Source organism: Providencia sp. PROV268 (assembly GCF_028477805.1).
GTDB lineage: Bacteria > Pseudomonadota > Gammaproteobacteria > Enterobacterales > Enterobacteriaceae > Providencia > Providencia stuartii.
This window is the reverse complement of sequence record NZ_JAMPLW010000010.1, coordinates 115,343-173,013: the sequence shown is the minus strand read 5'-3', so window position 1 is coordinate 173,013 and position 57,671 is coordinate 115,343. Positions and strand designations below refer to the sequence as shown.

Genomic DNA, 57,671 nt, shown 5'->3' with positions numbered 1-57,671 from the left:
TTGAGCAAATTGGTGGTGAATACTGGAAAGGTTTGTTTTGTTGGCCAACCGATATTGTGAAGCATGAAGGTAAGGTTGGTATTGTTGTTCCAACTTATCAATCCCATTTTTTCTTTAAATATGGCTCTAAGAATAATGACTTCCTAGCGATTAAAGGCCGTGAAAAAGAAGGAAAGTGGTTTGCCAGCGCAAATAATCAAAATAAATTCTTAGATCCGCGTGAACGCGGCAATATGCTGAATTACTTGAAAGTGTGTCTTTTGTTGGCAAGAGCCGTTCGCCGAATGCACGCTGCGGGTCTGTGTCACAGTGATCTAAGCTATAAAAACGTGCTAATCGACCCTGAACAGGGGCATGCGTGCGTGATTGATATTGATGGGTTAGTGGTTCCTGGAAAATATCCCCCCGATGTGGTCGGTACGCCAGATTTTATTGCACCGGAAGTGGTCAAAACGGCTCATTTAGCCAAATCCGACCCAAATCGTATTTTACCGAGTATTACTACAGATAGGCATGCGTTATCAGTTCTGATCTATATGTATTTATTTTATCGACATCCACTGCGTGGCGGTAAAATTCATGATATGGATGATGAGATGAATGATGAAAGCTTATTAATGGGGGAAAAAGCGCTTTTTATTGAACACCCTACCGATAGAAGTAATGCCGTTAAATTGAATCAGGTTAAACCTTCATCTTTGCCTTGGGCTGATCCTGAAAAAATCCCTTATACCGTGATGGGGCCTTATTTAACGCCGTTATTTGAAAAAGCGTTTATTGCTGGTCTGCACGAACCCTCTCTCAGGCCTACTGCGGATGAGTGGGAAACGGCACTAGTAAAAACTGTCGATCTCATTCAACCGTGTCAAAACCATGATTGTGAGCAGCAATGGTATGTTTTTTCTGGGAAAATGCACCCTGTTTGCCCTTATTGTGGCACTGCATACTCAGGTAAATTACCGATCTTAAACCTATACTCTTCACGTAAAGCGGGAAATTATCGACCAGATGACCACCGGTTGATGGTATGGAGTGGGCAATCACTTTATGCTTGGCATGTTAATCGACTTATTGCGCCTAATGAGCGAACAACGGATGAGCAAAAGAAACGTGTTGGTTATTTTATTTTCCACAATAACCAATGGTGGCTAGTGAATGAACGTATTGATGGCTTGATGGTATTACCAGAAAAAAGACAGATACCTATTGGCGATAAGATTGCATTGACTGATGGCTTGCAGTTTGTGTTATCGACAGAAGAAGGCGGCCGACTAGTCGTCGTTCAATTAATTTCTAATGATTAGCTGACTTATCTCACACGCTAGCCACAGAGGACCCCCTTCTGTGGCTATTCCTATTTTTCCCACAACTTTTTCTGATAATTTCTAGCCATTATACGCTTTTGTTAATAATTCAAGATTAGAGCTAGCAGAGTCTCAAGAGGCTCGCTAAGCTATATCACAATGATTTTTCACATGACGATGTTGTGGTGGCGAGTGAAGTGGTATTAGGCCTCACATTCACCGCAAAACGGACAAAAAGGATAGCAAATGGCAAATTCAATGGTACGTGTTGCAATTGTTGGTGCAGGAGGGCGCATGGGGCGTCAGCTTATTCAGGCAACACAAAATCAAGAGGGTATCCGGTTAGGGGCAGCAATTGAGCGCGTCGGTTCATCATTAGTTGGAACGGACGCGGGTGAGCTTGCGGGAGTCGGCAAACTGGGTATTGCTGTCGTTGATACATTGGATAAAGTTGTTGATGATTTTGATGTCGTGATTGATTTCACGCGTCCCGAAGGTACGTTGAATTATTTAGCTTTTTGCCGCGCTAACCATAAGGCGATGGTAATTGGTACAACCGGTTTTGACGATCAAGGCAAACATGCCATCGCCGAAGCCGCTAAATCGATCCCTATTGTGTTTGCAGCAAATTTCAGTGTTGGCGTTAACTTAGTGCTGAAATTGCTGGAAAAAGCGGCGAAAGTGATGGGAGATTACACGGATATTGAGATCATCGAGGCTCACCATCGCCATAAAGTCGATGCCCCTTCAGGTACGGCACTGGCTATGGGTGAGTCGATTGCTCATGCACTAGGTAAAGATCTTAAAGAGTGTGCAGTATATGCGCGTGAAGGCCATACCGGAGAGCGCGAAGCTGGCACAATTGGTTTTGCGACTGTACGAGCGGGTGACATTGTTGGTGAGCACACTGCAATGTTTGCCGATATTGGTGAGCGTGTAGAGATAACTCACAAGGCTTCCAGTCGAATGACCTTTGCTAATGGGGCAATTAAAGCATCTGCATGGGTAGTTGCTCAAAATGCAGGCTTATATAATATGAAAGATGTTCTCGATTTAGAGAATTTATAGATTTATTTTTTAATATTGTTGATGCAAATCATGATGTTATTTACGTATTTGTTGTGATTTGCATCTATTGTTATGTATTTTATAAATTACCTTTATTTCTTACTGTTTGGTTGTTTTTTCTAAGTCTTTTTGCTTAAAAAATAGACTTTCTTCGATACTCTTCCTGCTTTACCATAAGATATTCACTTAATTCAGTTTGCAACCGTTTACTTAGGTACTATTGGTGTTAGTTTTGCTAGCCATCGCACTAAAAATCGGGCTGATTACTAAAAAAGTAACAAAAAAATGAAAAAAATGCGTTTTTTCCTAGACAAGACCTCATCTCATCATTAGAATGCGCGCAATTTGCCAAAAATTTGCTTAAAAACGCATTTTGGCATTGATTTAGATCCTCAAATCTGAATTAATATGCACTAATTGTGATTTATTATTCCCTGGAGGGTGTTTTGATTAAGTCAGCTATACTGGTTCTCGAAGACGGAACCGAATTCCACGGGCGCGCCATTGGTGCTGAAGGGGCCGCTGTTGGAGAAGTCGTTTTCAATACGTCAATGACCGGATATCAAGAAATAATTACCGACCCTTCCTATTCCCGCCAAATTGTTACTCTCACCTATCCCCATATTGGTAATGTCGGCACTAATGCTGATGACGAAGAATCCCCAAATGTTCATGCTCAAGGTTTGATTATTCGTGACCTACCACTGGTTTATAGTAACTTTCGCGGTCAGGAAGGCCTATCAGAATACCTGAAACGTCATAATGTCGTTGCTATCGCCGATATTGATACACGTAAATTAACGCGTTTATTAAGAGAAAAAGGGGCTCAGAACGGCTGTATCATTGCCGGTGATGCACCAGATGCGGCGTTGGCGCTGGAAAAAGCTCGCGCATTCTCTGGCCTAAACGGCTTAGATTTGGCGAAAGAAGTGTGCACGAAAGAAGCATACAGTTGGACTCAAGGCTCTTGGACTTTGGCTGATGGTCAACTGAGTGCGAAAAGTGAAGATGAGCTACCGTTACATGTAGTCGCTTATGACTTTGGGGCTAAGCGTAATATTTTACGTATGCTAGTGGATCGTGGGTGCCGTTTGACTGTCGTTCCTGCAACAACACCAGCAGAAACCGTATTGGCGATGGATCCAGATGGTATTTTCCTTTCTAACGGGCCTGGCGACCCTGCCCCTTGTGACTATGCTATCAAAGCAATTCAAGATTTCTTAAAAACAGAAATTCCTGTTTTTGGTATCTGCCTAGGGCACCAGCTACTGGCGTTAGCAAGCGGCGCAAGTACGATGAAAATGAAGTTTGGTCACCATGGTGCAAACCATCCAGTTAAAGATTTAGATCAAAATGTTGTCATGATCACAGCACAAAACCATGGTTTTGCTGTCGATGAGTCAACATTACCCGACACATTACGTGTGACACATAAGTCATTGTTTGATGGCACTCTGCAAGGTATTCACCGTACGGATAAGCCAGCGTTTAGTTTCCAAGGGCACCCTGAAGCAAGTTCTGGCCCTCACGATGCGGCGAAATTGTTCGATCATTTCATCGAACTTATCCATGAATATCGCCAGAACCAACCTCGTCATAACGCAAAATAATCGGGAGCAGAAAAATGCCAAAACGTACAGATATAAAAAGTATTCTGATTCTAGGGGCTGGCCCGATTGTTATCGGCCAAGCATGTGAATTTGACTATTCAGGTGCGCAAGCGTGTAAAGCACTGCGTGAAGAAGGCTATCGCGTTATTTTAGTCAACTCTAACCCAGCAACCATCATGACTGACCCTGAAATGGCTGATGCAACGTATATTGAGCCAATTCATTGGGAAGTGGTGCGTAAAATCATCGAAAAAGAGCGTCCAGATGCGGTGCTGCCAACCATGGGTGGGCAAACTGCTTTGAACTGTGCACTGGAGCTTGAGCGTAAAGGCGTATTAGCTGAGTTCGGTGTGACAATGATTGGTGCCACCGCCGATGCGATTGATAAAGCCGAAGACCGCCAACGTTTTGATAAAGCTATGAAAAAAATTGGCTTGGATACAGCGCGTTCCGGTATCGCACACAATATGGAAGAAGCCTACGCGGTAGCTGAAGATGTTGGGTTCCCTTGTATTATCCGTCCTTCATTTACGATGGGGGGAACTGGCGGTGGTATTGCTTATAACCGTGAAGAATTTGAAGAAATCTGTACGCGCGGCCTTGACCTCTCACCAACCAATGAGCTACTGATTGATGAGTCGCTCATTGGCTGGAAAGAGTACGAAATGGAAGTGGTACGCGACAAAAATGATAACTGCATTATTGTTTGTTCAATTGAAAACTTTGATGCGATGGGGATCCATACGGGTGACTCTATCACCGTTGCGCCAGCCCAGACACTGACCGATAAAGAATATCAAATTATGCGTGATGCCTCGATGGCGGTATTGCGTGAGATTGGTGTTGAAACTGGAGGCTCTAACGTTCAATTTGCCGTCAATCCCAAAAATGGACGTTTGATTGTTATTGAGATGAACCCTCGTGTATCGCGCTCTTCCGCACTTGCTTCGAAAGCGACTGGTTTCCCAATTGCCAAAATTGCCGCTAAGCTTGCTGTTGGCTACACACTTGATGAGCTAATGAATGATATTACAGGTGGTCGTACACCTGCATCATTCGAACCTTCCATTGACTATGTCGTCACAAAAATTCCTCGTTTCAATTTCGAAAAATTTGCGGGCACGAATGACCGCCTGACAACGCAAATGAAGTCCGTTGGTGAGGTGATGGCAATTGGTCGCACCTTCCAAGAGTCAATGCAAAAAGCATTACGTGGCCTTGAAGTTGGCGCGACTGGTTTTGATCCAAAAGTTAGCCAAGATGATCCTGAAGCACTAACACGTATTCGTCGCGAGTTAAAAGACGCGGGCGCAGAGCGTATTTGGTATATTGCCGATGCCTTCCGTGCAGGACTATCCGTTGACGGTATTTTCAACCTAACTAACATCGACCGCTGGTTCTTAGTGCAAATCGAAGAGCTGGTGCGCTTAGAAGAACAAGTTACAGAGCTAGGCATTAATGGGTTAACCAAAACGTTTTTAAGCGTTTTGAAACGCAAAGGTTTTGCTGATGCACGTTTAGCAAAACTTGTTGGTGTCTCTGAAGCTGAGCTACGTAAACTGCGTCAAGGTTATGGCTTACACCCTGTTTATAAGCGTGTTGATACCTGTGCGGCTGAGTTTGTAACAGATACCGCTTATATGTACTCCACCTATGAAGATGAGTGTGAGTCTAACCCTAATTTCGACAAGCCTAAGGTTATGGTATTAGGTGGTGGTCCAAACCGTATAGGTCAAGGTATTGAATTTGACTATTGCTGTGTTCATGCTTCGTTGGCACTACGTGAAGATGGGTATGAAACCATCATGGTTAACTGTAACCCTGAGACGGTTTCAACAGACTATGACACCTCAGACCGCCTCTATTTTGAGCCAGTTACCTTAGAAGATGTACTTGAAATTGTACGTATTGAGCAGCCAAAAGGGGTTATTGTTCAATATGGCGGGCAGACGCCATTAAAACTGGCTCGTGCCCTAGAAGCGGCTGGTGTACCCGTCATCGGTACTAGCCCAGATGCCATTGACCGTGCAGAAGACCGTGAACGTTTCCAACAAGCGGTTAATCGCTTGAACTTGAAGCAACCACAAAATGCGACTGTAGTGACGATTGAGCAGGCGGTTGAAAAAGCGTCAGGCATCGGTTATCCGCTGGTGGTACGTCCATCCTATGTTTTAGGAGGACGTGCGATGGAAATCGTTTATGACGAATCTGATCTACGTCGCTATTTCCAAACTGCCGTGAGTGTTTCTAACGATGCACCAGTACTACTCGACCGTTTCCTAGATGATGCAGTTGAAGTAGACGTTGACGCAATCTGTGATGGTGAAATGGTGTTGATTGGCGGCATCATGGAGCATATTGAACAAGCTGGGGTGCACTCAGGTGATTCAGCATGCTCATTACCTGCTTATACACTTAGCCAAGAAATTCAAGATGTGATGCGTGAGCAAGTGCGTAACTTGGCATTTGAGTTACGTGTTCGTGGCTTGATGAACGTCCAGTTTGCCGTAAAAGATAACGAAGTTTATCTTATCGAAGTGAACCCACGTGCAGCGCGTACTGTTCCATTTGTATCTAAAGCGACTGGGCTGCCTCTGGCAAAAATTGCTGCGCGAGTGATGGTTGGTCAATCATTGACAGAACAAGGGATGACGAAAGAGATTATTCCTCCTTATTATTCTGTAAAAGAAGTGGTGCTACCGTTTAATAAATTCCAAGGTGTTGACCCAATTTTGGGGCCAGAGATGCGCTCAACAGGGGAAGTGATGGGCGTTGGCCGTACATTTGCGGAGGCTTTCGCGAAAGCAATGTTAGGCAGTAACTCGACAATGAAAAAATCCGGTCGTGCATTGTTGTCTGTGCGCGAAGGGGATAAAACTCGAGTCGTTGATTTGGCGGCTAAATTGCTTAAGCATGGTTTTGAATTGGATGCGACCCATGGTACGGCTATCGTCTTAGGTGAAGCTGGGATCAACCCTCGTTTGGTCAACAAAGTGCATGAAGGTCGTCCTCATATCCAAGATAGGATCAAAAATGGTGAATACGATTATATCGTGAACACTACGGCTGGTCGTCAAGCGATTGAGGATTCTAAGTTAATACGCCGTAGCGCATTACAATATAAAGTACACTATGATACGACGTTGAATGGCGGCTTTGCGACCACAATGTCATTAAGCGCTGATCCAACGGAAAAAGTGATTTCAGTGCAAGAGATGCATGCTCTAATTAAATAATGCAATAAGATAAGTTTAAAGCCCTGTCCTTAATCTTAAGTGGCAGGGCTTTTTTATTTTAAGAAAATGCTATTGTGTTGCTTCTCTGTGTTTTAATATTTTGTATTCAATATCTTTTATCCACGAAAGTTTGAGATCATGGAATTGCTGGTCGGCAGCATAGAGCGCGGCTCCCCGCAAAGAAAGCTCTCGGAGGTTACTTTGTGGAATGTTGGCAACACTCATTTCTCGGTTGTATTGGCGAAATGACTCTATCTTTTGATCACAGTAACCAAGAGCCGCTTCGGCTATTTGGCTGGCAGGTTGGTCATATTGTCTTGCGATATCAAAAGCATATTGGTCAATACACGCTTTAGCTTCCTCGGCTTTCTCATACCCAGGCGTACTCGGCTCTCCGGTGTTTAGGGGATTTGCTAACCCTAAAGAAGGGAGTAAAAGCAATCCTATACATATTGCTTTCATACTCATTAATTTCACCATTATTATTCAGTGTGGGTTATTCCGCGAAAATTATAATCAGTGTGTTTGTGAAGATAAAGATGATCTAGAAAGAGAAAAAAAGATAAAATTCTTGTCAGAAACGGTTGACTCTCACGTAACGTGAGGCACTAACCTGCACATCAATCACAGGAGGTTCGATATGCTATTTCAAGTGGGTGAGATTGCACAAAAAACAGGGCTAACCATTCGCACACTTCATCATTATGAAGAGATAGGATTACTCGTTCCAACTGCGAGAACCGATGCGGGTTATCGACTCTATAACGTAGAGTGTCTCGAGCGTTTAACTCAAATTCAAATGCTCAGACAAGTGGGCGTTAAACTCAAAGACATCGGTAAGATCTTAGATGGCCATAGTGGGAATATGGCGCAATTGTTACAGGAGCGTATTAGCGCGCTTTCTGAACAGATGAAACAGATAGCCAAACTACGCTATCGGTTAGAGCAGCTTCAATTACAAATGCAAGCTGGCGATATTCTCACTCAGGCTGATTGGTTTTCCATATTGGAGATGATGTCTATGTACGACAAGTATTTTACACCGAAAGAATTAGAAAAAATGCCATTATATACGGCGAATACGTTAAAAAGCCAAGAGTGGCAGCAACGCGTAGAAACCGTTAAAAACCTTATGCAAGAAGGTGTTACACCTGACTCTGAACAAGCGCGCAAAGTGTCAGCGGAGTGGATGATCGCTTTAGAGCGTGATACTGGTGGGAACCCTGACTTTTTCGCTAGATTGAATAAAATTCATTTGTCGGATAATGAATTTGCATTGTCTTCAGGTATTACTGAGGAAATGATTGAATATGTGGCGAAAGGGTTTAGCGAGCACCAGCTTGCGATTTTTAAGTCTTATTTAACGGATTCACAGTTTGCATTTGTGCGTGAACACTACTTTGAATCAGGTAAAGTATGGCCTGAATTGATTGCGGGCTTATACAGAGCGCAGCAATCAGGTGTATCGCCTGAATCACCAGAAGTGCAATCATTGGCTAAAACATGGTTAAACATGTTTAATCAATTTACTGGGGGAGACCCTGAATTACAGGAAAAAATTCGTCAAATTTATCGCGAAAACCCTGTTATTTCACAAGGTACGTGGATGACCCCTGAAATTGGTCAATACTTATTTGCGGCCTTAACAGCGCATTAAAATCAGCCATCATAACTAAGTCTAATGCCGCCTCAATGATGAGGCGGTTTTTATTATTTCGATTTATTATTGATAGACTTGCGATGTTTCCAATACATCATGATGGAGCCGATAAGCCCACCGATGAGCAAAAGTACAGGTAAGATCATTAATACGCTAATGACGATTTGTTCATGTTGCTTCACAAAAGGAATTTGGTTCAGTGCATATCCTAATGTCACGATAATGCCTACCCAAAGTAAGCCACTTAACCAATTGAAGAGTTGAAAACGTCGATGGCTTAACTCAGACAGCCCAGCTAATACCGGCAATAGTGTGCGGACAAAGGCTAAAAAACGACCGATGAGTAAGGCGTAAAGGCCTTGTTTATGAAACATATGGTTGGCTTTATCATGATATTCATGCGGGATCTGTGAGAGCCAACGCTTAACGATTTTTGTTTCACTCAACCACCTTCCTTGAAGAAAACCGAGCCAACACCCCAAGCTTGCCGCTGTTGTTAGTAGCAAAATGGTCGGAATAAAGTGCAGCACTCCTTTTGCAATTAAGGCTCCCGAAAGGATCAATAAGGTATCACCAGGTAAAAAAGCGGCGGGGAGTACCCCATTTTCTAGCACAATGACCACAAAGAGAACTGTGTAAATAACCCAAAGCACTTCTGGATTGGAGAGTTTAAGGAAATCATGATGCCAAAGCGCCAGCACGATTTCGCGTAGTACTTCCATAATTGTTCCTGTCTATCTACGAAAAAGCGAATTTCTTTTCTTATATTACAGGAAAAAACCACACCAAGTTTGATTTGTTTACTAAATGAGAGGATTAGTTGATAAATAAGATGATTGAATTTTCACGCTTTCATCTTGGGTCGATGATGAAAGCGTGTAACAAAACACCATTATTGGATACGTTCAAATGCCAATGTGAGGTCATCAATTAAATCTTGGGGATGCTCCAGACCAACATGAATACGGAAAAAAGTACCCTCATTGGGGGTAAAATCATACTGACGCATGCTGATAAGATCTTCTTTTTGGTATCCCAAAATCAAAGATTCATAACCTCCCCATGAATACCCCATCTTAAAATGGCTGAAGTGATTTAAGAAATTTTCAAACTGTGTTTGGGATAAGCGTGATTTTAATTGAAAAGAGAATAGCCCGTTGCTGCCACTAAAATCACGAACAAAGAATGAGTGCCCCGGACAAGAAGGAAGCGCGGGATGGAAAACCCGTTCAACTTCAGGGCGCTGCGCTAACCACTGGGCAACAGCTAAGCCATTGGTTTCATGCTGTTTGAGTCTCGTTGCTAACGTATGTAAGCCGCGACCGGCCATATATACCGTATCAGGATCGGCAGTCTGACCGAGTAAATAAGAGTTTTCGCGAAGGGGTTCAATGCAGCGCTCATTAGCAACGGCAACGCCTAACATACCATCCGAGTGACCATTAATATATTTAGTCGCAGACTGGATAGAGATGTCGATGCCTAATAATAAAGGTTTTAATAACACGCCCGCGGCCCAAGTGTTGTCAATCATAATAATAGTTTCGGGGGCTTTTTGACGTATCGCTTGCACAATAGCAGGGAGATCATGAATCTCCATAGTGATAGAACTGGGCGCTTCTAAAAAGACTATTCGAGTATTAGGACGGATAAGCTCAGCGATAGCAGCTCCAATCATCGGATCAAAATAGTCCGTTGTGACGTTTAGTTTTGTTAGGATCTTATCGCAAAAGTTTTGTGTGGGATCATAAGCTGAGCCTGTGACAAGAATATGATCTCCCGAAGAGATAAAAGATAACAGTGCATTGGTGATTGCGGCCGCCCCTGAGGGATAAAGTACCGCACCTGCACCACACTCTAATTCCGTCATCGCCTCTTGAAATGCAAAGTGAGTTTGTGTTCCACGACGCCCATAAAAAAGTACAGAATTGGCTCTGTTTTGTGTCGCATGGCGCTTCTCAGCAAGGGTGTTGAATATTACGGATGAGGTGCGCTGGATTATAGGGTTCACGCCTTTTTGAGTAAAAGCAGGGTTTCTACCAAGGTGCACGAGTTGAGTTTCTGGTTTGATCTTAGCCATATTGCGTCCTTTAGCTGCTCCTGAGCGATACGAAACAAAAAGAGAATACTTGAAGTTAAATGATTTTGTTGAAGATGTACAAGTGTAAACGTCCAATCGGATTTTTTTTCATGTCACTCAGTAATAGTCTCACTGTTGTTGAGGGCATATTTGTTAAAGCGCAAGAAATATGAAAAAAATATTGAATAGTAATGATAATTACTATCAATTCGCGCAGCGTTTGATATTATCTGCACCATCTTTTGAAAAAAGAGATGAATTGGGCGAGTCAATTTCGCTTTTATAGGTTAGTCGGTGAACGTGAAATCATCGGCACGAATTTATTAATAGAACACAGAAAAAGAGAGTATAAGGCCAACTGATGCGTAAACTAACAGCTTCTATTCTATTGGCGATAGGCCTGTTGGGGACAGCAAATGCTGAAACCACACCAGCAACAACCCCAGCGACATCCACAGCGTCAGCCCAAACAACACCAGCGGCACCGGCGACTGAAACAAATACCCCATCGGCAGCAGCACCGGCACAAACTCAAGCCGCAGCAGAAAATGGTGCAACAACACCAGTGGTTAGCGAAAGTATTGAGATTGCGACCGAAAACCAAGGTGGTTTTGATAAGGACCTATCGGTCTGGGGTATGTACCAAAATGCAGATAACGTTGTTAAAACAGTCATGATTGGTCTGGTTTTGGCATCAGTGATTACATGGGCCTTGTTCTTCTCTAAAGGCATCGAGTTATTGGCAGCGCGCCGTCGTTTAAAAGCTGAAGTAGCACAGCTTAATAAGGTCAAATCGTTAGATGAGGCAATGAGCATCGCTGAAGGTTTTAAGGCAAACAGTGTAACCCGTTTATTGTTAAAACAAGCGGTTGTGGAAAGAACACTGTCAGCACAAAGCACAGATCTTTCTGGTATTAAAGATCGCACAGGGTTCCGTCTTGAGCGTTCAATCGCTGCAATTAGCCGCCATATGGGGCGTGGAAATGGTTATTTAGCCACCATTGGGGCGATTTCTCCGTTTGTTGGGTTGTTTGGTACGGTTTGGGGGATCATGAATAGCTTCATTGGTATTGCTCACTCACAAACCACTAACTTAGCCGTTGTTGCTCCAGGGATCGCGGAAGCATTATTAGCAACAGCAATTGGTTTGATCGCAGCAATCCCTGCCGTTGTTATTTATAACATTTTTGCCAGAATGATTAATAACTACCGTGGTCAGGTCGGTGATGTTGCAGCACAGGCTGCGTTACTATTAGGTCGCGATCTGGATCTGGCAAATAGCAAAGCAAGGTAACGATTATGGCAATGCGTTTAGGTGACGAACAAGACGATAGTGGTGAAATGCACGAGATCAACGTAACACCGTTTATCGATGTTATGTTAGTTCTGTTGATTATCTTTATGGTTGCCGCTCCTTTGGCAACGGTTGATATCAAAGTGGATTTACCTGCTTCGACAGCGAAACCGCAACCACGTCCAGAAAAACCGGTCTTTCTGACGGTAAAAGCGGATAGCCAATTATTCATAGGAGACCAAGCTGTAACAAAAGAGCAGTTAGCGGCCTCTCTTGATCTGGCAACAAATGCGAATAAAGATACCACAATTTTCTTCCAAGCGGATAAGAGTGTTGATTATGAAACAATGATGGATGTAATGAATGCATTGCGTCAATCAGGGTATCTTAAAATTGGCCTAGTAGGCATGGAAGCGGCGGCGTCTAAGTAGTTCGCTAGTATCTTTTTCTATAGCAAGCGCACTTTATCCCTTTACATATAGTGGGGTGATAAGGTGCGTTTTTTATTGAGGGTTTAAATCTACAGGCACCAAACTGCATCATTGAGGTGCCTAAGTCACAATTTTTTTCTTGATTCGGTATGACGTATTGCGAGTAATGATTAGTTTTTTGAATTAATTTTATGACTTCTTTGTGATTTATCCGTTGAGTTGTATGGTTTTTTTTGTCCACTAACACATCTTTTTTTGCCTAGTTCCTCAATAAGTGATTATTAAAAATAAACTATTTTTCTATTAGGATGTTATTTTATTTTGTGAGTTTTTAAGTAATTACGCGTATTTTTTATTTTTGCGTAGATAAAGGGTTTTTTATTTATCTTTTATAACCTTTTGTTTTACATATAAAATTCTGATTATATTATTGAGAGTATAAATACAGATTATATTTATCCATTACAAGTGTTATTGAGTAGAATAGATAATGAAATAAATTAGATTAATGCTTATTCAAATTATGATATCTATATAAATAAATCTAACAATTAAATGTTAATTATTATCTAGATAAGAAGAGTTAATTGAATAATTTGTTTTGTAACATTTTAAAGATGTCGCTATTTATGTAAATTATTATTAAAAATATATAATTATGTTTTTTATATTTAACGATAATAGTGTAACAATATGATTTTATTCATTAAAATTAAATTTACGCTGAAATTTTAGTTAAATGAAAAAAACACTTGCGCAACAATTATGTTGAGTTATAATGCGGTCAATAACATTTAGAAATACTTTTAAACACTTTTCATCTTTCAAATTTTTTTATTTTCTTTATTCGCCAAACTAGGGAAAAATAAAGTCATCTTGATAATTTGAGTTAGTAAAAATGATCTATATCGTATTATTTTTTAACTTACGGATGAATGTGTTTTTAAGTTGATAAATGTTATTACTGGAGTCAAATGGGCTGACTTCAGACTACGCATAGCATGCAACGCCGTTATACGGCAATTTCATATTATACTCCTCTACTATAGATAAAATAAGACTACACATTCCCGCGTTATCTCTGATAACGCTTTTTTTTTGTTTGAATTTCTTTTATAAAACATAAAGTTAATGTAAGTTTTCAAAAATCTTCATGTTAATGGCAAAACCTGAGATGCAATATAATCAACCTAGGGTATTGCGAGCCATCCTTTTATTTTCGATAGGTTATTATATCTGCTGTAAAAATCAGCGATTGAAGGGATAGACCGTGAAATATTTATAGCATATAGCTTCCCGAAACTAATTATCGGAGTATGATGTTATCCCTATCTGCTGTGGGGAATATGCCAATTTGCTTTCTTGCAACCATTGGGGGCTTGTGAAGCGGGCATGCTATACAACGGCGGGGTTCTCTGCCAGGTTCTGGCGCGAATGAATTGGACGTTAAAATGACTTGGTCTGAGTTTAAATCTCACTATCTCATCCGTTTTTGGAAACCTCTACCTGCGGTTATTGCGGCAGGGATCTTATCCACCTATTACTTTGGTTTAACAGGTACATTCTGGGCTGTTACTGGTGAATTCACCCGTTGGGGTGGGCATATCATGCAGTTATTCGGTGCTGAACCCGAAAACTGGGGATATTTTAAAGTCATTGGCTTAGAAGGTAGCCCCCTAGATAGAATTGATGGTGTGATGATCATCGGTATGTTTGCGGGGTGTTTTGCGGCTGCGTTATGGGCAAATAACGTAAAATTACGTATGCCACAACACAAGATACGTATTTTCCAAGCAATTATTGGCGGTATTATCGCTGGTTTCGGTGCGCGTTTAGCGATGGGGTGCAACTTAGCCGCATTTTTTACTGGGATCCCTCAGTTTTCTCTGCACGCATGGTATTTTGCTATCGCAACCGCAGTAGGCTCCTATTTCGGTGCTAAATTCACATTAATGCCGATGTTCAGGATCCCTGTTAAGCTCAAAAAAGTCTCTGCCGCTTCTCCATTAACACAACACCTAGATGTGGCAAAAAAACGCTTTAAATTAGGGATGACTATCTTTTTAGTCGCGATCGCGTGGGGCTTTTATACCTTATGGGATGCGCCCGTATTAGGTATCGCCATTCTATGCGGTATTGGGTTTGGTTTGCTTATTGAACGAGCACAAATTTGTTTCACCTCCGCTTTTCGTGACTTATGGATCACCGGAAGAACACATATGGCAAAAGCCATTATTATTGGTATGGCGGTGAGCGCAATTGGTATTTTTAGTTATGTACAATTAGGTGCAACGCCAAAAATTTTATGGGCTGGCCCGAATGCCATTATTGGCGGGTTATTGTTTGGGTTTGGTATTGTGCTTGCGGGGGGCTGTGAAACGGGCTGGATGTACCGTGCCGTAGAAGGGCAAGTCCATTATTGGTGGGTCGGTTTCGGTAATATTATCGGAGCAACCATCCTTGCTTACTATTGGGATGATTTAGGCCCTTGGTTAGCAACAGACTTCGATAAAGTGAATTTGCTAGAAACCTTTGGTCCACAAGGGGGATTAGCGGTGACTTATCTGTTGTTAGCTTTAGCATTTATCTTGATGTTGGTGTGGGAACGCTATTTTTTCCGTAAACGTCAATCACCAGTTTCAACATCAGCGGAGGTTGTATGAGTCATAAAGAAATCATTCCTGACTATCGGTTAGATATGGTCGGGGAGCCTTGCCCTTATCCGGCCGTAGCGACATTGGAAGCGATGCCATCCTTAAAAAAAGGGGAAATATTAGAGGTGGTCAGTGATTGCCCACAATCAATTAATAATATCCCTTTGGATGCCAAAAATTATGGTTATACCGTGCTGGATATTCAGCAAGATGGACCAACTATACGTTATTTGATCCAGAAATAACGATACTTGCCATACTTTAAGTTGCAGCGCTGTTGGCGGCTTCCACAGACCCTAGTGACATACTTATGTATGCTTCTAGGGATCTGCTCGTTTGCCGCCTTGCTGCAACCTGAATGAGTTAGATGATCTGCTGAAGTGAGCTTCGAGGTTCCCGCCTCAGAGAGATATCGGCATTATAGGCTTATGAATTGCCATGTTAATCATTAAATAATAATAGGTGGCAATCCCCCTATTTGCTAAATCACGGTTCTTCTTGCCAGTTAGTTAAATCAAGAACAAGTTCACATTCATCATCTAAATAAGCCCCTGTAGGAATAAAACCAAGCTTTTTATAGAATTCAAACGGGCTTTCTTCTCCTTCGCCACAGCTATTATAAAGTCGTGGATAACCTTTCTTTTTTAAATAGCGGATCACTTGAAGAAGGGCTTCGCGACCAAAGCCTAATTTTTGATAAGGCTCTGCTATCATAAAGCGCCATAGCATAATTCCATCATATTCAAGCTCGTCATCATCTAGCCCCGAATGCAGCATAATAAAACCAACGGGAACATCGTCAGCATATATACCGCGATACCATGCACAATCGGAAAATTGAGCTTCAACAATAGAATAGGCATTATCCGCTACCATACCGCGTTGTGCTTCGCTGAGCGTATGGCTGAGTAGGCAAATTTCCGAAAAATTATCTGCCGTAATTTTTTGTAGCGTGACAACTGAATGTTCATCCACTTCGGGTTCGATGAGCTCTTTCATAACAATTCCTGCGATTGAAGTTGACCTTATTTTGATAGTTAACGTGATTCGTTTAGTTATTTTTATTTAACAAATAAACGTTGCGATAATTTTGTTATCAAGATGTAATTCAATTCACCAGAGATTGAGTAGGCAGTCAATGAATTAATAGTGGCAATGCTAGCGAGGTCTAAAAAGTGATGGCAACACGGTGGATCGTCTGCTGCCATCTGGGGATATGGCATCGATTAATGTTCAGCTTCACCGCCGAGAACATCAATAAGGCGTGCAATCAGGGCGCTCAGTTCCCCTGTCATAAGCACATAATCGGCATCAAAACGCTGAGCATAATCTTCTTTACCGATATCATCGTTTTGTTCTTTTAATGTATCACTGAATTTTAGTCTTTTCAGTGAACCATCATCAGACAGCATAAATTGGATCCGTTCTTCCCAGTCTAAAGCCAGTTTAGTCACTAATTTCCCAGCCTCAATATGGGTCGCAATTTCATCAGAAATCAGCTCCTGCTTTTTACAACGAATGATGCCACCTTCCTCTAGAATGGCTTTTAACTCTGCTTCATCCATTACGGCAAAACCTTGAGGCAGAGAGCCTGAGCGGATCCATTCGGTTAACGTTAGCTCAATAGGATCTTTAAAAGTTAGCGGCACAACAGGCAGTGAACCGAGGCTTTTACGCAATAGTGCTAAATTATCCTCTGCACGTTTAGCGCTGGCGGCATCAACAATAATCAATTGATTGACGGTATCAATCCAAATGTAGGTTTTATTGTATTTGCTGAATGCTCTTGGTAATAAGGCATGGACAACCTCATCTTTAAGAGAATCTTTTTCTGTTTTTTTCAGTTTACGGCCTTGGTCTGCTTCAAGTTTTTCGATTTTTTCTTGTAGCTCCTGTTTGATGACAGGGGAAGGCAGCATTTTTTCTTCTTTTTTGGCACAGATCAGTATTTGGTTACCCGCGGCATGGGTCAAAGCATCAGAACCTTTCATGGGTGACACCCATCCCGTTTTCATCATGTCTTGACTACCACAAGGATGATAGGCCAGAGGGGCAAGCTGTCTTTCCAGATCGTCAGCACTGAGAGCCAGATCACGATTCAGACGATAGACCAATATATTCTTGAACCACATGAAAAACCTACCTTTGTTGATGGATTACCTGTTTTAGCCGGTGGCTATGATAACGAATTGTCGGTTATTAAGCGAAAAAAAATGCCTTTTTGGCGTATTTGTTGTGTTTATAGGCCTCAGTTTTGTCGCTAATCGCTTGAAATCGATAGGGTATACAGGCAATGATACAGAAAATAGCTAAGTAGTGGGTGTGATGATGAGAATTGGAATTGACCTTGGTGGTACAAAAATAGAAGTGATTGCATTAGATGATAATGGCGAAACTCTATTTAGGAAGCGCGTGGCGACGCCCAGAGGAGACTATAACGCAACGTTAAATGCGATTGCAGGTCTTGTTCATGATGCCGAAGTGGCCACGGCGAGAAAAGGAAGTGTGGGAGTTGGGATCCCCGGGACACTATCACCTGTGACAGGTAAAGTGAAAAATGCCAATTCCACATGGCTCAACGGTCAATTTTTTGATGTAGATTTAGCGCGAATACTTGAGCGGCCTGTAAAAGTCGCCAACGATGCTAACTGCCTTGCTGTTTCAGAAGCCGTTGATGGTGCAGGCAAAGGGGCAAAAGTGGTATTTGCAGTGATTATTGGTACGGGATGTGGTGCTGGTATTGCGATCAATGGTCAGGTTCATTCTGGTGGTAATGGGGTCGCGGGGGAATGGGGCCATAATCCATTGCCTTGGCAAGATAGCCAAGACGCATTGTTTCTTCAAGAAGAGCAATGCTATTGCGGGCTAACAGGGTGCACTGAACTATTCGTATCTGGAACAGGTTTTATGGCGGACTATCGTAAATTGTCTGGTGAAACCAAAATAGGTTCAGAAATCATCGAATTGATGAAGTCTGGGGATCCACATGCAATAGCCGCAATGACACATTACCAATCTCGGCTTGCTAGAGCATTAGCTCAAGTTATCAATATGCTCGATCCCGATGTCATTGTGCTCGGTGGTGGAATGAGTAATGTCGAAGGCTTATATCAAACATTACCTTCACTGGTGAAAAACTGGGTATTCGGTCGTGAATGTGATACGCCAATTCGGCAGGCCATTCATGGTGACTCAAGTGGGGTGCGTGGGGCTGCATGGCTTTGGCCTAAATAGTTATGTACCGTCAATAATTTTGTGACTTATATATGATTAAATAGTGCTTATTAAGATAAACAGTGACTTCGATGGACAAGAGAGGCACTGTTTATCAACGCTTATCGAAATATCAACGAATAGAACGCACACATTCACTATATGTAATGCTGTTTGTACTATTTTTACAGAGAATATAAGCAAGGGTTATTTTGCACAAATCAACGTAAGGGGAATTACGGTGAATACTATTTTTAAATTATCAGCATTAGCTTTATTCGTGGCATTCAATGCCAATGCCGCAACAGTTGATTTACGTGTTATGGAAACGTCTGACATACACAGCAACTTGATTGATTTCGATTATTTTAAGGATAAACCAACGGATCAATTTGGATTGGTGCGTACTGCAAGTTTAATTAAGGCGGCTAAAGGTGAAGTGACAAATGCCGTCTTAGTTGATAATGGTGATTTAATTCAAGGCAGTCCTTTAGCGGATTATATGGCAGCAAAAGGCCTTGAGGAAGGGGAGTCACATCCTGCTCATAGTCTAATGAATACAATGGGCTATACTGTAGGTAACTTTGGTAACCATGAATTTAATTTTGGTTTAGATTATCTGCAAAAGGCAATTGCAGGGGCAAAATTCCCTTATGTTAACGCCAATATCATCGATGCTAAAACGGGTAAAAACTATTTTACTCCTTATATTATTGTTGATACTCCCGTCAAAGATCGTGATGGAAAAACCCATAACTTAAAAATTGGTTATATTGGTTTTGTTCCCCCACAAATTATGATTTGGGATAAACCCAATCTTAGTGGCAAAGTGACGGTCAACGATATTACGGAAACCGCCAAAAAATTTGTGCCTCAAATGAAAAAAGAAGGTGCTGATTTAGTGGTGGCAATCCCTCACTCCGGTTTTTCACAAGAGCCCTATAAGGCAATGGCTGAAAACTCTGTTTATTATCTGAGTGAAGTACCGGGAATAGATGCGATTATGTTTGGTCACTCTCATGGGGTATTTCCAAGTAAAGATTTCGCCAATATTAAAGGTGTTGATATTACCAAAGGTACCGTTAACGGGATCCCAGCGGTGATGCCAGGCCAATGGGGTGATCACCTTGGTGTCGTCGACTTAGTCGTCAATAATGACGACGGTAGTTGGAAAGTTGTTGATGCGAATGCGCATGCTCGACCCGTTTATGATAAAGCCAACAAAAAAGCGCTGGTTGAGCGTGATGATGAATTAGCGAAGATCATTGATAAACCTCATAACGATACACGTCAGTTTGTCGGGAAATTGATCGGAAAAGCCTCCGATAATATGTACAGCTATTTGGCATTAGTTCAAAGCGATCCAACGGTACAGATAGTGAATGATGCGCAAGTTGATTATACGAAACATTATATTCAAGGTGACCCTGACCTTGCTGACTTGCCTGTATTGTCTGCTGCTGCTCCATTCAAAGTAGGTGGACGTAAAAATGCGCCTGACGAATTTGTTGAGGTTGAAAAAGGAGATCTAACCTTCCGCAATGCTGCTGATTTGTATTTATATCCAAATACACTAGTGGTTGTGAAAGCGACAGGTGCCGAAGTGGTCGAGTGGCTGGAGTGTTCAGCGGGTATGTTTAACCGTATTGATCCTCAATCAACATCACCGCAAAGCTTAATTAACTGGGATGGCTTTAGAACTTATAATTTTGACACTATCAGTGGGATAAATTATCAAATCGACCTCACTGAGCCTGCAAAATATGATGTAGATTGCCAGCTAGTCAATAAACAGGCGAATAGAATTAAGCATGTCACTTATCAAGGGAAACCAATAGACCCGAAAGCTACCTTCTTAGTTGCAACCAATAATTATCGAGCATACGGCGGTAAATTTGCCGGAACGGGCGATAATCATATTGCGTTTGCTTCCCCAGATGAAAACCGTGCCGTATTGGCCTCTTATATTGCGAAAGTTTCTAAAGAACACGGTGAGGTTACCAGTAGAGCTGATAATAATTGGTCATTCTTGCCAATTAAAACAGATAAGGCTCTCGATATTCGTTTTGAAACCTCTCAGAGTGATAAAGCTGCGAAATTCATTCAGCAGAATGCCCAATACCCATTAAAACAGGTAGGCACTGATGATATTGGTTTTGCTATTTACCAAATAGACTTAACTGAGAAATAAGCAGTATCGAATTTAGTACCATTATTAAAATTTGATCATTAAAAGCCTCGTTATTGTTAATTTCATTTTAATAATAATGGGGCTTTTTTTATTGAAGGTATAAAAATCACTACCTCGTTATTAAAGATAAAAGCTGAAAAACATCATTAATAGGCGGTGAAAATAGGAGATACAATTCTGATATATAACAAAAGGGTTAGTCTAATTGTGTTTGTGTTTCTATCTAAGAATGAAATAAACAATAAGAGAAATATTAATTTTTTTATATATTTTTAATGTTAATTAATTTTTTTTCATTACAAAAAGTTCTGTTCAATATATTCATTTTTTTAATATGAAATTTTTCTAAAAAAAGAAGATGAACTCATTTTTTATAATATCATTCAAAAAATGATTTTCTATAAAGGACGCTTTTTCAAGATGAAATCCAAAGATAATGTAATGTAAATATTAGTTATGTAATTAAATAGGTAACTTTACACAATTTTAAATTGTGAAAGGGGGCACTTTTTTATTTTTAGTTTCTATTATTGATGATTGATTTATGATTAAATTTTAATATAAATGAGTTACTCTAATCGCGAGTATTAATGATGATAATCTAAAAATGCAAATAGGTTGATATATATTAATACATAAAATTGATTTCTTTGGTGTTAATGTCGATTTTTCAACATTAAGTAGATTTTTTATCTTCTTTAATTGCTTGTTGATTTCTAAATCAGATGTTAATTCTGGTTTGGGATATTTGATTAACATTATGTTTTTATTGGCGTTGTTTGACTTCCGATAATTCTAGTTTCTATTTTTATTTTCATAATATATTTTACTCTTTCGTGAGTGGTGTTATTTGTTTTTAAATTATGGATACGTAATATATTTGACAAGAACTAATCTGAATCAATGTGTGAATAATAAATTCAGAGGTACCCGCATATGGAAAATGAAAGATATAAATATTCATTGTCTGTTGGGCAAAGAATAAAGTCACTGAGATTGCAAAATGGTTGGAGTGGAGAAGCATTAGGTAAAATAACAGGAATAAGCCAACAGCAAATTTCTAGATTTGAACGTGGAGTTAATAGAATTGATGTCGAATCATTAGCAAAATTTGCTAATGCCTTTAATGTAGATATCGTCGTGTTATTGTCTGATTATGACAAAACTATTTACGATAAAAATATATTTGTCGCGAATACTTTAGTTATTTAGTTTTTGGAATGTTGTCTTAAATGGATTTAGCTCTTACTTAAATGTGTAGTCAGTTGTCCTTATTTTTAATAATAAAGGATTGGAATTGTTTTATCTTAACAAAGGTTAAATATGAAAAAATCACTTTTAGTTTTATTCATTGCATCGTCAATTTCGGCATCAGCATTAGCGGCAGATGGTACTATTACGTTCAACGGTGAAATCACTGCAACAACTTGTGATGTCACTACGGGTAATGGTGGTGACTTCACAGTCACTCTGCCAACAGTATCGACTACTGCATTGAGTTCTGCTGGTGCAACAGCAGGTAATACATCATTCACTATCGAACTGGCTAACTGTAGCGTTAGTGGTGTTGATGTAGCAGCAAACTTCGAAAGTTTGACAAGTGGTGATGCAGTAACTGGTAATCTTATCCCAACAACTGCACCTGCTAACGTACAGATCGGTTTAGCAGACCAAGCTGGTAACGCTGCGAAAGTAAACGGCGCGCCAGCAGGTAGCCAGCCAATCGTTAATGGTGCAGCTACATTGGCATACCAAGCATTCTATTATGCGAAAGATGTAGTAACCGCTCCAGGTGCTGTTACAGCACAAGTTAACTATACATTGACTTATCCATAATAAGTTAATTCTGCCGGGGGAATCATTCCCCTGGCAGATCAATAAAAGACTAAATTATTACAACTTAGAGTAGGGTTAGGTCATTATGATAACTAGGCTATCTATCATAAATAAAATCGTTTTATTTATTTCATTATTCATTGTATCAACATCCATGTATGCCAGCGTTATTATTAATGGCACTCGTGTTATATATAATGAAAAATCTAAAAGTAAAACAGTACAGTTGGTTAATGATAATAAATGGCCAGCTTTGGTGCAAGTTTGGCTAGATAATGGAGATCCTAATGAGTTACCTGAAAATATTAAAACTCCATTTTCAATTACACCACCGATATTTAAAATGTCTGCTGGAGCAGGTCAAAATTTAAGGTTAACTTATCTTGGTGATTCTTTACCAAAAGATAAAGAGTCTATTTTTTATTTGAACGTGTTAGAAATTCCACCTGAGAATGAAGATACTGCTTCTCAAAATAAGAATACAATGCAAATTGCCATTCGAACAAGAGTGAAATTATTTTATCGACCAACAGACATTAAAATGCCTGCACAGGTTAATGAAAAACTTTCTTTCTCAATAAAGAAAACGGCAAAAGGAAATGAGTTGCTTGTTAAAAATAACTCGCCATGGTTTATTACTTTTCAGGATGTTACATTATCTGAAGGGAATAGAAAGTTAAGCTTAGAAGGGAATATGGTTGCGCCATTCTCTGATATTTATCTGAATAGAGGAAAAGGTGTAGCAATACCCAATGATTTTATTAATGCAAAAAAAGTTAGCTACTCAGTCATTAATGATTATGGTGGCTTAGATTCCTACGAGTCTAATTTATAATAAATGGTATTGCTATGAAAATAAAATTACTTTTTGTTCTTGTTTCTTTGTCTTTAGGGTATGGTAGATTTGCATTAGCGGTAGAAGAAAACCAAAATGAAAAGAAATACTCTTACAATGAGGGGTTCTTATTAGGTAATGCTAAAGATATATCAATAGATAAATTAACAGAAGACCAAATTACTCCAGGTAATTGGTATGTCGATTTATATTTAAATAATGAATTTCTTTATAATAAAGAGATTAGATTTTATGAAAATGAACAGGGACGTGTTGTTCCTTGTTTAACCAAAGAAGATGTTGATGGGTTTAACATAAAACCAGAATATTTAGGGCTAATAGAGTCTAATGGTGAATGTGAAGACTTAAAATCATTATCAAAAGATGTTCAAGTTAATTTAAAGCAAGATATATTACGATTAGATATTTTAATTCCTCAAGCAATGGTGGAATATTCAGCACGTGGCTCTGTACCAATCAGTGCTCTTAATGAAGGGGTTCCTGCTTTTTTTATGAACTATAACCTTAATGGGTATAGTACTCGTAGTCATGGTAAGGACGAACATTCTGCTTACGGAAATATATCGGCTGGGCTTAATTTAGGCTTGTTTAGAATTCGCCATCAATCTAATTTGCAATACAATGAAGATGATAAATTTCATCATGAAAGCATCAGAACGTATGTTCAGAGAGCTATTCCACAAATAAAAAGTGAATTAACGGTTGGGCAATCTTTTACCGATGGAAGCCTATTTGATAGCTTTTCGTATACCGGTGCTGAATTAGCGACTGATAACCGAATGCGTCCACAATCAATGCAAGGGTTTGCGCCAACAGTTAGGGGGGTTGCAAATAGTAATGCTCGGGTAAGAATAATACAAAATGGTTTTGTAATATACGAAACGAATGTCTCTCCCGGTGAATTTACGATCAATGACCTTTATGCAACAGGTTATGGCGGTGATTTAACTGTTGAAGTGACTGAAGCAAATGGCAGTGTTTCCACGTTTGTCGTGCCATTCTCAACGGTACCAGGTTTATTAAGACCGGGTCAGATTGATTATAGTATTGTGAGTGGTAAGTTACGGGGTGATCATACTTCTTCCGATATTTTTGCTCAATCAACAATAAAATATGGTTTAAGTAATATTCTAACGCCATTTGCAGGGGTGCAGTACTCCAATAAATACCAATCTGGGTTATTAGGTTTTGCGGTTAATACACAAGTCGGTGCATTTAGCTTTGATATGGCAAGCTCAAAAGCTGAATTAGACAATAAACGTACTTATAACGGTGCTCGTGCGCGAGTCACGTGGAATAAAGACATTAATGCCACTGGTACAAATATTGCGTTAGCTGGTTACCGTTATGAATCGCAGAACTATTTAAGCTTATATGAAGCAAGTTCTTATCGTGATAGTTATTTGTTTAATGGCGAAAGCATTAACCCAAGACGTTCCCAATATGTATTAACGGTTAACCAAAATTTAGCGGATTATGGTACTGTGTATGTCAGTGGTTCATTGCAAACTTGGCGTGATAATTTGCCAGATACTAAGCAATTGCAAGCTGGCTATATGAATAACTTTAAAGGTATTGGTTATAGCTTTACCTATATAAAAATGTATCGAAATGGCGATCAGGGTGGAGATAATAACTATATGTTTAACGTCTCTGTACCATTCTCACTTTGGTATCCAGAACAGAATACGTTATTAAGTAGCTCCATAACACGTTCTGATTCAGATCATCGTTGGTCAAATAATACGACAATTAGTAGCTCTTTCGGTGAAGATAATTCTATTTCTTGGAACGCGACAGCGAGTGATATTGGTAACTCAAACAGTAGCTTCTCTGGAAATATTCAGAAAGATTTCTCTTCGGCTTCTGTAAACGCGGGTTATTCACAAGGTAATAATTACAAGTCATTATCGGTGGGAGCAAGTGGTGCATTAGTGGCTTATCAAGGTGGCGTTATTCCGTCTCGCTATTTAAGTGATACTTTTGCGATTGTGGAAGCTAATGAAGCGGAAGGTGCATCAGTAGCCTCATGGAGTAATATTGTTATTAATGATAGCGGAAAAGCCGTTGTACCTTCATTAGTACCTTATCAATATAATACACTGTATCTTAATACAGAAAATATGGATACAGATGTTGAATTAGATAATAACTTAGCCAAGATAGCACCTTATGCAGGGTCTGCGGTATTAGTGAAATTTAATACACAAAAAGGTAACAACATTACTTATCGTATTATTTTACAAGATAAAAAAGCAGTGCCGTTTGGTGCCGATATTTATGATGAAAATAATAATAAGATTGGTTTAGTTGGGCAAGGTGGCTTAGTACATTTTAATTCTCAATCTGAACAAGGAACAGTTATTGTTAAATGGGGTGAAGGTAGTCATCAACGTTGTAAGTTTGATTATAACATCTCAAGTAATAGTTCTATTTCTGAATCTGTTTGTTATTTTTATTAAGGTTGTATGTTGTTTAAGAAGAAATGATTTCTTAAAGTGCTACTGTGCCTTATTTAATTTACGGTTTTTAGGGTTAATAAGTTCCGATACTTTTCTAAAATATGAAAATTAGTATCTTTTAAAGATTAACTATTCAGTGTTGGGCTTATTAATCATTATGTTTTTTATTAATTTACCCATAAGTTTTTAAAGAAGACTTATTCGTTAACAAGTATTTTGGGGGCGTTATGTTTATATCTAAACGAGCCATAACATCAATTGGTTTTATGATTTTATTTTTCGCTGGAACAGCAAATTCCACTTGTATTATCCAAAATGGTGGGATACCTGGAACACAAGTGAGTATTGGCTCTAAGGTTGACGTCAGTATATATGGGTTACAATTTCAGCCTGCTGGAACAAGAATTGCTTTTGATTCTATTACGAGCACTCAAATGGCATCATTAATGGGCGCTCCGCCAGATCGTGTCGTTTTTAAATGTGATATCGCTGATGCATCCTCTATTTTTGAAATATACTATTTACCTAAAACTTATATTTTCGATAACGCCGCTCCCGCGTTTACGTATGACAATATAAAATATTGGGGAACGAATATTCAAGGAATGGCTTTTGAACTATTTCTAGGTATGAATAGAGATGCTTCATATCAATTTGATAATGTGGTGAATGCGAAGCCTATGGCATATGACATAGATCCTGATAACCCACAAAAAATTAATATTAAGCTGAAACATTTTTCGGGTCTTTCTATTGAACAGGTTCGCTCTCAGCAAAATGTCAGTGGTAACTCGTTAGGTACCGTTGGGGTCGTTAATAGAGGGGTTGTTGGGTTCAAAGGCCCTGGGATCAATAATACGATAAATAATAACTATGAACCCGCAGGCTACACTTTTTTTAAAATACGTCAGCGTCCAGTCGGGGGACGTCAGGTTACAACTTGTGGTTTGAAATCGTCGACATCAACCGTTTATTTAGGTAGCCATTCATCAAATGATATTCCATCAACTCCTACTCCTTTTTCTTTCACATTAGAATGTCAGAAAGGGGCTAAAATTAGTTATGGTTTTGCACCTGGTGAAGAAAATAGGGCTATGAATGAGGTTGACTATTTATTATTAGATCCTAATTTAGGCTCGACAGCAAAAGGGGTCGCGATTGAAATATTAAATTCATCGGGGCAGAGAAATAAACTACTTCGTTTAGGAGCAATTGATTCACCAATTCCTACAGCAAATAATTGGACTAGCGTTTCTGTGCCAACGACAGGCGCTGCAACACATGAGCTGCTATTAAACTTTACAGCACGCTATGTTCGTTATGGAACTGAGCCAATTAAACCAGGTAAAGCAAACAGTAAAATGACCATAACGTTAAATACTAATTAAATTTAACTATCAAATAAAAGCTTAGTTAATTTAGTATCGTTGAAAGAGTTAGCAAGATTTCGCTAACTCTTTTAATAAATAAAGAGCATTAATCGTAGGTCACATTTAGAGTGGGTTTATTGTTGAATTGATTATATTCGACTTTTACAAAATCAGAACTGAGTTTTTTGGCATTTTTAAGTGAACTGGTTTTGGTGATATTTTTACCATTGCGGAAACATTCAAGATCAATTTGTTCGCTACTGGATACTTTAACTGCGCATTGTGGCTCATAGACATAGCCAATAAAAGTAATGGTTCCACCTCCGATTCGATTGGTTGCAGCATGGGTAAAAGTAAAACTGGAAATGAGTAAAGCAGTCACTGTTACAATTGAGGATAAACATTTCATTGCTTCTACCTCCTAGTTGAACTAGCGCTAGTTAAATAACACGAGTAGCGCGTTACAAAATTCTCACTGACTAGTTTAGTTCAAATACGAGTAAAAAATATGATTTATGCTAATAAAATATCGATTTTATTTAGTTTATTTTGTAACGGTATGAAATTTAAACGAATTTATTTAGTGTAACATTCTAAAAAGATGGCTAAAAATAGATAGATACCGACAATAAGTCGGTATCTAATAGAGATTATCAATATGAAATTTTATTAGATTGCTATTAATTGATTTTATATTCTAAAGGATTAGCGTTTGATAGCATGGGTTGTGGAATAACTAATTGATATTGCATATCAATAATAATCGGATCCCTTGGTGTTGGCTGGTATTGAAAAGTGATATATCACATTATTTGGCAGGTGATTTGCCCTTGTTTTAATCAACAAGGGCTTTTTATTCGAATTTTATTCTGATTATTTAAAGATTTTGAAACGAATTTCATCATCCATAAAGTCTTTATCACCCGCAGGAGCATTAATTGACCCAAATACCATTTGAGCACGTAGTACCCAATTATCAGGTGTTCCCCACTCTTTTTGTACCTGAGTATCAATGAGTGGATTATAGTGTTGCAGTGATGCCCCGACGTTTTCTTGCGCTAAGGCTGTCCATACCGCAAATTGTGCGATACCGCTGGCTTGTTCTGACCAGATTGGGAAATTGTCGGCATAAAGTGGGAATTGCTCTTGTAAGCCTTTCACGACCGCCATATCTTCGAAAAATAAGATAGAGCCAGCACCCGCAGCGAAGCTATCAATTTTTTGTTCAGTAGCTGCAAATGCCTGTTCTGGCACGATGGCGCGCAATGTTTCTTTGGTGATGTTCCACAGTTTTTTATGCTCTGCGCCAAATAAGATCACAACACGTGATGTTTGTGAGTTAAAAGAAGAAGGTGAATGTTTTACTGCTTCTTTAATTAATTTTGTAACATGCTCTTCAGAAACTGGTAATGCATCGCCGAGGTTATAAATAGTGCGACGATTTTTAATCATTTCAATAAATGCGTTTGACATGTGAGTCTCCTAGCTATTTGTTAAGTATTACTATAGCGCTGTGAAGGGAAAATCATAGAAAAAAAAATTAACGGTAAGGTTCAAATTTTTCGGCTGAGTCAATTTAATTGTTTTTTATTAAAATCAATTAAATACAAATTGTTATTTTTTATGATTACATTGGGGAGCATCTATCAGCCCTTCATGATAGAAAATTGAAAGAAATTTTTGATTGATGTGGTAAGGCGCTTTTATCTAGGAATGTCTTGTTCCTATGATAAAGCGCCATTTATATTTTAACGGATACGATATCGGCTAGGTAATTCACTAAAGCCAAAGCCGTTGGTCTTTTTCACGGGGATCTGTACAGAAATTCGCTCTTTCATCGCTTCAACATGGCTAATTACCCCAATCGTTTTTCCGGATGCATTCAGGCTTTCTAACGCATCTAAGGCAATATCTAATGTTTCAGGGTCGAGTGTGCCAAAGCCTTCGTCGAGAAATAAAGACTCGAGTTGAGTTTTGTTACTCACCATATCCGATAATGCGAGAGCAAGCGCTAGGCTGACTAAGAAACTTTCTCCGCCAGAGAGGGTTTTAATATCCCTGATAGTATCGGCCTGCCAGCCATCAATCACTTGTAATTCCAGATCCGCATTATGATTACGTTTTAGCAAATAGCGACCATGTAGCTTATCCAAGCGCAGGTTAGCGAGAGAAATGAGGCAATCAAAGGTTAACCCTTGCGCGTAACGGCGGAATTTATCTCCTTCTGCTGAGCCAATCAGTTCGCAGAGATATCCCCAATCTTCATAGTGGGATTGGCTCTGCTCGATTTCTTGTAATAAGCCACGTTGTTGGTGACGTTGTTGTTTGTCTGCTTCGAGTTGGCTGAAGATCTGCCCCTGTTGTTTATTGAGATTTTTAATCTCCTCATCAAGCTGAATAATTGCTTGCTGCCACTCCTCCAAGCTTGCCTCAATATGATCATCGGGCTTTTGGGCCAAATGTTCTTGTCGTGCGCGCTCACCTTCTTTATAACGGGTTTGCGCTTGTAAACGTGACTGGAGTAATCGTTGTTGCAATTGTTCAAGTTGCAGCTTTTCATCCGGCGCTAATAGTGCGGCTAAGAATGCTTGCTGTGTTGCAAATGGGCTAGTCGAAAGGGCATGCTCGAAGCGCTGCTGTGCTGTGGTTAACTGATATCGTGTCTTTTCTATCGTTGTGATGACCTCGTTAAGGCTGCCTTTTAGAGAAGCTAAGTGTTTTTCATGATGCGTGACCTGCTCATTAAGTTGTTGTTGCTGATGAGCCAGTTTGTTTTGCTGATCTTGCAATTGACCCATAAATTGTGAAATAGATTGCCCATCAAGTAATAGCTGCCGTGCCGCCTGTTTTTGTTCAACCTGTTGTTGTAACTGTTGCAATTGCTGTTGCGTATTTTCTAGCCGTTTACTTAAATGGGTTTGTTGAGCTAACTCAACTTGCAACGTCGCCTCAGCGACCGCTATTTTTTGGCTAATATCTTGCGCACTTTGTTTTTTCGCAGCATATAGCTGACCACGCTGCTCTAGTAACGTAAACCACTGTTCAAAACTTTCGCTTTCAGGCAACCTAAATTCAGCCAAAGCCTCGTGGAGCTGTTGCTGCTGCTGATTATGGCGCTGTTGGTGTACGACATGCTCTTTTTGTGTTTCATCAATAAGTTGGTGCTGATGCTTAATTCGTTCAGTAAGCAAGGCGAGCGAGGATTGTTGCTGTTTATTTAATGACTGCTGCTCATGTAATCGGTGTTTAAGTTGTTGATATTCACGTTCGAGGGCGGTGAACGCCTGTAATGACTGCTGTTTCTCTGATAACTGTTTTTGGATATCCGTGAGCAACTGCTCTACGGCAGCATGAGTCGTGGTCAGTTCAGGGGCGAGAGCTTTCTGGCACGCGGTCATCCATTGTGTTCGCAGCTGACGCTCTTGAGCTATAAGCTGCTGTTGTGCCTGTTGATTTTCTGCTTGGCGCTGCATTTCTCTTTGCAGTAGCGACTGTTGAGTGACTTGCGTTTGCTTAAGCTCTTCTAACTGTTTGGTTAATGCGATTAAGCGCTGTTCAGTTTGCGTTGGCTCTACAGATTGATATTGTTCAATTGCAGGGTGTTCGGTAGAGCCACAAAGTGGGCAAGGCTCACCCGCAATAAGTTGTTGGCGCTCCTTTTCTAAACTGACGATTTTCTGCTCTAAGCGTAACCGCGCATTCAAATCTGTTAAATGAGGCTGAAGGTGCGTAATTTGTGTTTCAGTTAGCTGGAGCTGCTTTTCAGCCTGAGAAATTGATTGGGTTAGTTCCTCTTGCTGGTGTTGTTTGATTTTTAATTGGTTTTGCTGCTCTTGCCATTGAGATAACAATAAAGGTAAAAGTTGGGCATGTTGTGATCTGGTGTGTAGCTGTTCTATTGATTGATTAAGTTGTTCAATATCTTGTTTTTCTTGCCACTCTAGATAGCGACTTTCAACGAGTTGATATGCCGCAGTATCCTGTTCAAGTTGGTGCTGCGTTTGGGCATTTTGCTCAATTTGCTGTTGTTGCTCGCTAACTAATGCTGACTGCTCTTGTTGCAGTAGTTGTTGTTTTTGCTCTAAGGCTTGTACTTTTTGACTCAATTCATCAATAAATTGACCTTGTTGCCGCCATAAACCTATTTGTTGGGTAATAGCCGCATCTTGGGGATGTTGCTGTAGGTAATGTTCAATTTGCTGTAACTCTTCACGGTCCAAATGAGCTTGATGTTGGGTTCGAGTAATTAAGCTGTGCTTCGATTGATATTCCGTGTGATATTGCTCTTTTTGTTCTGAAATTTCTTTAATCTGTTGGTGTAGATGAAGAATCGCATTATCTAATGGGCGAACGTGGGTATCGATCAACACGGTTTGCTGCTGAACATAATTTTGGTGCTGGCTATGCTCATGTTGGACTTGAGCAAGTTGTGCTTGTAAAGGCGCAAGTTGTTGAGTGTTATTTTCACACTGTTGTGAAAGGCTCTGTTGCTTCTCTAATAATTCATTTAATGCCTGTTGTTGGCGTTCCACATCCTGCCATAAAGGGCGCAAATTTTCAGCAGGCAGATTGTCTGAGAGTTTTTTAAACTGAGGCTCAGCGTCTTGATATGCCTTTTCAGCTTGCTGTTGATCAAGCTCTAACTGATGTAAGCGGGCAGTTAACAGTTGTTGGCGTTGCTGCCAATATAACGCTTGTTGGTTTCGCGTTCGTTTTTGATTAAGCTGCCTTTCTTGGTCTGCTAATACGGTTTGTTGTTCGATGAGGGCTTGATGTTCGCTTTCGGTGAGCAAATGAATGCTTTGCGCTCGAGCTTTTAAAATCTCTAAATCATTTTTGACCTGTTTGTGCTGGCGATAGATATAGCTGGATATTTGACTATAAATTTCCGTGCCGGTGATCTCTTCTAACAGATCGGCTCGCTCTTTTTCGCTCGCATTTAAAAAGGCGGCAAAATCCCCTTGTGAAAGCAAAATAGACTTTGTAAACCGTCCGAAATCTAGCCCTGTGATCTGAACAATTTGTTCTCGTATGTCACTGACTTTTTCCGCAATGATTTTGCCGTCACTGACAGTCGCTAGCTCGGCTTTTGGCGGTTGTAATTTTCCTTCTGGCTTGTTGCTGGCTCGTCGTTGGCTCCAAAATGCGCGGTAAGCGATACCTTTGACCTCAAATTCCACTTCAGCCAAGCACTCGCCAGTATGGCGTGTCATAAGCTCATTCTGTTTAACGGATAGCGTATTTAAACGAGGTGTTTGGTGATAGAGTGCGAGACAAATAGCATCTAGTAAGGTGGTTTTACCCGCTCCAGTAGGGCCTGTGATCGCAAACAATCCTTGGCTAGCAAACGGCTCTTGGGTGAAGTCAATTTTCCATTCGCCTTTTAGAGAGTTAATATTTTTTAGGCGTAGACTTAAGATTTTCATGAATTTCCCTCTAACTCAGCACGCAAAGCGTCATAAGATTGCCTAAAGAGTACTAATAAGCGCTGCTCTTTTTCTTTATCATCTAGCGACTCTTCCGCTAAACGACGCAAAAATACCTCTTCGGCGGTAAGCTCATTTAAGGTTTCATTAGCGAGAGCTTGTTGGGGGTTTTGTGGTTTACGTGCACGGCGTAACAATACAACTTCAACGGGTAAGCCTTTGATAATACTTTCAATACGTTGTTGGATATCAGCAAGATAGTCCTGTGAAGCGACTTCGATATCTAACCAAACTGGGGGCGTATCTGGCTCGATAGAGAGTGCATGTAACTGCTTTTGAATGTCTGCAAGTGACCCTTTTAGTGTTTGCAAAGGTTGAAAAATTGGGATCGCAAGTTGGTGGATCTGCGACAGTTCGCGGCCATCAAACTCCACTAAGCAAACACTTTTTTGTTGGTTCGCTTCATCAAAGCTTAATGCAATCGGTGAACCAGAGTAACGAATATGTTGCTGTTGACCAATAACTTGCGGACGATGAATGTGCCCCAAGGCGATATAGTCAGCCGGAGGGAAAGCGGCAGAGGGAAATGCGTCTAAAGTACCAATATAGATATCACGCACAGACTCCGTCAATTCAGCCCCGACAACCGTTAAATGCCCCGTTGCGATAATTGGGATATCTAACCCCATAGTTTGCCGCTGCTGCTCGGCAAGCTGATAGCTAGCTTGGTAATAGTCACGAATGGCTGTTTGTAATGATAGCTGCTTCTCTTCACTGCTCTGTCCTGCAACACTTAATTGAATATCTCTAGGGCGTAGAAAAGGGATCGCACACAACAGTGCTCCGGGTTGCCCTTGTGCATTCTTTAATGTGATCACATGGGGCGTTGCTCCTGAAGTGACGACATCCGTATTCAAATAGGCAAGCAGTGAACTGGTTTCATTTAAGACGGAAACAGAGTCATGGTTACCACTTAGGATCACCAATTGGCAACCTGTTTGCTGTAGCGAGACGACAAATTGATTATAAAGCTCACGGGCATAACTTGGGGGGGAACCGGTATCAAAAATATCTCCCGCAACAATCATGGCATCAACTTGATGAAGTTTGACCTGCTCAATAAGCCAAGTTAAAAACTGTTGATGTTCGGCTGCGCGGCTTTTAGTGAAAAAATACTGGCCAAGGTGCCAGTCAGAGGTATGGATAATACGCATGAAGGCCCCTTCCTACGGCTTTATATGTATACTATGCTCAGTATACCCTATCATGACCCTTTTAGGGGATCTCTGAACAAGCAGACAATTCAATGTGATAACGATAGGCGAAGCAGCAGGCGCGACGATGTAAAGTATGACGAGAATGTTTCACTTAAATGACAATTTACCGCTAATATAGAAAGGATTATTGTTATTTGATGACGGTATTCATAATTCTGTCATAAAAGTGACGCATAATGCTTTCACTTTTAATGATCTCTTCTTATTTACAGGATTAATCATGGCAAGACGCATTCTAGTGGTTGAAGATGAAGCGCCCATCCGAGAAATGGTTTGTTTTGTATTAGAGCAGAATGGTTTTCAGTCGATTGAAGCTGATGATTATGATTCCGCCATCGCGCAGTTAGTTGATCCATTACCCGACCTTGTTTTATTAGACTGGATGATCCCTGGTGGTTCAGGCATTCAAGTGATTAAACACATGAAACGTGACAGTGATACGCGCGATATTCCTGTGATGATGTTAACCGCAAGAGGGGAGGAGGAGGACCGCGTAAAAGGCTTGGAAGTAGGGGCGGATGATTACCTAATAAAGCCGTTTTCACCCAAAGAGCTTGTCGCTCGTGTGAAAGCCATTCTACGCCGTATTTCCCCGATGGCAACAGAAGACATTATTGAAATGAACGGGTTAACACTAGACCCAACGTCTCATCGGGTCAGCAGTAATGACACTCCTATTGATATGGGGCCGACGGAGTATAAGCTGCTGCATTTCTTTATGACTCACCCTGAACGAGTATATAGCCGCGAGCAGTTACTCAATTATGTATGGGGAGCGAATGTGTATGTTGAAGATAGAACGGTTGACGTGCATATCCGCCGCCTCAGAAAAGCCTTGGAGGCTGAAGGGCATGATAAAATGGTTCAAACAGTGCGTGGTACTGGTTATCGCTTCTCAGTGCGTTACTGATCAATAACAGGAGATACCAGTGCTTGAACGCCTATCATGGAAACAGCTAATTTGGGGGCTGTTTTTATTCATCTTACCTGCATTAATCTTATCGATTTTTATCGGCCATCTTGCATGGTTTTTAGTCATCTCATTGACCGCAGCGCTGATTTGGCACAGTTATAACTTGATGAAGTTGTCATATTGGTTATGGCTTGATCGGAGCATGCTGCCCCCTGATGGTAAAGGCGGCTGGGAGCCAATCTTTTATGGGATCTATCAGCTTCAGCAGCGCAACCGAAAACGTCGGCGTGAATTAGGGCAGTTGATCAAACGCTTTCGCAGTGGCGCAGAATCTCTCCCTGATGCTGTCGTAATGATGACTCTTGAAGGGAATATTTTCTGGTGTAATCGCCATGCTCAACATTTATTAGGTTTTCGCTGGCCGGAAGATAGCGGGCAACCGATTTTTAATTTATTACGCTATCCAGATTTCAGCCGTTATTTTACATTACAAAACTATGAACAAGCGTTAACGATAGAGCTAAACAGTGGCGCTATTGTTGAATTTCGTGTCTTACCCTATACCGAAGGTCAGCTATTAATGGTTGCGAGGGATGTCACGGAAAAGCGCCGATTAGAAAAAGCACGTAGAGACTTTTTTGCGAATGTCAGCCATGAACTACGCACACCACTAACGGTGATCCAAGGTTATCTTGAAGTATTAGATGATCAAGAAAATGCCTCAGCTGCCAACAAAAAAGCGTTAACGGTAATGCAAGAGCAGGCGCATCGAATGGATAATTTGATTAAACAACTGTTACAGTTATCTCGCATTGAAGTGGCGCCTCATATTAATTTAGATGAGCAGGTAAATATTCCTGTAATTTTAAAAATGATTGAACAGGAAGCGATGAGTTTAAGCCAAGGGCGGCAACAGTTTAAATTTATGGTTGATGAAAAGCTGTATGTTTACGGTAATGAAGAGCAGCTTCGTAGTGCGGTGGCTAACTTGGTCTATAATGCCATTATGCATACACCGGAAGGAACAACGATCCAAGTCAGTTGGCAGAAAACACATAATGGGGCACGTTTTGGCGTTGCTGATAATGGGTTGGGGATCCCCCCAGAGCATATTCCACGTTTAACTGAACGTTTCTACCGTGTTGATAAGGCGAGGTCTCGCCAAACAGGGGGAGGAACGGGGCTTGGTTTAGCGATCGTCAAACACGCTTTGCAGCATCATAATAGCCAATTAATGATAACCAGTCAGTTAGGCAAGGGGAGCGAATTCTCTTTTACCCTGCCTCCTGTATTGATCGTATCAGACAAAAAAACAGCTAAAACACTTCATTAAAGACGTGACATACCTCGATGAGAGCGGTAAACAGCCGTTCTTATCGACCCAATCCAACATATCATTATCACCGCCAGATATGTCGCTCCTTCTTATTTAAAAAATGAATCTCTCTATATTTGTGATGGGTTATTAAAAATTTCTGTTTTCTAAAAAACCTATATTTCGCTTTGCAAAACCATAATCGATTTAAAAGATAAGATAAATAATGGTTTAATTGGTTGTTTTTTGTTCAAATCATATAGCGCATATTCTTATTTTACTGACAGTAATCACTAGTTATAAAAAATACTTTAGAGATTTATTCTTGTTTTTAGGTTTGCTATTGCCTTTTTTCCCTATAAAAGTTTTACTTGTAGCCAGTTATTGGCGATTTTTTCTGTTTTTTGATTTTTAATCTTGCCTGATGTGATAAATCGTACACATTGTATTGTTTATCAACTTGTTAATTAGAATTCTATACCGCCATTTATAATTCAAAGAGTTACTGATTAGTTACTCTATATTTTCTAACACCGTTACAAAGATTTAACATAAAATATGGCTCATCGTTTAACATCCAGAGATATTCTTGCCTTAGGTTTTATGACCTTTGCGCTCTTCGTTGGTGCTGGAAATATCATATTTCCACCAATGGTTGGCTTACAGGCTGGCGAGCAAGTGTGGACTGCCGCGCTAGGCTTTTTGGTTACAGGTGTGGGGTTGCCTGTTTTAACCGTTGTGGCATTAGCCAAAGTGGGTGGGGGTATTGAAGCCCTAAGTACACCTGTTGGTAAAACGGCGGGGCTATTGCTTGCTGTTGTTGCTTACCTGTCCGTTGGCCCGCTATTCGCCACGCCTCGCACTGCGACGGTTTCTTACAAAGTGGGGATTGCACCGCTACTTGGTGGCGAATCAGATATATCATTATTAATTTATAGTGCAGTCTATTTTGTGCTAGTCATCGGTATTTCTCTATACCCAGGTAAACTGCTGGATAGTGTAGGTCACATACTGGCACCTGTAAAAATGTTAGCCCTTGCTATCCTTGGTGTTGCGGCTGTGCTTTGGCCGGCAGGTCAACCTATGTTATCAACAGATGAATACCGCGATATGGCCTTCTCAAATGGCTTTATCAATGGCTATTTGACGATGGATACATTGGGGGCAATGGTCTTTGGTATCGTGATTGTTAATGCGGCTCGTTCGCGAGGTATCGAAAACTCCTCACTGCTGACCCGCTATACCATGTGGGCGGGGCTGATTGCGGGAGTGCTACTGACACTGGTTTACCTTTCACTATTTAAATTAGGTGAAAACAGCGCATCCATTATTCCAAACCCTCAAGATGGTGCTGATATTCTGCATGCCTATGTTCAGTATACATTTGGTAACTATGGTAGCTTCTTCCTTGCCGTATTGATTTTTGTTGCCTGTATGGTGACGGCTGTTGGTTTGACCTGTGCTTGCGCGGAGTTCTTTAGCCGCTATGTGCCAATCTCTTACCGCACGCTAGTTTTGGTACTTGGTGCATTCTCCATGGTCGTTTCTAATCTTGGATTAAGTAAACTGATTGCGTTTTCTGTTCCTGTATTAGTGGCGATTTACCCACCTTGTATTGTGCTTATTTTATTAAGCTTTACTTTAAAGTGGTGGCGTAACCCAAGTGTGGTGATTGCCCCAACCATGTTGACCAGTTTTATTGTGGGGTTAATTGGTGCAGCGAAAGCGTCAGATCATCTGAAAACGTATATTCCTGATTGGATGACTGGAATTCCGTTATATCAACAAGATTTGGCATGGTTATTACCATCATTTGTGGTGTTAATTGTAGCGGCAATTTGTGACCGAGTGATCACACCCGCAGCCGAACATAAACAAGCCTAAAAATATCAATATTCGATAATAGAAAAAGGAGCTTATTAGCTCCTTTTTTACTTCTTATTCTGACGGAAAAATATCATAAAAAGAAAGGTTTAAAATAAAAATAGTGCTTTTAATTGCAGTTATTACTTATTGTGATATTAATAATATAAATATGTAGACAAGAGTCATCTGTGATCTTTTGTTTATAAGAAATAATCTGCTATTGGAGCCTTGCATGAAAAAAAATGTTGCTAGCGTGATTGTTGATATTCTCCAAAATTCAGGTGTGAAGCATTGTTATGGCATCGTTGGTGATACTTTAAATTATGTCACGGATGCGATACATGAAAGTAAGATGGAGTGGATCCATGTAAGGCATGAGGAGGTTGGGGGATTTGCCGCCGGTGCCGAATCCTTTATTTCAGGCCAACTCACCGCATGTGCAGGCTCCTGTGGACCTGGAAGCTTACATTTTATTAATGGATTATATGAATCACATCGCAATGGCGCGCCTGTTATTTTGATTGCAAGCCAATTAGATACTAATACAACCGATAGTTCTTTCCCTCAATACGTCGATTTTAAATCCGTTTATAGTGAATGCTCAGTATTCTGCGAAGAAATTATTAGCCCTGATAAAGCGATAGAAGTGACAAAAAATGCCGTTAGTGCAGCTTTAAGTCAAAAAGGTGTCGCTGTTATTATTCTTCCAGTAAATATAAGTAAGTCTGAAATAGACTATCCAAATAAAATAGCTGTCAATTATCATCAACCGCGAATTATCCCGGCTCAAGAAGATATTAAAGCGCTGGCAGATGTATTAAATAAAGGTAAGAAAATAGGTATTTATGCGGGGATTGGTAGTAAAGATGCCAGAGGAGCACTTCTTCAATTGGCAGAAAAATTAAAAGCGCCAATTGCACATACCTCACGAGCCAAAGATTTTATTGAATATGATAACCCATATAATGTGGGAATGACGGGAATGATCGGTATTGAGTCCGGTTTTACCATGTTAAAAAACTGCGATACTCTGCTGCTGTTAGGTACTGATTTCGCATGGCCTCAATTTTTCCCTGAAAAAGCAACCATCGTACAAGTTGATATTAATTTAGAAAATATCGGTAAACGCCACCCTGTCAATTTAGGGCTTAATGGTGATGTCAATGAAACCTTATTGCAATTATTGCCTTTAATTGACAATAAAACCGATGATGAGTTTTTACGTAAATCTGTCGATTTGCACAAAAAGACACTCGAAAAAATTAGCTGGCTAGAAAAAGGGGCGAAAGCTCATGTCATCCACCCTCAATACCTTGCTCAGCTACTCGATAAGCATGCAGATAGCGACGCTATTTTTACGGCAGATGGGGGTTCAGCAATGGTTTGGATGCTGCGCTATATCAATACCAATGGGCAGCGAAGAACATTAACGAGCTTAAAACATGGCACCATGGCTAACGCAATGCCTCAAGCATTAGGATTGAAAAAAGCGTTTCCTAATCGCCAAGTGATCTCTATGTCAGGTGATGGTGGGTTAGCGATGCTATTAGGCGATCTACTCACTATGACGCAAGAAAAATTGGCGGCAAAAATCGTTATCATCAACAATAAATCGCTTAACTTTGTTGAATTAGAACAAAAAGTTGAAGGGTTATTGAATAACTATACCGATTTAGAAAACCCTGATTTTGGTAAGCTGGCGAGTGCGTTAGGGATGTTTGGTGAATCAGTTGAATCCCCAGAAGCATTGGAGGACGCTGTTATCCGCTTCCTAAATTATAATGGCCCAGCGGTATTAAACGTGCATACTTCACCGAATGAATTGGTTATGCCACCGAATGTAGAGCTTAATAGTGTTGTCGGTATGGGGCTTTATACGGCAAAAGCGGTTTTACATGGTCGTAGTGAAGAAGCGATCAGCCTTATTGTGGATAATTTTATTCGTAAATAACGCAAGGTAATTTCAGGTCGTGGGTCAACATCAAGGTGTTTGGCTGCGGCCATAAGAGATTGTGAAAACCATTAAAAATATCAATTTGTTGATTTTTTAGTAGATAACACTAAGCGGGTCTCTCCACTTAGCTAATCATTTAAATGGCGGGTTATCCCGCCATTTGTTTTAAGTGTGGATTTTAATCGACACCAACGGCTTTACCGGCTGGACGACGAACATCATTTGAACCGTAGATATAGCCTTGGCGAACTTTGCCTGAAACTGCGGCATCATTGCCTGATGAGTCTGTTTTATCTCCTTTAGCATCCGGTACGGGCACCATAATTAACTCTGCTGCGCCCCATGGTGTTTGTTCTACCATTTTGTAACCCATCTTATCGAGCAACGCTAAGGTATCTTTAGAGACACCACGCTCCTCATAGTAAACTTCATCGGGTAACCATTGATGGTGGATACGCGGTGCGTTCACGGCTTCTTGAGGAGGCATTCCATGGTCAATGATATTCAGGGCGGTTTGTAATGTGATTGAAATAATCCGTGACCCGCCTGGGGAGCCGAGCACTAAGAACACTTTACCATCTTTGGTCACTATGGTTGGGCTCATCGATGATAGTGGGCGCTTACCAGGAGCAATCGCGTTTCTTTCACCTTGAACTAAACCATACATATTTTTCTCACCGACTTTGGTGGTGAAATCATCCATCTCATCATTTAAAAAGAACCCTGTACCAGGCGGGATCACCACGGAGCCGAAACGTCCATTGATGGTATAAGTCGTTGAAACCGCATTACCTTTGTCATCGACAACAGAGTAATGAGTGGTTTCTGGTTTTTCATGTGGCCCTACACCGGGTTGGACTTGTGTTGATGGCGTTGCTTGGTTAGGTTTGATCTCTTTACGTAGCTCTTCTGCGTAGGCTTTACTCAATAACTTGTCGGTTGGGTTATCGACAAATGCCGGATCGCCTAGGAAAGTGTTTCTATCCATGTAGGCATGGCGCATTGCCTCTGTGAGAGTATGAATATATTCTGCCGAATTGAACCCCATCTCTTTAAGGTTATAGCCTTCTAAGATATTGAGTGTTTGGCAGATGGTTACCCCTCCCGAGCTAGGCGGCGGTGCTGAAATAAATTTATAGCCTCGATAGGTACAGCTAATTGGTGTGGTGTCGGTGATCGTATAATTAGCAAAATCTTTTGCGGTTAAGATCCCCCCATTCTTTTTAGACGCTTCTTCTACGATCTTCGGTATTTCGCCTTCATAGAAAGCTTTAGGGCCTTCTTTCGCAATTTTTTCAAGGGTATTGGCTAAGTCGGTTTGTACTAACAGATCGCCGGGTTGAAAGGCACTACCATTAGGTTTTAAAAAAATGCGTGCGACTTCTGGGTCTTGCTTAAAGCGATCGACAGTGGTATCTAGGACATCGGTATCTGCCCGCGTTAAAACAAAACCTTCTCTGGCTAATTTAATTGCCGGCTCCATGACTTGCTGGCGGCTCATTGTGCCATATTTTTCGAGCGCATAATCAAGCCCTTTTACCGTTCCCGGAACCCCCGATGCGAGGTAACCATAGAGGCTGGCATCTTTTATTAAATTACCATTCTTATCTAAGTACATATTAGCGCTAGCGGCTTCTGGGGCGGTTTCTCTAAAGTTGATAAAAAGATCTTTGCCATTAGCAAGGTGAATGGTCATAAATCCGCCGCCACCAATATTCCCACAGCATGGATTAACCACGGCTTGGGCATATCCCACAGCAACAGCCGCATCAACTGCATTACCGCCTGCATTAAGGATGTCGGCACCAATTTGAGAGGCTAGGTGTTGAGAAGACACAACCATTCCTTTTTTGGCCTCGACAGCAGGTTCTGAGGCGGCAAAGAGTTGAGGTGAGATAAGCAGTGAAAGTAATAGGACAGAGGGGCGCCATGATGTTTTTATCATTCGTATCTCCCGATGAATAAAATGGAATGGGCTTTTTATGAAATTGAGTAACACAATTAACTAATGTGATTCATTTGTTAATTAATTGTGTTCTTTATGTATAGCATAAAATAGCTGGAGAGACTGAAAGATACAATCGAGAAATGTTAACAATGTAGTGAAAAAATTAACTTAAAAATATAAAACAATGGGTTAAGCAGAGCCTGATCGTGGCTCTGCTTAGGGAGACCAATTTATTTTTGGTTGAACAATGCAATATGGATCCAGCCGTTATTGGTCAGTACCAATGGGCTTTGTTGTGATTTTTCAGCACGCTCTTGGGTTGATTTGATTTGTGGGTAGGCGGCAATGACTTTTTCATTTTTGGCCCAAGGTGCCACATCTTCAATTTTTTGTTTAAAGTTAGCGATAGAGATTTTTTGACCACCGCGCTCAGCTGGCTCTGTGAAATTCGTGACTTCAGTGACCACTAACTTACCTGTACAGAAGCTGCCACGCCCAGAAAATTCGGCTTTTGCCTCATCAAAGAATTTTTGACCTTCACTCGTTAAGGTAAATTCAACACCTTCACCTGTTTGTTCTGTTCCCCACATATCTTTGATAACGACTTTTTTTTCTGATTTGTTTAATAATCCAGCATCAACCAAACTATCTAATTGTTCTATTTTTCGAGTATTTGCTTGTGCTAAAAGCTCAGCAGGGAATGGGCCAGTATTGATACAAATAGCCGATTTAGTATCGAGATAATCTTGAATGGATTTTTTGAAATTACTTTCAGAGGCTGTTTGGTTGTTATCACAGCCTGCAAGCAAAGTACCAGCTATAACAACCGATGCTAACAGTTTAAATTTCATCGTTTTTTCCTACTTTACGATTGACGCTATATTGAGTTAAAAATGTAACTATTTATGGATAAATGTAACCATATTATAAATAGCAGTCCTGTAAAAGTATGGTGCGCTATATATCCTCAGATATATTGTTCTTTAGCATCAATTAAGAACTTTCTAGCAATAATTATTTGAAAAAAGACGAATAAAAAGCAGAGAATAAAGTAAAAGCGGGCAAATGGGATTGTCAAAAATAAAAAATCGGCATAAACCGAAGTTTATGCCGATCCATAAAAACAGTAAACGCTATGAATTATAGGCCAGTTGCGTTTTTAGTCAGGTAGTCAGCAACACCTTTAGGTGATGCGTTCATGCCTTCTTTACCTTTTTCCCATTGCGCTGGGCAAACATCACCGTGCTCTTCGTGGAATTGCAGCGCATCAACCATACGCAGCATTTCATCGATGTTACGGCCGAGTGGTAGGTCGTTAACGACTTGGTGACGCACAACGCCATTTTTGTCGACCAAGAAAGAGCCACGCAGAGCAACGCCAGCTTCTGGGTGCTCAATGCCGTATGCTTTCATGATTTCACGTTTGACGTCAGCAACCATTGGGTATTTCACTTCACCAATACCGCCGTTATCAACAGGAGTTTTACGCCATGCGTTGTGAACGAATTCAGAGTCAAAAGAAACACCGATTACTTCCACACCACGTTTTTTGAATTCTTCATAACGGTGGTCGAACGCGATAAGTTCTGAAGGACAAACAAAAGTGAAGTCCATTGGCCAGAAGAAGATCACCGCTGGACGGCCGTTTAGGTGATTTTTCAGGTTAAAGTTGTCAACAATTTCACCGTTACCTAGAACAGCTGCAGCAGTAAAGTCAGGGGCTTGACGTGTTACCAGAACCATAATTTACTCCTATGAGTTTGAATTAAAGGTTTTATATCCATAATAGTTTAAACCACTTATTGGACCGCGTTAGGTGCCTAGTGATAGCGCTATTTTGCTGCTAGGAAGCCTTTCGCTGGTTGCCAACAAACCGTTCAAATTATTTAGGCAATATATCAAGAGAGAATATGAAATTCCCTACAAAGAATAAAGGTATAAATACCAATTTCTGTGATAGTTTTTATCTATCAATTATACTTATTTAACAAATTGATATCAATACAATAGTTTTATTACGGTAAAGTACAAGTGATAATTGATCAAGGCTTCAGTGTTGTGAGGTGACCGACAAATATTCCTTGTTCAGCCTGTTGTATCATTTGCGGATAAAACTGGAAAAAAATCTGTTCAAGTGGCTTATATTGCAATAAAAAGTCATCAAAAGAGCCGCTAAGCGCATGTAGTTTAGGCCGCCGACGTGCCATTCCATTCAACGATTGCCCTATATATGTTTTATCTGCATAGCGAATTAACCAATTTTGGGGCCAGAGAAACTCATTTAACTCCTGAAACTTTTCAGGCGTATGACGCAGATTAGGTTCAATTTGGCGACGTGCATAATAGATGAAATCGGCCAATCCGATAGTTTGTTCGATTTTAGACCAATGCAATGAGAGGAAATGATCCCATACAAGGTCAAGTGTGATCGGCGCGACCCGACGGTAATCCGGCCTGAACAGTGCGCGCGCTTCTTTGACTAAAGGGTGAGAGTCTGTCGCCTTATCAACGGCTCGATGCATAGTGATCCCCGCGACAACATCGGGCGCATAATGGCCTTCTGGGTTGCCACGAACGAAGTCGGCCATGATATTGCCCAATAGGGAGCTATTCGCTTTATAGGCAAGATGCAAGTGAGCAAGAAAGTTCATGTTGATATCATATACTCGATGCTTGGTAAATTATAGCCCGTTTACTGTGCACGCATCTTTAGATGTCTATGGTCTGTTGTTTTAACACGGATCTGAAATTGCCTAGAGATATCCGTTTAGCACGAAATCGAATAGCAAACAGCGATGCAGCGATGACATAAGGAAGAAAATTTTCGTGACTTGAGAAATATTTGTTAAATATTGAAGGTTTTTTCGGCAAAAATACGCTTATTTCTTGCGCCTTTGAGTGCTCAGCACTAGACTAGTCGCCTGTTTTTTTAGATTGAAGTTAAGACAATGCGTGTTTCCGATTTTACTTTTGAGTTACCTGAAGAATTAATTGCCCATTATCCTCAAGCGCAGCGAAGCGCATGTAGACTGCTAAGCCTTGATGGCCCAACGGGGCAGCTCACGCATGGTATTTTTACGGATATCCTTGAGAAACTGTCACCCGGTGATCTGCTGGTGTTTAACAACACGCGTGTCATTCCAGCAAGGCTATTTGGTCGTAAGGCGAGCGGTGGCAAAATCGAAATGCTGGTCGAACGAATGCTGGATGAGCATCGCGTACTTGCTCATATTCGGGCATCTAAAGCCCCGAAAGAGGGGGCAGAGCTGATTTTAGGTGAAGATGAAAGCGTTAATGCGACTATGGTTGCGCGCCATGGGGCTTTATTTGAAGTGCAGTTTGATGATCAGCGCGATGTATTGAGTATCCTCAATGAAATCGGGCATATGCCATTACCACCTTATATCGACCGCCCTGATGAAGAATCGGATAAAGAACTGTACCAAACCGTTTATAGCCAACGTCCTGGCGCGGTTGCAGCTCCTACCGCTGGCTTGCATTTTGATGAGCCTTTATTGGATGCACTACGTGAAAAAGGCGTTGAAATGGCGTTCGTCACCTTACACGTCGGCGCGGGAACCTTTCAACCCGTGCGTGTTGACACTATCGAAGATCATGTCATGCATTCTGAATATGCAGAGGTGCCACAAGAGGTTGTGGATGCCGTATTGGCATGTAAAGTGAGAGGTAACCGTGTGGTCGCTGTCGGAACCACTTCTGTACGCTCATTAGAAAGTGCGGCAAAAGCGAGCCAAGATGCGCTCATTGCCCCATTTTTTGATGATACCCAAATCTTTATTTATCCAGGGTTTGAGTATCAAGTGGTTGATGCTTTGATCACCAACTTCCATTTGCCAGAATCGACACTGATTATGTTAGTTTCTGCATTTGCTGGATATCAAAATACTATGCAGGCCTATAAAGAAGCAGTAGCACAAAAATATCGTTTCTTTAGTTATGGTGATGCTATGTATATCACGCGTAATCCTGATGCTCGTTTTGAGCAGATTGGGCAGTAGCGTGAGTTAGATAGGCGGTGGATAAGCTGCTCGCCTGTGAAAGTTAATATCAGCAACAGACTGTTTTTCTGCTGCTAGGAGAAATAAACGTGAAATATGAATTACAAACCACGGATGGCAATGCGCGTCGTGGGCGCTTGATTTTTGAGCGTGGCGTGGTGGAAACCCCCGCTTTTATGCCTGTTGGTACTTATGGAACTGTCAAAGGGATGACCCCAGAAGAGGTCAAAGAAACAGGTGCACAAATTCTGCTTGGTAATACCTTCCATTTATGGTTGCGCCCAGGGCAAGAGATCATGAAATTGCATGGTGACTTACACGATTTTATGCAATGGCAAGGTCCTATCTTGACTGACTCAGGCGGTTTCCAAGTCTTTAGCCTTGGTGCTATGCGTAAAATTAAAGAAGAAGGTGTGCATTTCCGTAACCCTATTAACGGTGAAAAAATCTTCTTAAGCCCTGAAAAGTCAATGGAAATTCAATACGATCTCGGCTCAGATATCGTGATGATTTTTGATGAGTGTACGCCATATCCTGCCGATTGGGATTACGCGAAGACATCCATGGAGATGTCCTTACGTTGGGCTGCACGTAGCCGTCAACGCTTTGATGAATTAAACAACAAAAACGCACTATTTGGCATCATTCAAGGTAGTGTTTACGAAGATTTACGTGATATTTCAGTTAAGGGGCTGGTAGAGATCGGCTTTGATGGGTACGCTGTAGGCGGTCTCGCGGTAGGCGAGCCAAAAGAAGATATGCATCGTATCTTAGAACATGTATGCCCACAAATTCCGGCGGATAAACCTCGCTATTTAATGGGGGTTGGTAAACCGGAAGATTTAGTTGAAGGTGTTCGCCGTGGCATCGATATGTTTGATTGTGTGATGCCAACACGAAATGCGCGCAATGGTCATTTATTTGTCACGAATGGCGTGGTAAAAATTCGCAATGCGAAGTATAAATCGGATACTTCAACACTCGATCCTGAGTGTGATTGCTATACTTGCCGTCATTATAGTCGTGCGTATTTACACCATCTCGATCGTTGTAATGAAATTCTTGGCGCAAGGCTAAATACCATTCATAATTTGCGTTATTATCAGCGTCTAATGGCTGGTATTCGTCAAGCGATTGAAGATGGTAACTTTGAAGAGTTTGCGAAAGATTTCTATCAGAAGATTGGCAAAAGCCAACCTTCATTAAATATGGAATGAATTTAAGTGCGAAATGAGCTTAATCTGTGTAGCATATTAAGCTTTGCTGTACTTATGTTTTAAATAGCGTTCAATAACAATGAGGAAAGTTGAATGAGTTTTTTTATTTCTGAAGCAGCGGCATCTGCAGGCGCGCCAGCACAGGGCAACCCGTATACGATGATTATTATGCTCGCCGTGTTTGCTTTGATCTTCTATTTTATGATTTTACGTCCACAGCAAAAACGTGCTAAAGAGCATCGTAAACTGATGGAGTCAATCACTAAGGGCGATGAAGTTTTAACAACAGGTGGTTTGATTGGTCGTGTAACCAAAGTTTCTGATAATGGTTATGTTGTTCTTGAACTGAGTGAGAACACCGAAGTAACTATCAAACGTGATTTCGTTGCTGCTGTTTTACCTAAAGGCACAATGAAAGGTATTTAATTTCTGATTTTTCCCGAAGGGAACTGCCGTGCTAAACCGTTATCCTTTGTGGAAGTATCTGATGCTGATCGCTGCGATCCTCATCGGTCTGCTTTATGCGCTTCCAAACCTATATGGTGAGGATCCGGCTGTTCAAATCACTGGCGTGCGGGGAACCGCCGCCAATGAGCAAACGCTGATCCAAGTCCAAAAAACGTTAGAAAAAGACAATATCCAGAGCAAATCTATTGCCTTGGAAAATGGGGCTGTACTTGCCCGATTCAACAACCCGGATATTCAATTGCGCGCTCGTGAAGCACTGGTTAGCGCTCTGGGTGACCAATATGTTGTTGCATTAAACCTTGCACCTGCAACACCTAAATGGCTAGAAGCTGTTGGTGGTGAGCCGATGAAACTCGGTCTAGACCTGCGTGGTGGGGTTCACTTCCTCATGGAAGTCGATATGGACACTGCATTAAGTAAATTGCAGGAACAAAACATGGACGGTATACGTAACGATTTGCGCCAAGCAAAAGTTCCGTACTCTTCTATCCGTAAAGGCGACAATTACAGCGTTGAGATCCGTTTCCGTAATGCTGATGATCGTAGCCAAGCAGAGAAAATACTCCTTCGTAAGTTCCAAGATCTTGTATTTTCTAATGGTAACAATAATACCATGACTGCAGTTATGACGGATGAGCGTCTACGTGAGGCTCGTAACTATGCCGTATCTCAAAACATTACCATTATTCGTAACCGTGTAAACCAATTGGGTGTTGCAGAACCTCTTGTTCAGCGCCAAGGTGCGGAGCGTATTGTTGTTGAGTTACCTGGTATCCAAGATACCGCGCGTGCCAAAGAAATTTTAGGGGCAACGGCAACCTTAGAGTTCCGTTTAGTTAACCAAAGTGTTGACCCAGCAGCGGCAGAAAATGGTCGTGTGCCGGGCGATTCTGAGGTTAAGTATGATCGTAATGGCTTCCCTTACGTTCTGTATAAGCGAGTCGTCCTGACTGGTGACCACATCACTGACTCAACTTCAGGTAGTGATGAAAATGGTGCGCCACAAGTAAGTATTGGCCTTGATAGCGCGGGTGGCTCTGTCATGTCTGATTTTACCCGTGACAATCAGGGTAAACAAATGGCAACGCTGTTTGTTGAATATAAAGACAGCGGGAAAAAAGATGCCGAAGGCCGTGTAATTTTGATGAAAGATGAGAAAGTGATTAACGCGGCGAATATTTCTGCGCGTTTCGGAAGCCAATTCCGTATCACGGGGATCACTGATCCAAACGAAGCTCGTCAATTGTCGCTATTGCTACGTGCTGGTGCGTTAATTGCGCCAATCCAAATCGTTGAAGAGCGTACTATTGGGCCGACTCTTGGTTTACAAAACATTGAACAAGGTCTAAAAGCTTGTTTAGCTGGTTTGTTCGCCTCAATCTTATTTATGATTATTTACTATCGTAAGTTTGGTTTGATTGCGAGTACGGCGCTGTTTGCAAACTTGATCATGATTGTTGGGGTGATGTCCTTGTTACCAGGCGCCACACTGACCATGCCAGGTATTGCCGGTATCGTACTGACCCTTGCTGTCGCCGTCGATGCTAACGTTTTGATTAACGAACGTATTAAAGAAGAGTTGCGCAATGGGCGTTCAGTCCAGCAATCTATTCATGAAGGCTATAAAGGCGCTTTCTCAAGTATTATCGACGCAAACCTGACTACACTTATCACTGCAATTATTCTGTATGCAGTGGGTACAGGGTCAATCAAAGGCTTTGCAATTACGACAGCTATCGGTGTCGCCACCTCTATGTTTACAGCTATTATTGGTACACGTGCTATCGTGAACCTGCTATATGGCGGTAAACGTATCAACAAGCTGTCAATTTAAGGAGCACGTTGTGGCACAGGATTATACTGTTGAACAATTGAACTATGGTCGTAAAGTCTATGACTTTATGCGCTGGGACAACGTTGCCTTTGGGATTTCTATTGTATTACTGATCGCATCTATCGCGATTATTGGGATGAAAGGCTTTAACTGGGGCCTTGACTTCACTGGTGGTACAGTCATCGAAGTCAACCTGAGTCAGCCAGCTGATTTGGATAAAATTCGTGACAGCCTTTCTAATACGGCTCACAAAGATCCTTTAATCCAAAATTTTGGTAGCAGCCGTGACATCATGATCCGTTTACCACCTATTGAAGGGGTTGCAGGTCAAGAAGTCGGTAAAGAGATCATCACTATCATCAATAAAAATGTTGATGAGCAAGCGACAGTGAAGCGTATTGAATTTGTGGGGCCTAGTGTTGGGGCAGAACTTGCTCAAACAGGGGCACTTGCACTGTTAACGGCGCTTATCTGTATCTTGATTTATGTTGGTTTCCGCTTTGAATGGCGTCTAGCGACAGGTGCAGTATTAGCACTTGCGCATGACGTTGTGATTACGTTAGGTATTCTATCTTTGTTCCATATTGAGATAGATATGACCATCGTGGCGTCATTGATGTCCGTTATTGGTTATTCACTGAACGACAGTATCGTTGTATCTGACCGTATCCGTGAAAACTTCCGTAAAATTCGTCGCGGTACACCGTATGAAATCATGAACGTCTCTTTAACACAGACCTTAAGCCGTACCATTATGACATCTGCAACAACACTGTTAGTGGTGCTGATGCTGTATATCTTCGGTGGCGCGATGTTAGAAGGCTTCTCATTGGTCATGTTAATCGGTGTAACCATCGGTACGATTTCATCTATCTATGTGGCTTCTGCACTAGCACTGAAAATGGGTATGAAACGTGAGCACTTACTTCCACCGAAAGTTGAGAAAGAAGGTGCTGACCAAGAGTCTTTACTACCGTAATCCCCATTGGGTGAAAGTCGGTGGCTTAGGTGACTGAATGAAAGCCGTCTGGTGTGTTCTAAAAAGATGGCTTAAACATGAAAACACCCCGTTAGACTGCAAATGTACAGTCTTGCGGGGTGTTTTTTATTAAGCTCTGGGTTACACTGTTTACCCGAAATAAGAATCAGGAAACACTATGCACTGCCCATTTTGCTCTGCTGTAGATACGAAAGTAATTGACTCGCGTCTGGTTGGAGAAGGCTCTCAAGTGCGCAGGCGTCGTCAATGTCTGCTTTGCCATGAACGCTTCACCACCTTTGAAGTGGCGGAACTTGTTATGCCACGGGTAATTAAAAGTGATGAAGTACGCGAACCCTTCGATGAAGAAAAGCTAAGTCGTGGTATGCAAAAGGCCTTGGAAAAACGGCCCGTAAGTGCTGATGCCGTTGAACAGGCCATTATTTCTATCAAATCACAACTACGTGCAACAGGGGAACGTGAAATCCCTTCTAAAATGATTGGTAATTTAGTGATGGATGAACTGAAGAAACTGGATAAAGTGGCTTATATCCGCTTTGCTTCAGTCTACCGTAGCTTTGAAGATGTACGGGAGTTTGGCGAAGAGATCGCTAAATTACAGGATTAAGAACATGATTGAACAAGACCGCATCTATATGGCGCGGGCACTTGAGCTTGCCCAAAAAGGCCGTTTTACCACTTCACCAAATCCTAATGTGGGTTGCGTTATCGTACGTGATGGTGAAATTGTTGGTGAAGGGTATCACCAAAAAGCGGGTGAACCGCATGCTGAAGTTCATGCCTTACGCATGGCAGGAGAGAAAGCGAAAGGCGCTACCGCCTACGTAACATTAGAGCCATGCAGTCATCACGGTCGTACCCCACCTTGCGCTGAGGCTTTGATTAATGCGGGTGTTCGTCGTGTTGTGGCAGCAATGCAAGACCCCAATCCTCAAGTTGCAGGTCGGGGATTATATATGCTTTCTCAAGCGGGGATTGAAACCGCAAGTGGCGTATTGATGGAAGAAGCGGAATCATTAAACCGTGGATTTTTAAAGCGTATGCGTACAGCATTCCCTTATGTTCAACTGAAACTTGCAGCCTCCCTTGACGGCAAAACGGCCTTAGAATCAGGTGAAAGTAAATGGATCACGTCAGCAGCAGCAAGGCAGGACGTACAGGTATTGCGTGCGCAAGCGAGTGCAATTTTGAGTACCAGTAGTACTGTGCTGGCAGATAACCCTTCACTGACCGTACGTTGGAATGAATTACCTGCCGAGATACAAGCTGTTTATCCGCAAAGCACATTGCGTCAACCAATTCGTATTGTTTTAGATAACCATAATCGCGTCACGGCGGAACATAAGGTCACCCAATTGGCAGGTGAATGTTGGTTAGTTCGCTCTCAACCCGAGCCTGATGCGGTTTGGCAGGGGCAAGTTGAACAGCTTGCTATTCCATCTGATGATAATGGTATTGACCTTGTGATCTTGATGATGCAGTTGGCTAAACGAAATGTGAATAGCGTTTGGGTTGAAGCAGGACCAATACTCGCTGGCTCATTGTTAAAACTTGGTTTGGTGGATGAGCTGATTGTCTATATTGCTCCTAAATTATTAGGGGATACAGCGCGAGGTTTGGTGAATATTCCAGCACTTGCACATTTGTCAGATGCACAAAAATTTGAATTTACTGATGTGCAGAAAGTCGGTGATGACCTGCGTGTCAGGCTACGTCCTGTGTGGTAATAAAAGTTTTTTATCATTTTGCTAAAATTCAACCACGCGATTAACGAAAGAATGTGATAAAATCCGCGCCCCGCGGGTTATAATTAATATTAAAGGAAGGCTATGAACGTAATTAAAGGTGTTGTTGCCGCGCCACAAGCGCGTGTCGCCATTGCAATCGCTCGTTTTAACAACTTTATTAATGATAGTCTGCTGGACGGTGCTGTTGATGCTTTAGAGCGTATCGGCCAAGTGTCTCAAGATAACATCACTGTTGTCTGGGTGCCAGGCGCTTACGAGCTACCATTAACCGTTAAAGCACTGGCCGAAACGAAAAAATACGATGCTGTTATTGCATTAGGCACGGTGATCCGTGGTGGAACTGCGCATTTTGAATATGTTGCAGGTGAGTGCAGTTCAGGTCTTTCTCATGTCGCAATGAACAGTGAAGTGCCAGTCACTTTCGGTGTTTTGACGACTGAAAATATTGAGCAAGCCATTGAACGTGCTGGTACTAAAGCTGGCAATAAAGGCGCTGAAGCTGCTCTGACGGCATTAGAAATGATTAATGTACTTAAAGCTGTAAAAGGCTGATTTAGTTTTTATTTAAGGGGAATCTTGTGAAACCTGCTGCTCGTCGCCGCGCTCGTGAGTGTGCTGTACAGGCCATCTATTCATGGCAATTATCCGGTAATAATGTTTCCGATGTGGAATATGAATTTATTGCTGAACAGGACATGTCTGACGTTGACGTTATTTATTTTCGTGAACTGTTGTCGGGAGTCGCCAATAACGCTGCTAAGCTTGACCAGCTAATGGCTCCTTTCCTATCTCGCCAGCTTGAAGAGTTGGGGCAGGTAGAGAAAGCGATTTTACGTGTTGCTATGTATGAACTAAGCTACCGTGAAGATGTGCCTTATAAAGTTGCAATTAACGAAGGCATTGAACTAGCCAAAGTTTTTGGTGCTGAAGATAGCCATAAATTTGTGAATGGTGTTCTCGATAAGGCTGCGCCTTCTGTTCGTCGTAAAAAATAAAAATTGATCAGGGTTCCCTCCTGTAATACTACAGTAGTAATGAGGTAGGCTGGGTTCCGGCCTATCTTTGTCTTTTATGTCTAATTATCAGTGATGAAGTTGATAACTGGGCATAGCGAAAATGGAAAAGCTACCATGTCATATGGCGAATTTGACCTCATCGCGCGTTACTTTAACCGTCAAACAACAAACAGACGGGATGTGAATATTGGTATTGGTGATGACTGTGCGTTGATGACCATCCCAGAAAAACAGCAGCTTGCTGTGAGCACCGATACATTAGTTTCTGGTATCCACTTCCTTCCTGAAATTTCTCCAGCCGATCTTGCTTACAAATCATTAGCGTCTAATTTAAGTGATCTTGCTGCTATGGGAGCAGATCCGGCATGGGTTTCTCTAGCGATCACACTACCTCATGTTGATCCAGATTGGTTAGAGCAATTTAGCGATAGCTTATTTGAGCAAATTAACTATTACGGTATGCAGCTAATTGGCGGTGATACAACGCGTGGACCAATGAGCCTAACTTATACCGTACATGGCTTAGTACCGAGTGGGAAAGCATTGTCACGCTCAGGAGCCCGTAATGGCGACTGGATATACGTGACGGGCACACTAGGTGACAGCGCTGCGGGTTTAGCAATATTACAGGGGAAATTAGATATTGCTGATGAGAGCCAAAAGTCATGGCTAATTGGGCGTCATCTGCGTCCTCAGCCGCGTATTTTACAAGGGCAGGCGTTACGCCACTTAGCTTCTTCCGCGATTGATATTTCTGATGGTTTAATTTCCGATCTCAATCATATCCTCAAGGCTAGCGGCTGTGGCGCTCGTATTAATCTTGATGCTTTACCACTTTCCGAGGCGTTGCAACAAAACTGCTCTGTAGAGCAAGCACGCATTTGGTCGTTAAGTGGTGGTGAAGATTATGAGCTTTGCTTTACGATCCCTGAAGTTAATCGTGGTGCTTTAGAAGTAGCATTGGCTCATACAGGCGCTAATTTTACGTGTATTGGTCAAATAAAACCGCAATCAGAAGGGATCAGTTATTATTGTGATAATCAGGCGGTTGATGTTGCCCTTAAAGGGTTTGATCATTTTGCATTAACGGATGTTAATAGTTAAGTTGATAAAATAATCATGTTGTTTAGTGAACCCGTGTCAGTGATTGAGACGGGTTTTTTATTTTAAGCGATCAAAAAAGATCTTTTTGTTATCGTAATAATCCGTGTTGTTATTTTATATAGGTTACAAAGAGGTCATTACCGCGAATTTTTATAGAAAAATATAATAGGTTCTAGATAGAGGATATTAAAAATAGCGATTATAAAATTAGAGGAAATTACTTAATCTATTGAATCTATTTGATTTATTTTCTTTTTTGCAAAAGAAAGCTGCCAAAAGGCAGCTAAAATAAAAATGAGGCGTATATCTCATATAAATATGAGACATTTATGTCAATAATGACAAAAATTATTATGAGGGTAATTGGGTATTAACTTCATACTGAACTTTATTTGAGATAAAAGCAAGATCCTTTTAAAAGAATTTTAGCTTAGTTTGATCTTATCGATGATCAAAATAATTTTATCTTAAATAAGAAAAATGAAATTTCACATAAGGAAGCGGGGATTATAATGGAAGATCGATTAAGGAAGAATATTGAGAAAAACAGGTATTGTTATTATCACAATACCTGTTTTTTACTATAGGTTATGATTTCTGCTGATATTGTTCGATTGCGTGAATAATACCTTGACTATCGAGACCTAAGTCAGCAATAAGCTCTTCTTGGCTGCCTTGCGGTATAAAGAAATCAGGTAAACCAAGATTTAATACAGGTATCATCTTATGTTCGCGCATCAGGAATTCGTTAACACCACTGCCTGCACCGCCCATGATAGCATTCTCTTCTAGCGTGACTAACATGTCATGGCTGTTTACCATATCGAGGATCAGTGCTTCATCTAATGGTTTAACAAAGCGCATATCAACAACGGTTGCATTAAGCGCTTCGGCAGCGACGAGCGCATGTTTGAGTAATGTACCGAAGCAGAGGATGGCAATTTTTTCCCCTTGGCGACGAATGACCCCTTTACCAATTGGTAGTGGTGCAAGAGGTTGTAATTCTGCTCCAGTGCCTGTTCCGCGAGGGTAGCGTACCGCGCTAGGGCCATCTTTATAATGGTAACCAGTATGTAGCATTTGGCGGCATTCATTTTCATCACTTGGCGTCATGATAACGAGTGTTGGAATGCACCGTAGGTAAGAGATATCAAATGCCCCTTGGTGAGTTTGGCCATCAGCCCCAACAATCCCCGCACGATCAATGGCAAATAAGATAGGGGTTTTTTGAATCGCAACATCATGGATCACTTGATCGTAACCGCGCTGCAAGAAAGTGGAGTAAATCGCGACGATCGGATTATAACCTCCGATAGCTAAGCCAGCGGCAAAGGTAACGGCATGTTGCTCGGCGATGGCGACATCGAAGTATTGGTTAGGGTACTCTTTGGAAAAACGCACCATTCCTGACCCTTCACGCATAGCCGGTGTGATAGCCATGAGCTTATCATCGTTTTGGGCTTCTTCGCATAGCCAATCCCCAAAAATCTTAGAAAATGTAGGACGGGTCTCTTTACTCTTAGGCAGGGTAAATGTGCTTGGATCAAATTTAGGAACAGCATGCCAACTGATCGGATCTTTTTCAGCAGGCTCATAGCCACGACCTTTTTTGGTCATGATATGTAAGAACTGAGGCCCTTTTAGATCACGCATATTTTTCAAGGTTTGCACAAGCGCAACGACATCGTGACCATCAACAGGGCCGATGTAGTTAAAACCTAACTCTTCAAACATGGTGCCAGGAACGACCATGCCTTTGATATGTTCTTCTGTTTTCTTTAATAGCTCTTTAATCGGCGGCATATTAGAAAACACTTTTTTACCACCTTCACGCAAAGTGGTGTAGAGCTTGCCAGAGAGCAGGTGAGCAAGATGGTTATTCAGCGCCCCAACATTTTCAGAAATCGACATTTCGTTATCGTTGAGGATGACTAACATATCAGGAGCAACATCACCGGCATGGTTCATGGCTTCAAATGCCATACCCGCAGTAATCGCACCATCCCCAATGACACAGACGGTTTTGCGGTTTTTATCTTCTTTTTCAGCGGCAATGGCCATACCTAAACCGGCACTAATTGAGGTTGATGAGTGACCAACGCTCAATACGTCATATTCGCTTTCGTCACGCCAAGGAAAGGGATGCAAACCATTTTTTTGACGAATGGTATCAATGCGATCTCGGCGACCTGTTAAAATCTTATGGGGGTAGGCTTGATGGCCCACATCCCAGACAAGGTTATCGAAAGGAGTTTTATAAACATAATGTAATGCAACGGTGAGTTCAACGGCGCCTAAACCAGAGGCAAAGTGACCGCTAGATCGACCAACACTACTAAGTAAAAATTGCCTGAGTTCATCACACAGCTTCGGCAGGCTTTCTTTCGGCAGCAGACGTAGCTCTTCCGGTGTTTCTGCCAGCGCTAGTGTTGGATACTTAGCGATATCAATACTCATTAGGGGGCCCACGACTATTTATAATTGTTAATAAGGTAATAACGCTGGTTAATTCCAGCGTTTGAATTTAGCTATTATGCCACTTTTATTATCAATAGTATGAATAGAAAGCAGCATTGTATACTCGTTATGATCTCGATGGCAGCGTTATTGACTATGTTCACGCGTGCTGACCATAGATTTTTGTATGATCCTAGCAACTTGTTCGCTTCTCGCCTAGCCGCATCTTTAATCGTTTGAGAGTATGTAAGATTAGCTTTTACGCTCGATAATGAAATTCGCTAGGGCGACTAAAGTTTGTGTATTATAGCCTTCTGCTTCAATGGCTTTTAACGCTTCCAACGCATTATAATACAGCTCGCGAGCTTTTTCTTGAGCCGCTTCAAGTCCAAGCAAAGATGGATACGTGCTTTTCTCATGCTCAGCATCAGCGCCTTGGCGTTTGCCTGTCACTTCACTATCACCAATCACATCCAAAATATCATCTTGTACTTGGAATGCGAGGCCAATAGATTCTGCATACTTATCTAATGCAGGTAGTGCCTTATGTCCTTTTATTCCAGCGGCATAAGCACCCATACGAATAGCTGCTCGTATTAATGCACCCGTTTTGTGTTGGTGAATACGTTCAAGGGCTGCAAGATCAACACGCTTGCCCTCAGCCTCAAGGTCGAGTGCTTGACCACCACACATACCCGCTAGACCACTGGCATAAGCGAGTTCTGACAACATAGCAATTCGGTCTTTGTCAGTAACATCAGGCATTTCTGCGGAAGACAGTAGCTGGAAGGCTAATGTTTGTAGCGCATCACCCGCCAAAATGGCATTCCCTTCACCAAATTTG

45 protein-coding genes (2 of these 45 running past the window's edge) are annotated in these 57,671 nt (G+C 41.2%); 30 read left to right on the top strand and 15 right to left on the bottom strand.

Annotation, left to right across the window (positions count from 1 at the left end):
• From PR699_RS09235 to carB, 4 genes are all read left to right on the top strand, one after another.
• On the top strand, positions 1–1,304 hold the 3' portion of the coding sequence (locus tag PR699_RS09235) for a helix-hairpin-helix domain-containing protein (RefSeq protein WP_014656800.1). It extends 199 nt beyond the left edge of the window; 1,304 of the gene's 1,503 nt are visible here — the last part of the coding sequence; the start codon falls outside the window, past its left edge; its stop codon occupies positions 1,302–1,304.
• A gap of 246 nt (positions 1,305–1,550) precedes the next feature.
• Positions 1,551–2,372 (top strand): 4-hydroxy-tetrahydrodipicolinate reductase, encoded by an 822-nt coding sequence (dapB, locus tag PR699_RS09230; RefSeq protein WP_014656799.1) that lies wholly within the window; start codon positions 1,551–1,553, stop codon positions 2,370–2,372.
• Between the two features lie 446 nt (positions 2,373–2,818).
• Positions 2,819–3,982 carry a glutamine-hydrolyzing carbamoyl-phosphate synthase small subunit gene (gene carA / locus PR699_RS09225; protein WP_014656798.1) on the top strand — a complete coding sequence of 388 codons (1,164 nt, stop codon included), beginning with the start codon at positions 2,819–2,821 and terminating at the stop codon, positions 3,980–3,982.
• A gap of 14 nt (positions 3,983–3,996) precedes the next feature.
• Positions 3,997–7,218, top strand: a complete 3,222-nt coding sequence (carB, locus tag PR699_RS09220; RefSeq protein WP_014656797.1) for a carbamoyl-phosphate synthase large subunit — start codon at positions 3,997–3,999, stop codon at positions 7,216–7,218.
• A 69-nt stretch (positions 7,219–7,287) separates the two neighbouring features.
• Here the strand turns inward: carB and PR699_RS09215 are convergent, their stop codons facing one another.
• On the bottom strand, positions 7,288–7,686 hold the full coding sequence (locus tag PR699_RS09215; RefSeq protein WP_014656796.1) for a hypothetical protein: 399 nt from the start codon (positions 7,684–7,686) through the stop codon (positions 7,288–7,290).
• 172 nt (positions 7,687–7,858) lie between these two features.
• Between PR699_RS09215 and PR699_RS09210 the strand changes: the two genes are divergently transcribed.
• The gene (locus tag PR699_RS09210) at positions 7,859–8,875 is read left to right on the top strand and encodes a MerR family transcriptional regulator (RefSeq protein ID WP_014656795.1); all 1,017 of its coding nucleotides are present in this window, start codon (positions 7,859–7,861) and stop codon (positions 8,873–8,875) included.
• 53 nt (positions 8,876–8,928) lie between these two features.
• Here the strand turns inward: PR699_RS09210 and PR699_RS09205 are convergent, their stop codons facing one another.
• On the bottom strand, positions 8,929–9,600 hold the full coding sequence (locus PR699_RS09205) for a DedA family protein (RefSeq protein ID WP_004926866.1): 672 nt from the start codon (positions 9,598–9,600) through the stop codon (positions 8,929–8,931).
• Between the two features lie 170 nt (positions 9,601–9,770).
• On the bottom strand, positions 9,771–10,958 hold the full coding sequence (gene metC, locus PR699_RS09200; RefSeq protein WP_014656794.1) for a cystathionine beta-lyase: 1,188 nt from the start codon (positions 10,956–10,958) through the stop codon (positions 9,771–9,773).
• 361 nt (positions 10,959–11,319) lie between these two features.
• Here metC and exbB point away from each other — a divergent pair, with 361 nt between their 5' ends.
• The 4 genes from exbB to yedF all read left to right on the top strand — a co-directional run bounded on the left by exbB (position 11,320) and on the right by yedF (position 15,582).
• A complete protein-coding gene (gene exbB, locus PR699_RS09195) occupies positions 11,320–12,252 on the top strand; it encodes a tonB-system energizer ExbB (protein WP_004926872.1) in 933 nt (310 codons plus the stop codon).
• Between the two features lie 5 nt (positions 12,253–12,257).
• Positions 12,258–12,683 (top strand): TonB system transport protein ExbD, encoded by a 426-nt coding sequence (gene exbD / locus PR699_RS09190; protein ID WP_004926875.1) that lies wholly within the window; start codon positions 12,258–12,260, stop codon positions 12,681–12,683.
• A 1,451-nt stretch (positions 12,684–14,134) separates the two neighbouring features.
• The gene (gene yedE, locus PR699_RS09185; RefSeq protein WP_014656793.1) at positions 14,135–15,346 is read left to right on the top strand and encodes a selenium metabolism membrane protein YedE/FdhT; all 1,212 of its coding nucleotides are present in this window, start codon (positions 14,135–14,137) and stop codon (positions 15,344–15,346) included.
• Positions 15,343–15,582, top strand: coding sequence for a sulfurtransferase-like selenium metabolism protein YedF (gene yedF / locus PR699_RS09180; RefSeq protein ID WP_004926886.1), 240 nt, complete (start codon positions 15,343–15,345; stop codon positions 15,580–15,582). The genes yedE and yedF overlap by 4 nt, the downstream gene beginning before the upstream one ends.
• Before the next feature lie 241 nt (positions 15,583–15,823).
• On the opposite strand, the gene PR699_RS09175 is transcribed toward yedF, so the two are convergent.
• Both PR699_RS09175 and rdgC read right to left on the bottom strand, forming a co-directional pair.
• Positions 15,824–16,336, bottom strand: coding sequence for a GNAT family N-acetyltransferase (locus PR699_RS09175; protein ID WP_004926889.1), 513 nt, complete (start codon positions 16,334–16,336; stop codon positions 15,824–15,826).
• 227 nt (positions 16,337–16,563) lie between these two features.
• Positions 16,564–17,469 carry a recombination-associated protein RdgC gene (gene rdgC, locus PR699_RS09170; RefSeq protein ID WP_014656792.1) on the bottom strand — a complete coding sequence of 302 codons (906 nt, stop codon included), beginning with the start codon at positions 17,467–17,469 and terminating at the stop codon, positions 16,564–16,566.
• A 196-nt stretch (positions 17,470–17,665) separates the two neighbouring features.
• On the opposite strand from rdgC, the gene mak reads away from it, so the two are divergent.
• The 7 genes from mak (at position 17,666) to PR699_RS09135 (ending at position 27,283) form a co-directional block, all read left to right on the top strand.
• Complete coding sequence (gene mak / locus PR699_RS09165) at positions 17,666–18,571, top strand: fructokinase (protein ID WP_014656791.1); 906 nt, start codon at positions 17,666–17,668, stop codon at positions 18,569–18,571.
• A gap of 220 nt (positions 18,572–18,791) precedes the next feature.
• Positions 18,792–20,741 carry a bifunctional 2',3'-cyclic-nucleotide 2'-phosphodiesterase/3'-nucleotidase gene (locus PR699_RS09160; protein WP_014656790.1) on the top strand — a complete coding sequence of 650 codons (1,950 nt, stop codon included), beginning with the start codon at positions 18,792–18,794 and terminating at the stop codon, positions 20,739–20,741.
• A gap of 936 nt (positions 20,742–21,677) precedes the next feature.
• Entirely contained in the window at positions 21,678–21,953 is a 276-nt protein-coding gene (locus PR699_RS09155; RefSeq protein WP_004926910.1) for a helix-turn-helix domain-containing protein, read from the top strand.
• A 111-nt stretch (positions 21,954–22,064) separates the two neighbouring features.
• On the top strand, positions 22,065–22,577 hold the full coding sequence (locus tag PR699_RS09150; RefSeq protein WP_004926913.1) for a fimbrial protein: 513 nt from the start codon (positions 22,065–22,067) through the stop codon (positions 22,575–22,577).
• Between the two features lie 85 nt (positions 22,578–22,662).
• Positions 22,663–23,412, top strand: a complete 750-nt coding sequence (locus PR699_RS09145; RefSeq protein ID WP_014656789.1) for a molecular chaperone — start codon at positions 22,663–22,665, stop codon at positions 23,410–23,412.
• A 14-nt stretch (positions 23,413–23,426) separates the two neighbouring features.
• Positions 23,427–25,895: a fimbria/pilus outer membrane usher protein gene (locus PR699_RS09140; RefSeq protein ID WP_014656788.1), complete on the top strand. Its 2,469-nt coding sequence runs from the start codon at positions 23,427–23,429 to the stop codon at positions 25,893–25,895.
• Positions 25,896–26,122: 227 nt separating this feature from the next.
• Positions 26,123–27,283: a fimbrial protein gene (locus tag PR699_RS09135; RefSeq protein ID WP_004926924.1), complete on the top strand. Its 1,161-nt coding sequence runs from the start codon at positions 26,123–26,125 to the stop codon at positions 27,281–27,283.
• An 88-nt stretch (positions 27,284–27,371) separates the two neighbouring features.
• Here the strand turns inward: PR699_RS09135 and PR699_RS09130 are convergent, their stop codons facing one another.
• The 4 genes from PR699_RS09130 to sbcD all read right to left on the bottom strand — a co-directional run bounded on the left by PR699_RS09130 (position 27,372) and on the right by sbcD (position 33,905).
• Entirely contained in the window at positions 27,372–27,674 is a 303-nt protein-coding gene (locus PR699_RS09130; RefSeq protein WP_004926928.1) for a hypothetical protein, read from the bottom strand.
• Between the two features lie 464 nt (positions 27,675–28,138).
• Positions 28,139–28,738 (bottom strand): nitroreductase family protein, encoded by a 600-nt coding sequence (locus PR699_RS09125; protein WP_004926931.1) that lies wholly within the window; start codon positions 28,736–28,738, stop codon positions 28,139–28,141.
• 275 nt (positions 28,739–29,013) lie between these two features.
• On the bottom strand, positions 29,014–32,691 hold the full coding sequence (locus PR699_RS09120; RefSeq protein WP_014656787.1) for an AAA family ATPase: 3,678 nt from the start codon (positions 32,689–32,691) through the stop codon (positions 29,014–29,016).
• Positions 32,688–33,905 (bottom strand): exonuclease subunit SbcD, encoded by a 1,218-nt coding sequence (gene sbcD, locus PR699_RS09115; protein WP_014656786.1) that lies wholly within the window; start codon positions 33,903–33,905, stop codon positions 32,688–32,690. Before sbcD ends, PR699_RS09120 begins: the two co-directional genes overlap by 4 nt.
• Before the next feature lie 283 nt (positions 33,906–34,188).
• Here sbcD and phoB point away from each other — a divergent pair, with 283 nt between their 5' ends.
• The 4 genes from phoB to PR699_RS09095 all read left to right on the top strand — a co-directional run bounded on the left by phoB (position 34,189) and on the right by PR699_RS09095 (position 40,013).
• Complete coding sequence (gene phoB / locus PR699_RS09110) at positions 34,189–34,878, top strand: phosphate regulon transcriptional regulator PhoB (RefSeq protein ID WP_014656785.1); 690 nt, start codon at positions 34,189–34,191, stop codon at positions 34,876–34,878.
• A 19-nt stretch (positions 34,879–34,897) separates the two neighbouring features.
• Positions 34,898–36,214 (top strand): phosphate regulon sensor histidine kinase PhoR, encoded by a 1,317-nt coding sequence (gene phoR, locus PR699_RS09105; protein ID WP_014656784.1) that lies wholly within the window; start codon positions 34,898–34,900, stop codon positions 36,212–36,214.
• A gap of 540 nt (positions 36,215–36,754) precedes the next feature.
• Complete coding sequence (gene brnQ, locus PR699_RS09100; protein ID WP_004926953.1) at positions 36,755–38,080, top strand: branched-chain amino acid transport system II carrier protein; 1,326 nt, start codon at positions 36,755–36,757, stop codon at positions 38,078–38,080.
• A gap of 214 nt (positions 38,081–38,294) precedes the next feature.
• Positions 38,295–40,013: a thiamine pyrophosphate-dependent enzyme gene (locus PR699_RS09095; protein ID WP_014656783.1), complete on the top strand. Its 1,719-nt coding sequence runs from the start codon at positions 38,295–38,297 to the stop codon at positions 40,011–40,013.
• A 181-nt stretch (positions 40,014–40,194) separates the two neighbouring features.
• On the opposite strand, the gene ggt is transcribed toward PR699_RS09095, so the two are convergent.
• The 4 genes from ggt to PR699_RS09075 form a co-directional block, all read right to left on the bottom strand.
• Positions 40,195–41,961 carry a gamma-glutamyltransferase gene (ggt, locus tag PR699_RS09090; RefSeq protein ID WP_004926960.1) on the bottom strand — a complete coding sequence of 589 codons (1,767 nt, stop codon included), beginning with the start codon at positions 41,959–41,961 and terminating at the stop codon, positions 40,195–40,197.
• A gap of 233 nt (positions 41,962–42,194) precedes the next feature.
• Complete coding sequence (locus PR699_RS09085) at positions 42,195–42,815, bottom strand: hypothetical protein (RefSeq protein WP_004926962.1); 621 nt, start codon at positions 42,813–42,815, stop codon at positions 42,195–42,197.
• A gap of 289 nt (positions 42,816–43,104) precedes the next feature.
• Positions 43,105–43,707 carry a peroxiredoxin C gene (locus PR699_RS09080; RefSeq protein ID WP_004926964.1) on the bottom strand — a complete coding sequence of 201 codons (603 nt, stop codon included), beginning with the start codon at positions 43,705–43,707 and terminating at the stop codon, positions 43,105–43,107.
• A gap of 299 nt (positions 43,708–44,006) precedes the next feature.
• Positions 44,007–44,615 (bottom strand): ACP phosphodiesterase, encoded by a 609-nt coding sequence (locus PR699_RS09075; RefSeq protein WP_014656782.1) that lies wholly within the window; start codon positions 44,613–44,615, stop codon positions 44,007–44,009.
• Between the two features lie 297 nt (positions 44,616–44,912).
• Here PR699_RS09075 and queA point away from each other — a divergent pair, with 297 nt between their 5' ends.
• From queA to thiL, 10 genes are all read left to right on the top strand, one after another.
• Positions 44,913–45,983: a tRNA preQ1(34) S-adenosylmethionine ribosyltransferase-isomerase QueA gene (gene queA, locus PR699_RS09070; protein ID WP_014656781.1), complete on the top strand. Its 1,071-nt coding sequence runs from the start codon at positions 44,913–44,915 to the stop codon at positions 45,981–45,983.
• An 89-nt stretch (positions 45,984–46,072) separates the two neighbouring features.
• Positions 46,073–47,200, top strand: a complete 1,128-nt coding sequence (gene tgt / locus PR699_RS09065) for a tRNA guanosine(34) transglycosylase Tgt (RefSeq protein WP_004926970.1) — start codon at positions 46,073–46,075, stop codon at positions 47,198–47,200.
• A gap of 93 nt (positions 47,201–47,293) precedes the next feature.
• Entirely contained in the window at positions 47,294–47,626 is a 333-nt protein-coding gene (yajC, locus tag PR699_RS09060; RefSeq protein WP_004926971.1) for a preprotein translocase subunit YajC, read from the top strand.
• Positions 47,627–47,654: 28 nt separating this feature from the next.
• Entirely contained in the window at positions 47,655–49,502 is a 1,848-nt protein-coding gene (gene secD / locus PR699_RS09055) for a protein translocase subunit SecD (RefSeq protein ID WP_014656779.1), read from the top strand.
• A gap of 10 nt (positions 49,503–49,512) precedes the next feature.
• The gene (gene secF / locus PR699_RS09050) at positions 49,513–50,481 is read left to right on the top strand and encodes a protein translocase subunit SecF (protein WP_014656778.1); all 969 of its coding nucleotides are present in this window, start codon (positions 49,513–49,515) and stop codon (positions 50,479–50,481) included.
• Positions 50,482–50,659: 178 nt separating this feature from the next.
• On the top strand, positions 50,660–51,109 hold the full coding sequence (gene nrdR / locus PR699_RS09045) for a transcriptional regulator NrdR (RefSeq protein ID WP_004926977.1): 450 nt from the start codon (positions 50,660–50,662) through the stop codon (positions 51,107–51,109).
• Between the two features lie 4 nt (positions 51,110–51,113).
• A complete protein-coding gene (ribD, locus tag PR699_RS09040; RefSeq protein ID WP_014656777.1) occupies positions 51,114–52,229 on the top strand; it encodes a bifunctional diaminohydroxyphosphoribosylaminopyrimidine deaminase/5-amino-6-(5-phosphoribosylamino)uracil reductase RibD in 1,116 nt (371 codons plus the stop codon).
• Between the two features lie 102 nt (positions 52,230–52,331).
• Entirely contained in the window at positions 52,332–52,802 is a 471-nt protein-coding gene (ribE, locus tag PR699_RS09035; RefSeq protein WP_004926982.1) for a 6,7-dimethyl-8-ribityllumazine synthase, read from the top strand.
• Positions 52,803–52,828: 26 nt separating this feature from the next.
• Entirely contained in the window at positions 52,829–53,245 is a 417-nt protein-coding gene (nusB, locus tag PR699_RS09030; RefSeq protein WP_004926984.1) for a transcription antitermination factor NusB, read from the top strand.
• A gap of 135 nt (positions 53,246–53,380) precedes the next feature.
• Positions 53,381–54,370 (top strand): thiamine-phosphate kinase, encoded by a 990-nt coding sequence (thiL, locus tag PR699_RS09025; RefSeq protein WP_014656776.1) that lies wholly within the window; start codon positions 53,381–53,383, stop codon positions 54,368–54,370.
• A 588-nt stretch (positions 54,371–54,958) separates the two neighbouring features.
• Here the strand turns inward: thiL and dxs are convergent.
• Together dxs and ispA are read right to left on the bottom strand one after the other, a co-directional pair.
• Entirely contained in the window at positions 54,959–56,827 is a 1,869-nt protein-coding gene (dxs, locus tag PR699_RS09020; RefSeq protein WP_014656775.1) for a 1-deoxy-D-xylulose-5-phosphate synthase, read from the bottom strand.
• Between the two features lie 252 nt (positions 56,828–57,079).
• Positions 57,080–57,671 carry the 3' portion of a (2E,6E)-farnesyl diphosphate synthase gene (gene ispA, locus PR699_RS09015; protein WP_004926990.1) on the bottom strand. 326 nt of this gene lie beyond the right edge of the window, so the window shows 592 of its 918 coding nt (coding positions 327–918); the start codon falls outside the window, past its right edge — the gene reads right to left on this strand; the stop codon is at positions 57,080–57,082.

Excerpts from the sequence above, each read along its gene's own strand:
- thiL (WP_014656776.1), top strand. The coding sequence starts at position 53,381 with ATGTCATATGGCGAATTTGACCTCATCGCGCGTTACTTTAACCGTCAA.
- brnQ (WP_004926953.1), top strand. The coding sequence starts at position 36,755 with ATGGCTCATCGTTTAACATCCAGAGATATTCTTGCCTTAGGTTTTATG.
- queA (WP_014656781.1), top strand. The coding sequence starts at position 44,913 with ATGCGTGTTTCCGATTTTACTTTTGAGTTACCTGAAGAATTAATTGCC.
- PR699_RS09085 (WP_004926962.1), bottom strand. The coding sequence starts at position 42,815 with ATGAAATTTAAACTGTTAGCATCGGTTGTTATAGCTGGTACTTTGCTT.
- PR699_RS09075 (WP_014656782.1), bottom strand. The coding sequence starts at position 44,615 with ATGAACTTTCTTGCTCACTTGCATCTTGCCTATAAAGCGAATAGCTCC.
- ggt (WP_004926960.1), bottom strand. The coding sequence starts at position 41,961 with ATGATAAAAACATCATGGCGCCCCTCTGTCCTATTACTTTCACTGCTT.
- ribD (WP_014656777.1), top strand. The coding sequence starts at position 51,114 with ATGATTGAACAAGACCGCATCTATATGGCGCGGGCACTTGAGCTTGCC.
- carB (WP_014656797.1), top strand. The coding sequence starts at position 3,997 with ATGCCAAAACGTACAGATATAAAAAGTATTCTGATTCTAGGGGCTGGC.
- ribE (WP_004926982.1), top strand. The coding sequence starts at position 52,332 with ATGAACGTAATTAAAGGTGTTGTTGCCGCGCCACAAGCGCGTGTCGCC.
- PR699_RS09205 (WP_004926866.1), bottom strand. The coding sequence starts at position 9,600 with ATGGAAGTACTACGCGAAATCGTGCTGGCGCTTTGGCATCATGATTTC.
- PR699_RS09145 (WP_014656789.1), top strand. The coding sequence starts at position 22,663 with ATGATAACTAGGCTATCTATCATAAATAAAATCGTTTTATTTATTTCA.
- PR699_RS09210 (WP_014656795.1), top strand. The coding sequence starts at position 7,859 with ATGCTATTTCAAGTGGGTGAGATTGCACAAAAAACAGGGCTAACCATT.
- PR699_RS09175 (WP_004926889.1), bottom strand. The coding sequence starts at position 16,336 with ATGAAAGAGCTCATCGAACCCGAAGTGGATGAACATTCAGTTGTCACG.
- phoB (WP_014656785.1), top strand. The coding sequence starts at position 34,189 with ATGGCAAGACGCATTCTAGTGGTTGAAGATGAAGCGCCCATCCGAGAA.
- rdgC (WP_014656792.1), bottom strand. The coding sequence starts at position 17,469 with ATGTGGTTCAAGAATATATTGGTCTATCGTCTGAATCGTGATCTGGCT.
- PR699_RS09155 (WP_004926910.1), top strand. The coding sequence starts at position 21,678 with ATGGAAAATGAAAGATATAAATATTCATTGTCTGTTGGGCAAAGAATA.
- mak (WP_014656791.1), top strand. The coding sequence starts at position 17,666 with ATGAGAATTGGAATTGACCTTGGTGGTACAAAAATAGAAGTGATTGCA.
- dapB (WP_014656799.1), top strand. The coding sequence starts at position 1,551 with ATGGCAAATTCAATGGTACGTGTTGCAATTGTTGGTGCAGGAGGGCGC.
- yajC (WP_004926971.1), top strand. The coding sequence starts at position 47,294 with ATGAGTTTTTTTATTTCTGAAGCAGCGGCATCTGCAGGCGCGCCAGCA.
- exbB (WP_004926872.1), top strand. The coding sequence starts at position 11,320 with ATGCGTAAACTAACAGCTTCTATTCTATTGGCGATAGGCCTGTTGGGG.
- metC (WP_014656794.1), bottom strand. The coding sequence starts at position 10,958 with ATGGCTAAGATCAAACCAGAAACTCAACTCGTGCACCTTGGTAGAAAC.
- PR699_RS09150 (WP_004926913.1), top strand. The coding sequence starts at position 22,065 with ATGAAAAAATCACTTTTAGTTTTATTCATTGCATCGTCAATTTCGGCA.
- dxs (WP_014656775.1), bottom strand. The coding sequence starts at position 56,827 with ATGAGTATTGATATCGCTAAGTATCCAACACTAGCGCTGGCAGAAACA.
- PR699_RS09215 (WP_014656796.1), bottom strand. The coding sequence starts at position 7,686 with ATGAGTATGAAAGCAATATGTATAGGATTGCTTTTACTCCCTTCTTTA.
- PR699_RS09125 (WP_004926931.1), bottom strand. The coding sequence starts at position 28,738 with ATGTCAAACGCATTTATTGAAATGATTAAAAATCGTCGCACTATTTAT.
- yedF (WP_004926886.1), top strand. The coding sequence starts at position 15,343 with ATGAGTCATAAAGAAATCATTCCTGACTATCGGTTAGATATGGTCGGG.
- PR699_RS09140 (WP_014656788.1), top strand. The coding sequence starts at position 23,427 with ATGAAAATAAAATTACTTTTTGTTCTTGTTTCTTTGTCTTTAGGGTAT.
- PR699_RS09135 (WP_004926924.1), top strand. The coding sequence starts at position 26,123 with ATGTTTATATCTAAACGAGCCATAACATCAATTGGTTTTATGATTTTA.
- PR699_RS09080 (WP_004926964.1), bottom strand. The coding sequence starts at position 43,707 with ATGGTTCTGGTAACACGTCAAGCCCCTGACTTTACTGCTGCAGCTGTT.
- yedE (WP_014656793.1), top strand. The coding sequence starts at position 14,135 with ATGACTTGGTCTGAGTTTAAATCTCACTATCTCATCCGTTTTTGGAAA.
- PR699_RS09130 (WP_004926928.1), bottom strand. The coding sequence starts at position 27,674 with ATGAAATGTTTATCCTCAATTGTAACAGTGACTGCTTTACTCATTTCC.
- exbD (WP_004926875.1), top strand. The coding sequence starts at position 12,258 with ATGGCAATGCGTTTAGGTGACGAACAAGACGATAGTGGTGAAATGCAC.
- PR699_RS09095 (WP_014656783.1), top strand. The coding sequence starts at position 38,295 with ATGAAAAAAAATGTTGCTAGCGTGATTGTTGATATTCTCCAAAATTCA.
- sbcD (WP_014656786.1), bottom strand. The coding sequence starts at position 33,905 with ATGCGTATTATCCATACCTCTGACTGGCACCTTGGCCAGTATTTTTTC.
- nrdR (WP_004926977.1), top strand. The coding sequence starts at position 50,660 with ATGCACTGCCCATTTTGCTCTGCTGTAGATACGAAAGTAATTGACTCG.
- PR699_RS09120 (WP_014656787.1), bottom strand. The coding sequence starts at position 32,691 with ATGAAAATCTTAAGTCTACGCCTAAAAAATATTAACTCTCTAAAAGGC.